We start from the raw sequence: 57,671 nt of genomic DNA, 5'->3' as shown, positions 1-57,671 counted from the left end.
TGTTAAAACTTATTAATCCCTGATCAAATGCCTTATCTAAATTAGGTGTCAGCAACAGGCCATTAAACAAATCGAGTCTTTCTTTGTTATCGGAAACAGTCCAAGGTTTAATATGTGAAGCAATTAATAACTCAGTCTTATCGGCACCGCTTACAGCGCACTTTTTCCAATATGATATTAATGATTTTCTGAATTGTCCTTGCCCGCACCGAGCATCAATCAATTGCTTGCGTAGTGTTTCTTTAACACTAGAACGGTTAACATCATAAATATCAGCCAACAAACTCAATGGACCTATCACACTATGAGTAAACTGAAGCAATTCTTCAAACTCATAACTTTTCTCTATTTGCTCATCTGTTACAGACACTATTGTGAGAGGGGCCCTATTTTTATTAGGATCTAGCTTGTCGTATGCTAGGAGGCAGTTTGGATTTCCTGGCCGATGCTCAAAATGAGCGGGATCTTTGCTTGCTCGCATCAGCACGATACGGTGTCGACATATGTGACAGCGATACACTACTTTTTCCTTACGTTCATAATGCCGCAGACTTTCCACTGGTATACAGCGCCAAGCACCACAAATAAATGCTTCACATATTTCTTTGCCAAGTCCTAAAACAGTTTCTTCCATATCCTTTTCCTTGTGTTTAGTTAGAACGCGTTTATCTTTACAGTATAAAAGCAAACTGCATTTGGGTTGGCTATAATACTTCAGCCAAAAAACAAACAACTCCCCCAAATGCCCAGTCTAATGCTAACAGATGAAGAAAGAAGCCAATGACACCTACCACTAATTCTTGGCTCCTGAGTTTTTATAATCGGGTAATAATGCGTTGGGGATCTGGCCACGTTGCCAGTATCTGCGAGCAAAACGATAAATAGACTGTTTGGTTTTGCCCGTCTCAGTCATTATTTGATTAACCACTTTGCCACGCGCTTTCGGTTCATAGCAGTTCTCAAGCTCTACCAATGGCCTGATTGCGGCATAGTTTTCATCACGTTTTAACTGAGCGGTAGAACCTGGCTCTGGAATTACAGTAGCAATGTCGCTATATGGGTCGGCTGCACGTTTGAGCACTTCATCTTGAAAACCCTGTTCTAACTCAGTTATTTCAACAAGTTCAGGAAAGGCTTTGTCATCGTGCACCTTTATCCAAAGCACGTAATAATCAAATACCATTAAAATGCGATACAAGGTTTGTTCGTATTGCAATACTTCATTGATTTGAAAAACGAAATACCTCCTGAATTTGCTCAACGTTACCTAGTTTAAGATGACCAACTTGTAGCTTTTGAACTGGCGTAAAAATATCAAAGGTAAAGTAACGGTCAGCCAGCAAAGCTCTTATCTCAAACAACGACTCTCCTAAGTCTAGCCCATAGGCGGTATCTATCTCTTTGCAGGCGTTTATAAGGGTTTTGGTTGGGTGTTTTGCAAAGTAATCGGCATAGAATCTGGCTTGCTCAATGGCGAAGTCTGAGGCTTCTTCATGTTCACCTTGCAATGGGTAAATCCACTCAACATTCACTTTAACAACTTTTGGGATCTCTTGCTCAGTGACTATTTGCCAAGGGATCTGCTTTTCATGCCAAAAGCGTTTCTCGAGTTCAAGTATCTCTATTTTTCGCTGCTCTTCCAAAGCGCTGACATATTTGGCTTGTAGCGCAAAATAGGGGAGATCTTGCGATGTTGTTTCAACAAGAAAGTCACTTGATAGGTATTGGTCAACGCCCCGAACATTTGGGTGTTTGATAGCAGCAGATTCAGCTAGCTCTAATGTTATCTCGCGCTCTAGCGGAAACTGCTCTTTGACTTGCAGCACATCTTGCCGCCACTCGAGCAAATAGAACATGGATAGTTCAAGATCGGATAATAAATGGTGGGTTCGTTTGGACTTATAACCAAAAACTCGATGTACACGGCCATCGGATGGTGCATCGTACACCGTTAACCAAGACTTGTAATCCTGATACTCGCCAGTACCGCGCCCCTCTTTAATCCACTTACGATATTGCGCCTCAGTATGGCCAATCTTCCTAGACATAATATACCGCTATAACTGATTGAAATTTCAGCATAGTCGATATTAAGCTCTAGTTTCAAGTTCCTTTATTTAACTAAGAACTTTCAATCTACTGTATAAGCATTAATCGCATTACTACAGAATGTTTCTAAAGTTGCTAATTCACGTGCTAAATCTACCTCACCTAAACTTATCAAACTATTCTTTATAACTTTTATTCTTGTGTGTATGGTTTGCATCAAATTCAAATACAGACAGACATGTAAGCTAAAAAATTCCAGAGGGAAATTTTTATAATAAGCATAGTAACCATGTAAGTTACTCAAATAGACCCTAAATAACTCAGTTTCTTTCTCTAGCTCACTACAAAGGAATTCAACAGGATCTTTAAATTTAAGCAAATATTGCTTCATAACTTCAGTTTTATACCTATGAGGATTAACTTTGGAGTCAAACAAATAATGCTCTAAATAGCCGGACGTTTTCACAAAATTTGAGATATCCCTATCTAAGTCAGGATACTTTTCCAACAACTCATTTACATCGTTGATGGTATTAATTTCAGAAGACTTCCTGTTTGGCAATGATTCAATTAGGTCCCGTGTCAGCCCTAACCATTTATATGTTTGTAATTGATGCGCAACATTCGGGTCAGAACTGTTTGCAAATTCTATTTCTCTTTCTGATGCAATTTTTAAAACATCATGGACTTGTTCAAAAACGCTACATAACCCCAATTGTTTTGGGGTGCAGTATGCTGGATAACGCAAATTACCTAAGTAAATACCTGCGTTATCATATGCTTTAGCTACCAACCTTGAACAAAATTGCTTTTTTGTCTCCTTAACTTTACACGCTCTGAGAGCCTTCATACTTACAGCTTCTGGTAGCGCATATAGACTGCCAACTTGAGAACGAGCGTAATCACAAACCTTGTACAATAAATCATCAGACAATGGTTCTTTATATCTAAAAACTGCAACTTGATTTTCTTTGAAAAATGGAAGTCGCTGTATACTCTTTGAAAAAACGCCACTTAATGTTGCTTCTATTGTCGTCCCACCAACATATAGTGCAGCATGTGAATATCGGCCTAAAGTCATTAACCTTATACCGGAACTTGTAAATGTCTTTTCAGAAGAAAGAATGATATCTCCAATTCTCAGTTTATCCTTATCTAAGAGATAAGTAATCTGGCCCATATCCATATTTCCGTTTTCAAACGAGAGTACTATGATAATGGCTTATTTAAATAAAAAAGTCAGCATAAGAGGGCTTGCAGTATGAAACTTTATTGTTTGGGATGATACTTTATTGTATGGGGTGAAACTTTATTGTTCACCCACAACAAAGGCGCTTGCGCGCCTTTTCTTATTCTACCGTTACACTCTTTGCGAGGTTTCTCGGTTGGTCAACATCGGTGCCTTTGATCACGGCTACATAGTATGAAAGTAGCTGTAGTGGGATGGTGTAAACCACTGGGGCGATGATGTTTTCTACGTGGTTGACGTTCATTACTCGCATGGTGTCGTCTGAGGCAAAGTTTGAGTCTTTGTCCGCGAATACGTAGATGATACCGCCGCGTGCGCGTACTTCTTCAACGTTTGATTTGAGCTTTTCAAGCAGCTCGTTGTTTGGTGCAACGACGATGATAGGCATGTCTGCGTCGATAAGCGCGAGCGGGCCGTGTTTTAGCTCGCCTGCCGCATAGGCTTCGGCGTGGATGTAAGAGATTTCTTTAAGCTTAAGTGCGCCTTCCATTGCGATTGGGTATTGTGAGCCACGACCTAAGAACAATGAGTGATGTTTGTCGGCAAATTCTTCTGCAAGTAGCTCAATGCCGTCAGCCATCGTTAGAGTTTCTTCAAGCTTGGTTGGCAGGGTTTTAATGGCGTTGACGATTGCACTTTGATCACGGCCTTTTTCCTGCGCGATCGATGCCGTTAGCATCAATAAGCCAACTAATTGAGTCGTAAAGGCTTTAGTTGATGCCACACCGATTTCTGCGCCTGCTTTGGTCATAAAGGCAAGATCTGACTCACGTACAAGTGATGAGCCTGGTACGTTACAGATGGTCATTGACGCCATATAGCCTTGCTCTTTGGCAAGACGCAGTGCCGCGAGCGTGTCTGCGGTTTCGCCTGATTGTGAAATGGTTACCAATAGGCTGTTTTCGTGAACAAATGAGTCGCGGTAGCGAAACTCTGAGGCGATTTCAACATTACAGCTTACGCCTGCAAATTGCTCTAGCCAGTAGCGCGCCACCATGCCTGAGTGGTAAGACGTACCACATGCGATGATCTGAACGTGTTTTACATCTTTAAAGATTTCATTAGCTTTGTCGCCAAATGCGTCGATACTGACGCGATCGTTGTCTAAACGGCCTTCAAGTGTATTACGTACTGCCATTGGCTGCTCGTAGATTTCTTTTAGCATGTAGTGGCGATATTCACCTTTGCCCGACGCATCTTGCGTGATGTTAGACTCAACCACTTCGCGTTCTACAGGATTGCCGTTTATGTCGAAGATTTCTACCGTTTCGCGAGTAATGCGTGCTACATCGCCTTCTTCTAAAAAGATAAAGCTGCGGGTTACTGGTAATAGCGCGAGCTGATCAGAGGCGATAAAGTTTTCACCAAGGCCAAGGCCGATCACCAGTGGGCTGCCTGAGCGTGCCACGATGATTTCATCTTGGTTTGCTTTATCAAATAATACCGTACCGTATGCACCTTCAAGCTGTTTTACCGCGGCTTGCACAGCAGCAAGTAATGTAGTGTGCTGTTGTCGGAGTTGATGGATCAGGTGCACCATTACTTCGGTGTCAGTGTCAGATAAAAACTCATAGCCGTCTTCTTTGAGTGCTCTGCGCAAACCTTCATGGTTTTCAATAATGCCGTTGTGTACTAACGCAATTTCGCTGTTAGAAATATGCGGGTGCGCGTTAGCCTCTGTTACGCCGCCGTGTGTTGCCCAGCGCGTATGCGCGATACCGGTAGTACCTTTTACTTCTGCATTTTCAAGCGCAGATTCTAGGTTTACCACTTTACCTACGGCTTTCACGCTGTTGAGTGCGCCGCCTTCGCAAAGTGCTACGCCCGCAGAATCATAACCACGATATTCAAGGCGTTTTAGGCCTTCGATAAGAATTTTGTTTACTGGACGCTCAGCAACAGCGCCTACGATTCCACACATAATCTCTCCATTTTATTTGCACGTTGTGTGTAATTCAGCACAGATAAGCTGTATGCCACGTGCTTTGATCGCTTGGCGAAGGTCATCTGCCAAGTTGTTGTCGGTGATCAAAGTGGTGATCTGTGCCCAAGGTATTTCTAAATTCGGAATTTTACGGCCAATCTTGTCGGATTCGACCATCACAATGACTTCACGGGCTGACTTTGCCATCACACGGCTCAGCCCAATTAATTCGTTGAATGTGGTTGTGCCACGTTCTACATCAATGCCATCGGCACCAATAAAAAGCTGATCAAAGTCATAGGATTGTAGTACTTGTTCTGCTACTTGCCCTTGAAATGATTCAGAATGTGGATCCCACGTCCCGCCGGTCATCAATAACGTTGGCTCATTTTCAAGCGATAACAAGCGGTTGGCAATATTCATCGCATTCGTCATCACGACTAAACCGCGCTTTTGCGCAAGCTCTGGGATTAAGGTTTCGGTGGTTCTGCCACTATCGATAATGATGCGATTGTGATCTTTAATCAGTTCAGCGGCGGCTTTGGCAATTGCTGTTTTACGTGCTGAATCTTGCTCGTCTTTACCTGATGCGGTGATCTCTTTAGGAAGGGCTATTGCACCGCCATAGCGGCGTAGTAACAGGCCACTTTTTTCTAGTGCCGTTAAATCCTTACGAATCGTAACTTCTGACGTTTCAAACTCAGCGGCAAGTGATTCTACGCTTACTTCACCGTATTCATTAACCCATGAAAGAATGGTATGTCTGCGCTGTTGAGTATTTCGTTTAGTCATTAAATAAGTTTCGTTTCGAAATTTAAGGCGATTATAGTCGAAACTTCAAAACCTAAACAAGTTAAATTTTGCACTGAACAAATTTTAACTGGAAATATTATGAGCAACGGGATACATTTCCGGATTGAGGTACTTAAAAGGATAATTAAATGAACAAAAACTTAATGACATCAATACTTTGTTGTTCACTATTCCTAGCAGGATGCGGCGGTTCAGGTGGTGACTCTACACCAGTCAACCAGGATGGCGGCAAAAATGGAAATAACGGCAACACGGATTCAAATAACGATAATACAGATTCAGGAACGGATACCACGACTAAGCCAGTCGCTAAAATTCAGGCAAGTGCCTTTGGGGAGACAGGCAACGTCATTCAGCTTAGCACTACGGGAAGTACGATCCCTGAAAATGCCGAAATAACATGGCAGTGGCAAGCCAAACCCCAAGCTAGTAACGCTCAGTTTTCTAACCCCAACGCTAAGCAAGCGCACTTTACCGCTGATGTTGCAGGTAGTTACATTGTAGGGCTAACAATCAAGTCAGGTAGTAACGAATCGACAACACAGTTTGAGATCCGTGTAAAAGAAAAAACCACACCAAGTGTGAACACGCCTCCGGTCGCTGATTTCACACTCACAAAACAGGAAATTGCCATCAACGAGCATCTACAGTTAGATGCGAGCAACAGCTCAGACTCAGACGGCGATAATCTTAGCTATAAATGGCAAGTCACTGCACCAGCTAATGTTGATGAATACACATTGGTAAGCCCTAACAATAACCTTGCCTCTTTTGCCTCTAAATTTGCGGGTGAATACACTATTACTTTAACCGTTTATGATGGTAAATCGTCACATAGCAAATCGGAAAAAGTCATCGTTGTAGATAACCAGCCAGCTCTTAAAGCGGCTATTGCAGCACCTTCAGAGGTTACATTAAGCTCAATGACTTTTGTTGAGCTGAAAAGCGATGGTAGTCAGTATCAAGGTGCAGTAACACCGCTTTGGAGTTTTGACAGCAAACCGATTGGCAGCCAAGCGGTAATGGCAACGCCAAACGGATTTAGCACCTCACTCAAAGTGGATAAGGCAGGGCAATATAAGATCCGCTTTAGCCTTAAAGACAAACAAGGCCGTTTAAGTGAAGCAACCCACACCTTAACGGCAAAATTCGGCGAAGCAAACAAACCACTTGTATTCGTCGATGCGCCAGAGTCAACCAAAATCAATGAAGCCATCGAGCTTAGTGCCAAGCGAAGTAGAGATACAAGTGGCAGACCACTCTCCTTTAGTTGGACGTTTGAGCCATTTGAAGCCAGTTTGACCTATTCCGTTACGAATGAAGATACCGACACGGTGATTTTTATGCCTCACGGAGAGGGGACTTACCGTTATTTTGTGGAGGTAAGTAACGGTGAGCTAAGCCAAACTGCCAGTGGCGTGATAAAGAGCCACCCTGAAAACTATGGACCCACAGCGTCTGTGAGCCCACAAATATCTACAGCTACGGAAGGGGAAACCAAAGTCTTTGTGGTATCCGCAGAAGATAAAGACGGCGATCCGCTCACTTATCGCTGGTCACTTGAAACGAAGCCTGAGAATAGCACTGCAGTGGTCAATAATGCTGATAATCGCGCGTCTCTTACTTTCGATGAAGCTGGTAACTATGTCCTAAAATGCATTGTGTCTGATGGCAAGGCTGACTTAGTCGTCGCGGCATTCGTCAAAGTAAGTGCTGTACAAAATAGCGCTCCAGTAATTACGGCACTGGACTATCAAGGAGTACTGAAAACAGATGCAGCGCTTTGGATAACTCCAACGGTTATGGATAGCGACAGCAACGCAGGCAATTTGACCTATTTTTGGAAGGTGGTTGCTCCATCAGGCAAAGTGATTGACAGTACCGCAGTTCATGACTCGACCCTACAATTCACTCCTGTTGCACCAGGCGACTACCAAGTAAGTTTAAGTGTTGTTGATGAAAAGTCCGCTTCCGTTGCCACTAAAACGATAACACTTTCAGTAGAATAAGGTCTCTCTACTCAATAACTTGTAAGGCTTAAGCACTCACCAATGGGCGCTTAAGCCTTTTTGTTTAAACGGATATGTCGGATGGAGTTAAGTGACGGATCTCCATATTGCTGATATGCGTTCCCGAAGAGTCCTCAGGGCCAATTTCATCATAGGCAGACTCTACTCTGAGGTAGGCTTGAGTTGCGCCGAGCTCCGCTAGCTTTGTCTCGGCCTCTCGCAGCGAGTTAAACGGTGTAAGTTTGCCCTCGGCATGCATTAAGATATGCAAGTTTCCATCACTATCTTGACCACCCGCAAGGTAATGATTTGAATCCGCGTAGCTAAGCACGATGGCATGGAGTTCTTTATTAGCGATTTTTTCTTTGAGTGTGGCAGCAAGCATAATGCTCTCCTTGTTTCACCGATTAATAATTAAACGACCCACATGTACGTTTGGTTCACCTTGGTTGTCGTGAATGTTTTGTCGCGAACCTGTTGTCGTGATAAATCACGACCTACCATCCATCCGTAGGTCGAGGTTGACCTCGACGGGATAATCATTTATCCACCACAAACCTGTTGTCGTGATAAATCACGACCTACCACCCAAACGTTGGTCGAGGTTTACGTCGGTAGGATAATCATTTACCCATTCGCAAACCTGTTGTCGTGATAAATCACGACCTACCATCCAACGTTTACCTCGACAGATTTAATCAAAGGGATTATCTTTAAAATTCACCTCTCAATTGCAAGGAGTGCACATGAGCTGGAATGACCTGAGAAAAGGCAGGATATCAATCCCGTACGCGGAATACTTCATTACGTTTAACTGCCATAAACGCACGCCCTATTTTACGGATTATCGGCTGGCACGATTGTATTGCCAATCTATCTCACATAATGAACAAAAGTTTGAGTGCCGCTGGCAAACATGGGTATTAATGCCAGATCAATTTCATGGCTTACTAACACTTGGAAATACACAACTTGGTAAGGTTGTTGGAGAATTAAAAGGCAGAACAGCTTACCTGCTAAATAGGCAATTGGATTCAAAATACAGAATTTGGCAAAGCGCGTATTACGATCATCAGCTCAGAACCACAGAAGATAGGCATACCACTGCCCGGTATATTGCCGCAAACCCACTAAGAACCAAGCTAGTAAGCCACATTGGTGAGTATCCTTATTGGAACTCACACTTTCTGTGATTCGCTAGTTAAAGGCGCTCTTCCCAACTTAGTTAACACGCTTCGATACACCGACAAGTTGCCTTCCGCCATCACCTCAATGGCAAATTCACTGCACATTTTAGCGCGGCCTTTACGGCCCATTTGCTCTCGTAAAATTGAGTCGTTAAGCAAGCGATTAAGATCTTGGGTAAACTGAGCTTGATCACTAACCGGAGCGAGTAATCCGGTTTCATTGTGCGCAACTGCTTCGGGAATACCACCGGCAGCAAAGCCCACTACAGGCACGCCAGATGCGCTACTTTGTAATAATGCGACACCTAACCCTTCCATCGATGCTGGATGTGCAACGATATCAACCGCCGGTAAAATACGTGCTACGTCTTGTCGAAATCCCACCAGCTGAACAATTTTTTGCAGCCCCAGCTCGTCTATACGCGCCTGATACTGTTGCTGCTTTGGCCCTCGACCAAACAGTAATACGCGCAAGTTAGGATGCTCAGCAATGAGGTGCTTGGCTGCACGCATGATCACATCCTGCCCTTTACGCTCTATCAGTTGCGCAAAATTAGCCACAACCAAGGCATTTTGTGGCAGCTCAAACTCATCAAGCAGCCATTGCCGCTCCACACTACTTGGTGCAAAGCGCAGGGTATCAACTGCACTGTGGACTAACTTTACTTGCTCAGGAGCAATACCTTGCGAGAGTAATACTTGGCGGATCCCTTTTGAAATAGCGATAACTTTATCGTAGGCTGGGTATTTTAATTTTGACCACCAGCGCGGCTCGGTGTTATCGACTCGTCTCGATAAAATAACAGGAACATTAAGCGACTTCGCGGCAAGTAAGCCCCAAGTATCAACTCCTCGACGGCTGTGAATATGGACACAATCAGGCTGATGATGGGCAATAGCCCTTCGTAAACGCAACCATTGCATGACATCGAGATCGCCTGCCATTTTCACAGGTTCCACAATAACTTGCTTATCAACGGCTGCTATTATTTCACTATTAGGCGGGCAAACCAGCACGTTCTCAATGCCCTTTTGCTGCAACGCTTGGGTTAAATACACCACTTGTTGTGCGCCGCCATATAAGTGACGACCCGCTTCAATATGCAGAACTTTCATAGCACTTCTCCTAGTGCGTTCGAGACTCTTTGCGGCGTGAGCCCCACCATACAGTCAAAACGGGCCTCACAGGTTGGCCGACGTTTGCATGGTGAGCAAGCAAGCTTATCGCTCAGCACGCGACCTTTTGGATTGAAGGTGTTTTCATACGGTAAGGTTGAACCAAACAATGCAATAACCGGAGTATGATGCGCCATCGCCATGTGGGTCAGTCCAGTATCAACGCCAATCACACCTTTTGCTCCCCGAATGATCTCGCTGCACTCAAGCAATGTCGTTTTCCCAGTTAGATTAACGATCCCCGGCATCTGTTTTTCTAAGCGCTCGCTATGAGCGATATCACTTGGTCCACCCAACATAATAATATGCGCACAAATAGACTGCTTTACTTGTTTATACAACTCACGCCAATGCCCATCTACCCAATGTTTCTGTGCTCTCGTTGTAAACGGACAAAACACCACATAAGGTTGACCTTGAGTATGCTCAAATAACAGTGCTTCTGTATGTTGTTGTGTCTCTTTTGAGGCAATGAGCGAGTATTGGAACGCCGTTTCAGGCGCACCAAAAAATTTCGCTGCTGCTCTGTATTCCGAGCTGATATCTGCAGACCAAGACGAGGTCACTACCTTATTCATAAGCCACTGACTGCCTTCGCGACTATTGATCCCAACCTTGTATTGAGCGCCGCTAAGCCAAGCTAGCACGCCACTTTTAAGGAGTCCTTGAGCGTCGAGCACTAGGTCGAATTGTCGACTAGCCAACTGCTTTTTAAAGCTATTAACGTGCTTCAGTAGCGCTATGATCCCCTGTGTTTTTCGCACTTTTTGCCACTCATTGCGAGGCCACAGGATCACCTCATCTAGCAATGGATTTTGTTGTAGCAAGGTCGCGCCAGCTGGCTCTGCTAACCAGCTCAGTTTTGCTTCTGGATAACGTGCCTTTAGTGCAGAAATAAGACCTGACGCCATCACGATGTCACCAATAGCACTGAGTCGGACAATAAGGATATTGCTGTATTGCATTGTTATCTGATCACCATTGGATGTAATCGGGTACTATGAACTGGCCGTTGCGCTTGCTTTAACTGATATAAAACTTGCAATGTGGTTTTGTGTAGTGCGCCATTATGCGCTGCGATAGCGGCTTGCCCAACCTGTATTTGTTGTGCTGTTGCTGCACTATTTTGCCAAAAGCCGATGACTTCTCTGGCTATTTGCTGTGGCTCGTTACCCTCAACAAGTGCGCCAGCTTGACTCAGCGGCGCACATATATCTTCACAATTTCGTCGACTACTTCCCATTACGACGGCAGCCCCTTGGACAATGGCTTCAGCAGGATTATGACCACCGAGCTTAACTAACGAGCCACCGATAAAGGCAACGTGGGCATCACGATAAAACGCAAATAGTTTGCCCATCGTATCGAGCAGATACACTTGCGTATTTTCCGTTAGTGTTGGCGTGTGCGAGTAACGCTGACAACTCAGCCCACTTGCTTGCAGCAGCTGCCATACCTCATCAAATCTTTCAGGATGACGCGGTGCGATAATTAGCTGAGCTGTAGGATTTTGCTGTAACAACTGTTTGTGCGCTGCAACCACCGCTATTTCTTCGGTGTCATGCGTGCTCCCTGCAATCCATGTCAGCTGAGAGGGTTTTTGCGTTGGGGCGGCATGTTTCTGTTCTGGCCAATCGTACTTGATATTACCGCACATCATCAGTTTTTCAGGTGGTACACCCAGCTCGCGAAAAGCTTGATAACTGAGCTCGCTTTGCGGCAGGATTTTATGCACCTTGGACACCATAAAGGTAAAAAGACCTAACATTTTGGCATATCGATTTTTTGATCTGTCGGTCATGCGGGCATTTACCAGCATCACTCTACTGCCTTGGTTGCGCGACTGACGGATAAGATTCGGCCACCACTCCATCTCAACCGACATGGTCAATACCGGATTAAAATGCGCCAAAAACGCACCGACTGTCAATTGAAAGTCCAGTGGCAGATAAGTGTGAATGACTTGCTCCCCCCAGTTGCGCTCAATATAGTTGGAGCCTGCAACCGTGGTACAAGTAAAAACAATGGGTAAATGAGGATGCTGTTTACGCAGCTCAGGAATAACTTTAGCAATAGCGGCGCATTCGCCGACAGAAACGCCATGTAAATGAATACAGGCGGGTAAACGCTTACAATTATAGACACCTAAGCGCTGTAAAAAGTGCTTTTTATAACCCGGTTTACGTAGCCATTTTTTTAATAAGATCAGCGCAATCAAAGGTAAGCACAACAACAGGATACTGTTATAAACACCAATCCAAAGTGAATTAGCTGATCTTCTACGAAGACGAGAGGTTGTCTTAACCTTAGCCATAGCTACACCTTGTTATTCAAGCCTGAATTAACCCCAGTGTAACTATGGTTTTTGACACTAAATTGACAGTGGTAAGCCAAGTAAAGATTCTGACAGAAATTGTGTGACAAGTTGAGGCTTACTAGCACCTAGCGCTTACGAATGCCGACTTCTTAGCACGCTTTGCTGCCCGCGGCGACATATTCACACGATTAAAAGCCAGAAATGGTCGTGCCGGCATTAGCGATGAACACATCAAGAAATAAACGATAAAAGCGGCCTAAGTTAGGCCGCAATTTCTTGAGTGATTACCAATTTAATTTACTCATATCGCAAGATTAGCGACGGACGTGTACTCGCCGCTTTAAACGCAAGTGTAGCAACGGTGAGCCAAGTGATCCCCGCAACGGCTAAAGCTGCAACTCCATAAACCCATAGCGCTTGCTCGATACGGTCATTAAAATTGGCAAGCCAATCACCAACCAACCAATAGGTAATTGGGTAAGCAATGGCAATACTGACTGCCACTAGTGTAAGGAACTCTTTAGCTAAGATATTCACAATACTTAATCGTGACGCGCCTAAGACTTTGCGCACAGCCACTTCCTTTTGGCGACGTACAGTCGCAAAGGATGCTAGACCAAAAGTCCCCAAGCACGTCAGGAATACCGCAAGGCCAGTAAAGATCAACACGACTAGAGAGACTCGTTCATCACCACGTAGAACCGCTTTATAATTATCTGACATTAGGCTGATATTCGGTTCATAGAGGTTGGCGTTTTTGGCAAGAATATCAGTCACCTGCTCTTGCACGTAGCCGATATTTTGAGTATTTACCGTCATGATTATTTCGCCTACTGTACTTTGACTAAATCCGCACAGGAAGATGATGTTAGAGTTTGCATCTTGGGCATTACCCACTTTTACATCAGCTACAACTCCCACAACTCTCATATTCAAGCCTAAGCCTTTATCCAAAATGGTTTGTCCAATTATATCTTGATAATTTGAGTAACCGGCTTGCTTTGCAACAGTTTCAGTTATGATCACCCCAACGTTGGTACTGTTACCATTTTGAGATGCCCAGTCTGCAGCGTATGTACGGCTAAAATCACGCCCCGCTAATAATGTCAGCCCTAATCCTTCAACCAAGTTATAGCCGACACCAATAGTCGGTGTTATCCCCTCTGATTGCTCTCCATTTGGCCACGTTGGTGAAACACTGCTATTGATTGATACTGTCAGTTTCGTATCGATTAAATTCAGGGCTTCTACACCATCTATTGCTGTAAGTCTATTCACTAGTGCCGTTGGCTCTTTCGAAAAAATAAACGATGCCGGTATATCTGAAACCACAACACGTTGCTCTGTCTCATACCCCAGAGGTAAGCTTTGCAAGTGTCTAAGCTGCTGCTGCAATGTTACCGATGCAATGATCAAAGCGATTGATAAAGCAGCTTGAAAAGTCAGTAAACTTTTACGTACAAAGATTGCAGTATTACCCCTTTGCAAATCGCCACTAAGCACTCGCTTCGCACTAAAAGATGAAATAAATAACGCGGGATATAACCCAGCGCCAATACCAACGGCAATTGCTACACCCAAGATGACAACACTAAACATCGACATATAGTCAATAAACAGCGCTCTATCTACAAGTTGATTAAAGCTTGGTAAAAATAGCTCTACCAGGACACAGGCAATAATCATCGATAATAGAGATACCAATACTGACTCAGCCAAAAACTGCGTGACCAATTGAGTCTTACTGGCCCCTAGCGCTTTACGCACCCCCACCTCTTTAGCACGCTTTGCCGACTGAGCAACCGTCATATTAATAAAGTTAAAGCCTGCGATCAGGATAAGCAGAATACTCAGCCCAGCACAGATCACGACAACCTGCTCCGTTCCTCCTGATTTCATCTCAAATGGTGACTTTGCTGTGAGGTGAAGATCACGCAATGGGTGTAACTCGATCGCGAGCTTACCTTTCATCGGGCCATCAAAGTATTTATCAGTAAATATTTGCTCAAGCGCAGCGACGTCTGTATTTTCAGCAAGTTTAAGATAAACGTAATTGGAGTTGATATCTAAATTAGAAAGGTCGTGTTCAACATAGACTAAGCTTTTGAATGAAAAGTGTGTATTTTCAGGTAAATCCTTAAATACGGCCTTCACGGTGTATTGGCCGCCTTTGAAATCAAGAGTTTCACCTTCAATATTAATCGTGCCAAAAATTCGCAACGCTTCAGACTCATTTAACGCGATACCATTTGGTACGCTCAACGCATTGCTCAAGTCGCCAGTTAGCGTATCAATATTGATGAAGTCTTGGATATTTGGAGTAGCTCCTAGTACTTCTGTTAATTTATAACCTTGACCATTATGCTGCACGTCTGTTTCAGCTTGATTTGTCCAATCTACTTTTGTGAGTGCAAATACAGACTCGATCTGACTATATTGTTCCATTTCTTTCGCGCGAGCAAAGTTAGAAATTGGCACCACCGCCAAGCCAAGCTTAGTGTAGTCCTGACCGATACGATAAATCTGCTCCGCATCTGGTTGTTGGCTGTCGTAAGACAGTTCATTTCTAGCAAAAGACGCAACCAAAATTGCGGCAGCAAGGCCAACGCTAAGACCTACAACATTCAATATAAAATGTTGCTTTTGCTGCTTAAAGGAGCGTAAAGCTGTAATTAAATAATTGGCTATCATGGTTAGGCCACCTCACTATCTGGAATTTGGATGGCGGTATTTGCCTTATCCAACATGACTTGACCATCTAATAGGCGCACTAATCTATCTGCATAGGTTCCTTCTTTTTCAGAGTGAGTAACCATAATCACAGTGGTACCGTCTTTATTCAACTCACGCAACATCGTCATTACTTCTTCACCATTCTTGGAATCCAAGTTCCCTGTTGGCTCATCCGCTAAAATTAGTTTAGGGTTAATAACCAAGGCTCGTGCTACCGCTACACGCTGCTGCTGACCACCGGACAGCTGCTGAGGCAGGTGATCCGCTCGGTGATCAATTGCTACACGCTTTAAAATCTGCTCAACACGCTGCTTACGTTCACTTTTAGAGATGTTTTGGTATTGCAGCGGTAGTTCGACATTTTCAAATACCGTCAGCTCGTCAATCAGGTTAAAGCTTTGGAAAACGAAACCGATTGACGCTTTACGTAACTGTGATAGCTGCTTCTCGGTGTAGCCCGCAATGTCAGTACCTGCAAACTCAAACTGACCAGAAGATGGAGAGTCCAGCATTCCAAGAATTGAAAGTAAGGTAGATTTACCACAGCCTGACGGTCCCATGATTGCGACAAACTCACCCTCATTAACAGTTAAGTTAATATCGTTTAGCGCAGTAGTCTCCACGTCTTGAGTACGGAATACACGGTTTAGGTTAGTTAGTTTTATCATTGTAATATCCTTAGAAATGTAGTTGTTGCGCTTTGTCGAAGTTGCTATAGCTTGAGGTAATTACTCTTTCACCTTGTGATAGGCCGTCTAGGACTTCATAATAGTCTTGATTCTTTTTACCTAAACGAATGTCACGACGCTCAGCAGACTTACCATCGTTTGCAAGTACGTATACCCAGTTACCGCCAGAGCTAGTAAAGAAAGCACCACGCTTTAACAATAACGCATTTTCTTTGTTACCACCGAGCATCAGCTCGACATCAATACTTTGGCCACGCTTAATATCGCTTTGACCACTTGGCAGAGCGACTTCTACCTGAAACTGTGATTGGGTAACGCGACTATCAATTTTGCTCACCTTTGCCGTAACAACACCACTGTCTAATAGCACATTTACTGCCATTTCAGGTTGTACTTGGTTTAAATAGAACTCATCGAGGCGTACAACCAACTTGTATTCATTTGGAATATCAATTTGACCTAAACGCGCCCCCTTACTCTTTGATTCGCCAATTTCTACATCCAGCTCACTCAAATAACCCGATACCGGCGCTTTGATCAATAGGTTTTCAAGGTTTTTACGCGCAAACTGCAAATTCTTCTGTAACATCGCGGCGCTATCTTCTAATTGCGCAACTTGTACTTTTCTAATCGAATTTTCCTGTGTTTGACGCTCTAATGTCAGTTCTTTTCGCGCTTTGTAGTACTTTAAATCGTCTTCAATTTCAGAAAGCCTATCTGTTGCCAGCACCCCTTTTTCAACCAACGGCTTAGACTGCTTGTAACGGCGTTCTAGGTGACTAATTTGCAAATCAATTTCAAGCAAATCACGGCGTAGATTAAGGCGGCTGGTTTCCATCGTCATTTGTGTGTTTCGCAGGAAGTTAAGCTGCTCCGTAACCTGAGCTTCACGACTCATTACGTCTAGCTGTAAACTAGTGTTGCTCAACCTGACTAATGGCTGGCCGGCTTCAACATATTCACCCTGCTCGACTAAGCGCTCTTCCACTTGACCACCTGCGATAGTATCCAAGTAAATGGTAGTTTTTGGTACGACCTGACCACGCAGACTTAGGGCATCAACAAAAGCACCTTTACTGACGGTACTTACTGTCAGGCTGCGTAGTTCCAAGTTTTGGCTACGACCTGAAGATGAGGTGTTATTAAACGCAAATGCAGCAGCTGCAATGCCAAGTAACACACCACCAACAACGCCTTTTTTAAGATGCTTTTGTAGTCCTGAACGTTCTATTTTCTTATCCATATTCACGCCCCTTGTTCTGTATTAGTTAAATCGCTTTATCGGATATATAAGACTTATAATCAAACTTCATGCCAATGGCATTTACTAGATACATAACAACGAGTTAAATAGAGATCGAGTTATTTTCCAATGTTAAACTGTCCGAAAATAGAACACATATAGATCAGAAAAGTGTCCAAAAGTGAACACTTTTTCATGGACGCCACAGCTTGAAGTGCGCTAGGCTAAAAGAAAAACAAAGCACTCTAAGTATGAAGCAAGAAGGCACTATATTAATTGTCGACGACAACAGCGATATATTAATTGCAGCAAAGCTGTTGCTAAAAAAGCATTACCAAACCATCATCACCACAGATAATCCTTTTGATATAGAAGCGCAGATTGCATCACAGCAAATAGATGTGATCTTACTCGATATGAACTTTAGCCAAGATGCCATTAGTGGCAAAGAGGGCTTTTATTGGTTAAAGAAAATTGTCGAACAAGACCCAAGTATCGTGGTGTTGTTAATGACCGCCTATGGTGATATTCAACTTGCTGTCGATGCGATAAAAGCAGGCGCTGCAGACTTTATCGCTAAGCCTTGGCAGAACGACCAACTACTGGGTGCGGTTGCTGCCGCATTTGCTCATGCCAAAGACAAACAGCAAGTTGGTAAGCTCACTCGTCAGGCCCAAGGGTTAAATCAGGCACTCAATCAGTCTAGTGGTAGTCATCAATTTGCTTTTTTAGGCCAAAGCCCAGCCATGCAAAAGGTGTTTAGTACTATCGAACGTGCGGCACTCACTGATGCCAACATTTTGATCACCGGTGAAAGTGGCACCGGCAAAGAACTTGCTGCACATGCCATCCACCAAGCCAGTACGCGTCGCGACAATACTTTTATCAGTCTAGACATGGGCGCTATCTCCGAAAGTTTGTTTGAAAGCGAGCTGTTTGGTCATAGAAAAGGCGCATTTACCGATGCTAAAGAAGACAAAGTTGGCCGATTTGAATTAGCACACGAAGGGAGTCTATTTTTAGATGAATTGGGAAACTTACCCATGAATCAACAAACAACGCTACTTGCCGCGTTACAAAATAGACAGATCACTCCAGTTGGGGGAAACAAACCCATCTCGGTGGATATTCGACTAATCTGTGCCACCAATGACAACCTACAACAAGCGGTTGATGAAGGCCGTTTCAGACAAGATTTATTATATCGGATCAATACGATAGAGATCCGCCTTCCGCCACTTCGTGAGCGTACTGATGATATTCCACTACTTGTAAACTATTACCTTGAACACTATTGCCACAAATATAAGCGGCAGCTTGAGATACACAGCCTAGACATGCAGAGTCTACAAGCATATCAATGGCCAGGAAATGTCAGGGAACTGGCACATGCAATTGAAAGAGCGGTGATCCTAAGTGAAAACGAATTTTTGGACATCAGCACAGTGGTTAAGACAGCCTCAGCGCCAGCGGAAGCAATAATTACTGAAGATAAAAGCGATACTAATACACTGATTTCCAATGATACTTTTAACCTTGAAGAGATAGAACAACGTACTGTGCGTGCAGCGCTCAAGCACTATCAAGGCAATGTCTCAAACGCCGCAAAGGCACTCGGATTAACCCGAGGGGCAATGTACCGTCGACTAGAAAAATACGATTTGTAGGCAAGAAAATATGGTTCGCTTTACGCAACATCCTACAATAGTCTTTTTCAGTACAATTCTTGGTCTTGTTGCCTTTATTGGGCTCTCGATAATTTTGTATATACAAGGAGGATTCTCGGCGACTTGGCTCCTAGTCACGCTAATAGCTATCGCTTTCAGCTCCACTTTATACCTTCAATTTAATAAACAGAACAAGCACATGACTTTTGTTTTGAAATCACTCGCGAATGGCGATAGTTCATTGGGGTTGAGCCAACATCATCCCATGCGGCAACATTTAGAAGAGATTAAAACGAGAATCCAAAGTGCACGTTTTATCGCAGAGCAACAGGCCCACTTCTTACAGACCCTCTTGGTGCATATAGATTTAGCCGTACTGGTTTTCGATAAAGATGGCAATGTCATTGAGTCCAACCCAGCTGTAACTCGGCTGCTAGGAAAAACCATCAACCATAGTCAGGATTTAGCGCATATCACACCATTAATTAATGAGTGCGATAATAGCGTAAAGACAATCGCAAATTGGCAGCACGGCGAGCAACAAGATAACTTGTCTATACAAATAACGTCGGCACAGATCCAAGGCCAGATCCGTAAAATTGTCACCTTACAATCCATTCGAGATGCTTTACAAAATAAAGAGCAGCAGGCTTATAAGCGCCTCACCAAAGTGCTTACGCACGAAGTCGCTAACTCTATCACCCCGCTGTCATCCATTGCCCAAACCTGTGAAGGGCTACTGCCAGACACGCTAAGTTTTGACGATGAAGAAGACAAACAAGACCTAGCCCTAGCGCTGCAAACATTAGCAAAACGCACTGAATATTTAGGCGCATTTATCGCCCGCTTTAGAAAAGTCAGCAACTTACCAAGCCCAGTGCTGCAACCTGCCCAGCTTGCGTCGATTGTAGAGGGGATTTATCAGTTACATCAACAAACCTGTCATCAAGCGAACATAGACTTACAACTTGATATTAGCCATTCCCAACTGGTGATGTTAGATACGGCTCAGATTGAGCAAGTGCTTATTAACTTAACCAAAAATGCCATTGAAGCGGTGCAGCTACGCAATGATCCAGATCAGCGAAACACGCGCCAAGTGGTGCTAAAGACCGGAGCAAATAACGCAGGCCAGCACTATGTAGAAATAAGCGACAACGGGCCCGGCATCGCAGAACATGTCATTGATATGATTTTTGTACCGTTTTTTACCACGAAGCAGCAAGGCTCTGGGATCGGCTTAAGCCTCTCGAGACAAATTATGATTAATCATGGTGGTGACTTAATTTATCTTAGGCGCGAACAAGGCGCCTGCTTTAGATGTGTATTTGGTTAACTAACCTGAACCAAGGGTAAGGCACAGTTTATCTTTGGTTCAAGCCAAATAGGACTACAGGCTAGGTCTAGCCTTGAAGATTTGTGAACTTATAAAAAGTCGGTAAACTAGAAGTATCTAATTTAGGGAAAAGTTCGTGCACACCTTATACAAACCTATTCTTACCATTTCTGGGATTGGCTGGACTGCTGTCATTGTGTTTTTGACCGCAATAGACTTGCTGCACGATTGGGTTGAAGTAGAAAGTGAAAGGCTGAATAACCCTATCTGGTGGGCCCTGCAGGAATGGGGGCTTTGGTATATTTACACGCCAATTCTCTTCTTGTGGCTAAATAAACTCAGCCAACAGGATAAGGTATGTTGGCGCAATTACTTAGTTTGCTGCTCGGTTTTATTCGTGCTGAGCATGTCTATACAAGCTGGATTCGACTATCTCGTTTATCGCGATGATATTCCCTATACCTTGTATTATTTTGCGCCATTACATCCGCTGGTGATATACGTCTGTTTTATGATTTGGCATAAATTTATTCGTATTGAAATAAACGAAGAAGACAATAGCTCTGCGATAAATCAACGTTTGCTTGTGGATTTAGGCGGCGATAAGTCATTTGTACAGATCAAAGACATAGTGCACATAGTGGCGGCTAAAAACTATGTTGAAATTCACACCGAGTCACACCAATACCTCAAACGAGCAACCCTATCTCAGTTTGAGGCCATGCTGCCCACCGATCTATTTGTGCGCACCCACCGCTCTTATTTGGTTAATCTGGCCTATGTTGAGCGTATCATCACCAAAGCTTCTGGTAATGCCATTATTAAATTATCAACGGGCGCGCAAATTAACCTGAGTAAAGGCTATAAGAAGGCTTTGAAGTCACGCTTCGATACACTCTCTCAGGCCGCGTAATACCAGCGCTATCTGAGCTTGCTCACGTTTCCCCGTCGATCCGTCCCATAGAACCACCTTACGTACCTAATGATTTGTTTTATCTGCTTTTTTATTTTTAATAGTGCTGTGACACATTTTAACTAGAAGAGAAACAATGGCATCACTTCATCACCCCATGGCAACCTATTGCGCTTTAATGAGCGTCATAAGTAGCAGCGTTTACGCCAATATGGATAACTTAAAACCGAGTGTTTATGCTGGAAGTTCACTGCAACAGTTTGCAGCACAAGATACACTTGCAGCTATCGAGCGCTTACCGTCATTCACACTCATTGAACAAAGTGGCGAGCGCGGCCTGGGTGGCAGTTCCGCCAACATTTTATTAAATGGCATGGAGATCCGCGTAAAGTCCGGGTCAGTCTCAGAGTATCTAAAACAACTTCCCGTTGATCAAATCGTTGCACTAGAAGTGTACCTAAGCCACCACCCATTCCCTTCACTTAAGCAATATAATCAAGTTGTTAACATCATTCGTGATGAAAAAAACAATGCCTATAATTGGCAACTAGGTAGCACACTCAACGCCAGCTCCTCGACTGGCATCACGGCAATGGCAGGGTTTATCTTACCTAAAGGGCAATGGACACACAGCGGCCATATTCAAGCTCAGGATGAGCCATTTAAAAGTACCAATAAAGGTCAACTGTTTGCGTCTAGTAATATTCTCGAGGAAAAGAGCGAAGAAACATTTAAAGAGCAAAGTGAGCGAATAACGCTCTCACTTACCAGCCACAAAACCATGCAGGATGGCGCCCTAACGCTCAATGTTCAGGCTGTAAAAGACCACTTGCAATCGCAATACAAATGGCTGTACCGCACACCAACTTCATCCAACGATGTTGAATCTGCGTTTTCGCAAGAGCGCGATAAAACAGACACGAGCGAAATGTCTATCGATAGGCAGTGGCAAGGTCAACACTGGAGCACACAACTTACAGGCTACTACTCAAAGCAAAAGAATGAGTTGCATATGCGTGATGGTCTCTCTGCGCAACTTTCAGCACCGAGCTTTACACAGTATAAGCGTACTGACGAGCGAGTAATTCGCTTGATGGTAAACGACGCGGCCTCGGAGTACGGTCTTGAGGCCAGTATCAATCGAGTAAATGCCAACACAGTATTGCCCGAGGAGCAGCTACACAGCACGATAAAAGAGCTAAGTATTGAGCCCTATGCAGCTTTTACTTGGTCGCTTTCACCAAAATGGCAGTTATACAGCAAACTAGCAGCCGGGCAGGCTACACTTTCGACCAACAGTAGTAAGAGCGAAGATATTCAACATCTTATCGTCAAGCCGCTGGTGCGATTAAACTATGACGCGACAAAAAGCACTCAGTTTACAACCACCTTAAAGCATGAAGTGGAACAGCTCGATTTTTCACTTTTTTTGCCAGAGCTCAACGCAGGATTTGGCCGCTTACAGTTTGGCAACCTTGAAATAAAGCCAATGCAGTACACTGAACTTGCGCTGCAAATTGATATTGAAGAAGGTGAAAGATGGCGTTTTAACGTTAAGCCTTTTTATCAGTGGCAAAAAGATGTGCATGAATATCAGCAAGATAATCGAGGAGAAAGCATAGTTGCAAATGCCGGGGATGCCGCGCTTTGGGGGCTAGATGGTGCAGTTAATCTAGACTTATCAAGCTGGATCAACAACAGTCAGCTCAATCTTGATTATAGTTATCGAGACGCATCATACCGTGATACGCTCACAGGAAAACGTACGATTAACGGGACTGTTCCACATTGGGCTAGCGTGCAGTTTCGACAAAGCTTTAATCGCTTTTCTTGGAGCGCAGAGATTTCCAGCGGGGATAGTTATCGCGAATATTACCCCGATGAGCAGTTTATTGAATCAGGCTCATTGCAATTGACTATACAAGCGCAGCTTCAAGTAAGCCAGCGAGTTAAGCTCAATCTAGAAGCTTCGCCACTCACGTCTAGATATAAATATCAACGCTTGTACTACAACACCTCACGGGCAAATAGCGTAAGCGCCGTGGAAACGATTCGTGAACGTGTACCACCGGAGTTTGCGTTCACGCTCAGTGGTAGTTGGTAGGCCGATACTAATCGTGCCTATTAGCCCCGCTTTTATTGCCTCACTGTTATTTTGTTTTGGCCGTGTTAGCATCATGGTGTTATTACGTGAAACGATTTATTTTAGTTTGCAACTAGATTACAACTTTCATCTTTCTTGGTTTGAACTTATCTATGAATATCAAAAAGATGCTTGGATTTTGGTGTTCTTTATTGCACTTATAAAAGGTTCTCAATTTAGTATTTCTAATATACTAGGCGAAGCATACCCAATAACACAACGAAGCGATGAGGATGAAATACCATTAATGTCTCTAAGGTTGTGAGTATTACCCCGCTCGCCAGTGATGACAGTGAAATCGCATTGCAAAGTGGGCAAGTAATAACACTCTCGAGAACCCATAAAACACGATTTAAACAACAACTACGCCTTGAGTAAGTGAGCAATTCGCAATCATTAGCAACCGAGTGTTATTGCGTTAATTCTATTAATCAATGCTAAATGCTGTAACGCTAAAGTTCATTTTGTATCCATTTCATCGCTCTACACTACACAGCCGCAACAGGTAAGGTGCCTATTTTTGCATTTGCACCGAATTTATATACAATCTTATGCGGTTCAGATGCCTCATTGGACTGCATAATAAAAGGATAATAAAAAAAGGCTCTATGAAAAACCTCATCACTCCATTACTTGCAGCAATCTTGCTGCTAAATGGCTGTAGCCAAATACAGCAACCTCAACAGGATCAACCAACACCAGATAACTCCGTGCAAGCTAGTGTTAACAAGCCAAGAGAGACGGTTAAAAACGAAGCTAAAACGGTGGTTAAAACACCATATGACCCGCTCGCAACAGACGATTTATGGCTCCGTATTAAAGATCAGCTCAGCTTTGCTGATTCCAACGATAAGCGTGTAACACAACGGATTGATTGGTATCTCAGGCATCCAAACTATATGGACACCATCAGTGAGCGTGCAGCGCCGCTACTTTATTACTTAGTAGAAGAAGTCGAAAAGCGCGATATGCCAATAGAACTGGCATTGATGCCGTTAATTGAGAGCGACTTTAATACCCAAGCCTATTCTCACAAGCATGCTTCGGGTTTGTGGCAATTAACACCACTGATTGCGAAGCATTATGGTGCCAAGATCAACGCTTGGTATGACGGACGCCAAGATATCGTAGACTCGACTCGCGTCGCATTGGACTTTTTGCAATATCTCCACAAACGTTTTGATGGCGATTGGTATCATGCCATTGCCGCCTATAACACGGGTGAAGGTAGAGTGCTTGCGGCTATTGAACGTAATAAAAAAGCAGGTAAACCAACTGACTTTTTCCATTTGAAGCTACCACGTCAAACCAGACACTACGTACCAAAGCTACTTGCGGCATCACAGCTGTTAAAGCATGATTTGATGAAGTTTCCTAAGATCCCTAATCGCTCGCTAATCAGCGTTATTAAACTCGAACAGCAAGCCATTTTATCTGATCTCAAAGGCTGGAAAGAAGTCGAGGTATTAAATCCAGGATATGCACGTTTTCCTGCTTTACTCGGTGGTCCTGATCATATTGTCGTCCCCACCGCGCGCGTATCAGAGTGGCAAAATATGCTCACAGACTTACCAAAAATGCCCGCAGATACATGGCAACATTATACTATCCGACGTGGAGACTCTCTCAGCACTATTGCAAAACGCTATTCGCTAACCGTCGCCGAGTTAAAAGCCTTTAATCAATTAAAGAGTGACCGTATTCGTGCAGGGAAAAAGCTAATTTTGCCCATTTTGGCTGACAAACAACTGGACTATAAGATAAAACACGGCGATAGTTTATGGCGCATAGCTAAGCGATTTAATGTCAGTGTCGCTAAGCTAAAGCAATGGAACCAGCTATCAACAGATAGATTGAAAATTGGCGATACGTTACTGGTATTTCTGTCGCCTTAGGCCGTAGTGTCAGTTGGATAAATATGTCAGAACATAACAATAATAACTTACCCTCTGAAAATGTAGCCGAGTCGCAGGCAGCGAGGCCTGCTCGGCCACAGCCGCACAGCTCAAGACACTCAAGGGGCTCCTTTAAACTCTCTCGCTCTAAAATGAACACCATTTTAGCCCTATGTGCGATGTTTATTTCCGCAGCGTCGTTTTACGCCACCTATCTGCAAGCAAAGGCTGCTCAGGAGCAAGTTTCCGCAGCCGAAAAGCAGCTAAAAACGGAAACTTGGCCATGGCTTCAATTTAGCTATAGCAACTTTGATTTAGACTCCACTCAAGCAACCATTCGAGTCGATATTCGCAATTCGGGGACCGGACCTGCCATAATCCACTACATTAAGTACGAGCTTGATGGCGAAAATTACTTTGATGTTACCGAACTCATGGATGCATGTTGCAACCTCAATGCCTATCAAGCAGCGCTTAGCGATGCTCAAAACGAAGAGTCAAATATCAATTATCTAAAAAAGTTTGGTTGGTATGTTTCCAGTGCACCACAAAAGATATTACTAGCAGATGGTGATGATTTTAATATCTTTACCATGCCAAAAAGCAATTTTAATCGTGGATTATGGGACAAAATCGATGCCCATAAGTCGGTTTTTAAGGCAGAGGCCTGCTACTGTTCTATACTAAAACAGTGCTATACCACAAACGAAAAAGCAGTGATCACTGAGGTACCTAGTTGTTCAATGACACCGATAAATTCTATCAGCGAGTAATCACGCACCTCATGCAGTTTGAAGGTGAGGTGCTACATTTGTACCTAGATGTGAATGCCAATCCAACGATTGGTGTTGGCTTCCATATGCAAAGTGTTGAGCAGTTCTGCCAATTACCAATGCGAGATAGGCGCTCCAAACGCTCTGCAACATTGCAGCAAAAGCGCGATGAATATCGCAATATAAAGTACAAGCCAAGCGGCTATAAAGCTTCTTGGTATGCGCAATATACCGAGCTTACCTTGCCACCCAAGGCCTCTAAAAAGTACCTCATAGAGCAGATTAAAGAATTTGAGCAGCACTTAATCCATTTTCTTGCCAAGCAAGATGCTGGCAGCATTCCTTATCAGCTATTACCGACGCCCGCTAAGATTGCCCTGCTGGATATGGCTTATAACCTCGGTACCAGTAAGTTATTTTTGGCCTTTCCTAATTTGATTAAAGCCGTCAGTGCACAAGATTGGTACAGCGCAAGTAAAGAGTGTAGCCGTCTACATATTAGCCCAGCACGAAACGAAGCCACCAAAAAGCTATTCCTCAAGTGCGATAAATACAAACGCTATCAACTGACTTGGTTCGAAACTTTGGTTAAAAAGCTAAAGCGTTGGCTGTCTTAAGGTTCAGCAATTAAAGGTCAGTTCAGAAAAAAGGACTCAATAGGGTCATAAATCAAGCCACGCTCATTGCGGTGAGAATGATAGAGATGAAATTTCTTTACCGTCAGCGAAAAGGGCTCTATTGGCTTTGTCACAGTCGGCTCTGGCTTACAATTTCGAAATAGCGTGATATGTGGTGAGAACGGATGCGGGTTATGATAGAGGTCGCATTTTTCTCCAAAAGCCCGTAATGGATTGGCGAGATCAAGCAAAGCTTGTGGTTTTTGTTCGGGCTTTAAGTAAAAGATGCCATTGTGTTGCCAGTAGCCATAGTCACTAAAGGTGAGTGTAAATTTAGGCACAGATAAACTACTGGCAAAATCACAAAGCTCGGCAACTTTTGATTCTTCCACCATGGCAAGAAACGCCAGTGTAAGATGCCAATTACTTGGTTGTGTATTGGCTTTACTGGCACTCACGCTATCCACCAGCCACTGACCGATATGTGCTCGAGCGTCGTCATCCATGCCAATACCAAAAAATAATCGCTTTTGCATCTTACACCTTTACCTTAAGGCTTAATAAACTAAGGTTTAACTAACCGTTTCCCTACTAACGTTAGCATAACCCCAGCAGAGAAGCATAATAAGCCAACAAATTGCAACCAGGCGTTTTCTACACGCTCACTAAATTTAGGGCCTTGAAAACGATAGTGCCTTCTACCATCGGTTACCGATTCGGTATAAGCGCTCCCTTTATAGTCTGAGAAAAATACCGTTTTTTTGTCTAAACGTTTCGCCATGGCAAGCTTAACTTGCTCCACAAATTCAATATCGCTATTCTTACTATGAGGGACAAGAAGAAAGCGCCACTTTCTATATAGCTCGACGGGTTCACCAGCTTGCAATACACCCTGAGATTCATATTCAAACAGTTTTTCACTAAAAAATATCTGTTTGTAGCCACTCCAAAATAACCCGACACCAAGAGACACTAGCAAAATAGCCAATATCGCAAGTTGCTTATATTGCTTTTGTTTTGATTGTTGGTGTTGCTTATACCAATATTCGATGTCTGGTATTTGACTTAGTTCTTCACGCTTCCCTTGTGTTGAAAGGGTTTGCATACACTCATCTAAGGATAAATTCAGCGCCGCTAGTAACTTTCTAAATACCTCGTTAGAAGGCACAGACTTGTCGTTTTCTAGTTTAGATAAATAGCTTTGCTCAACACACATTTGCTCCGCTAACTGGGGTTGGCTCAAGCCTTTTTGTGTGCGGATCTGTTTTATAAAGTGTCCTAGTGTCATCACGGTCATCCTCGTTTATTGTTGTTGTGACCCGGCACATTCTTGGCAATTCCTTGATAAATACCAAGTTGAATATTCAGGAATAAGCATGAATATCATAGCATTACGAAATGTTCACGGTTTGAATTGGAGTTTTGAATAAAACGTATAATAAACAAGCCCACGTTCAGATCAATACAATGCCTTTTGGTGCAGCCGTGCGCGAAACTCACTAGGCGTGCACGCCTTCAACGCTTGAAAACGACGATTAAAGTTAGAAATATTATTGAAACCACATTGATCCGATATAACACTAATGGGAGAGGCTGAGCTAATTAATAGTTTACAGGCCTTGGCAATACGCAGCTGATTGATAAATTCCGTCACAGTACGCTCCGTGCGCTTTTTAAAGAAACGATGAAAGTGATTGGTGCTCATGTGCACTTGCTGTGCAAGCTCATCGGCGCTTAATTTGTCGGTGTAATTGTCATAGATATAGGCAATGACCCGGTCAAACTTGTCTTTCGCAGGATCATGGCGGGCGTCAAAGCGAAAACCGCTACTGGCTAAATGTTGATAATTCGATGTCGTCATCCGTGTTAACATTTCGAGCAAAAGCACAAAGCGCATTAACGGCTCAGCATCCGCAATTTGCTCGAACCACTTTTTCGCTTGTCTTGCGACTTCCACAGGAAATTTGACGCCACGGCGCGCTGCATTTAACAATTCAGATAAGCCATGTAATTCAGGATGCTGAGCCACTAAAGACTCCAACCAGTGCGCAGGTATTTGTGCAACATGGACAACGTGAGCGGAGTGATCCGGATTCGGTTTTGACTGCCAAGTATGTGGTAAGTCAGGCCCTAGGATAACCAAATCTAAGTCTTCATAAGGGGCGATATGATCACCCACATGACATACACCGACGCTGTTGAGCGTCAAACAGATCTCATATTCCGGATGATAGTGCCAATTAAAGGGAATTTCGGGCAATTGATACAGACAATAACGCCATGAGCATCCAGGGGATGGCAATACTTTCTCGTACATCGCGCGCATAGCAATTTCCTTTTACATTAATAAACTTATTTAAAATCGGTATGTTATAAGCTTTTATAACCACCGTTCATTACACCTAATTGCACATCATGCAAATTCAATCACTCAACAATACTAATCTATCGAAATATAGCGATTGCCTAGAGTACAGTGAAGTATTTTTGTCAAATTACTCTCATTTAAGCGTGAAAAGTATCACTAGTAGATAGAAATATACCGCTTAAAAAACACTCAAGGCGATACCCTAGCTTCTGCCAACAACAAATAGGAACAATGGGCAGAACAATGAAAACAACTAAGTTGAAGCAATTTAAATTGAATAAACTTGCCGCCATCGTGACAGCAAGTACCTTCTCACCCCTGTTACTCACCGCTGCACCATCAGCATTAGCCGAAGAACAAAGCGCAACAGAAAAAGTCGAAGTGATTGAAGTAAGAGGCATTCGCCGCTCGCTTGAAGCTTCAATGAACACCAAGCGCTTTGCAGACGGTATTGTTGATGCTATCACCTCGGAAGATATTGGTAAGTTTCCCGACAAAAACATTGGTGATGCGCTACAACGTATTTCAGGGGTCACGGTAGACCGCCAATATGGCGAAGTCAGCGGCGTTACTATTCGTGGTACCGCACCAGAGCAGTCGCGCATTTTGTTAAATGGCCAATCCGTTGCCAGTACCGACTGGTATGATTTGGGGCCATCCACACGTACTTTTAACATGGAGTTGTTGTCTGCAGAACAAGTTTCGGCAGTGAACGTCTACAAAACGCCTGAAGCAAACCTTGAAGAAGGTGCGTTGGGTGGTACAGTGAATCTTGTCACGCGTAAACCACTGGACCTAGATGCACACACTTACATGGTGTCAGCAGAAATGGGCCGCTCTACCTTGTATGATGAAAATGATTTAAGCGGATCGTTTTTAGGTAGTTGGAAGAGTGATGATGAAAAGTTTGGTGTTTTGGCCGCTTACTCTATTGAAAACCTGACTTCAGGCCGTCACGTTATTGAGTCCATAGGTGGCTACTATGAATATTTTGCGGCGGATCAAGATACCGGGCAAGCATCTACAGTGGGTGCTTGGGCAATCGGCTCACAAGCATTTAGAGCTGAGCGCGAGCGCACCAGCGCGCAACTTACCGCGCAATTTGCACCAAGCGATAACACCGAATTTGCGGTAGACTACTTTCGCTTTGAGTTTGACAACCCACATGTAAACCATAACTTCCTTACCGTAAGTGCCCGTGGTGCAGGTGCTATTGATGTACAAAACAACGCAGCGGGAGGCACTCAGCGTGCACGTATTTTGCCAGCTTACGCGAACATTATATACAACCCCACTGTTCGTAACGCCGTAAATATGGAAGTCGATGTCTTAAACTTCAGTGGTAAATACGTCGGTGATACTTTCGAGATTAGCGGTGTTATTGGTCGATCAACATCTGATGGTGGTACACAGTTTGGTTCCTCAAGTTGGTGGATCCCGGCAACAGATGAGGGTGGAAAAATTGGCGATCCAGCCTTCCCTAACGGTCAAAATAGTACCGATGGTGGCTTTACTTATGATGCATCCGGCCCTTATCAAATTTGGTTTGACTCGTTAGATCCGACCGATGCCTCCCAGCTCAAATTTGCTCATGAATCAAACTTCCAAACGACAGTTCAAGAGCATGAAGTAAGTTATGCACAAGCCGATATCAAATGGATGCTAGAGCATGATTACTTCAAGAACATCAAAGCGGGTGTGAAAGTAAACAAAAACGAATTTTCACGTATCGCACTCCAAAGAAATCCAGCAGATGTAATTGGTTTTGTTCCTGATGGTAATAGCTTAGCTAATTGGAGTGATGGTATTTTTACCAATCTTCATTCGCAAACAGGCGGACATATTCTTAACTCATACGCCAAGCTCGATGAAGAGAAATGGTGGGATTTTATCACTGGCAAGTATGAGGCGGGTGAATTAATCGAGCAGCAAGATTTTGGTAAAACCTACAATGTCGAAGAAGATATGCTCGCTATCTATGTGCAAAGTGAATTCAGCGGTGAAAACTTCCGCGGTAATATCGGCTTACGCTATGTGGATACAGAACAACAGTCCAGCGGTTATGTTGATAACATGGTTTTCGATGAAACGGTTGGCTACGACAACTGGCTACCGAGCATCAACTTCGCTTATGACTACAGCGACGATATTATCATCCGTGCGGCCGCCTCTAGCGTGATGTCTCGAGTTAACTACAACGACTTAAAGCCAGGTCTAGCGATTGATGCCAACTTTGGCTCTGCCACCGGTGGTAACCCGAATCTTAAACCATATGAAGCAGACCAAGCGGATATTGGCGTCGAATATTACTTTACCGAGGCTTCCTTGTTCTCAGCAGCCGTTTTTGTGAAGAAAATTGACAACGTTGTCTTTTCTACCGAAGCGATCGAATATGTAGACGGATGCGGTACTGACCCTTCTAAATATGATCAATGCCGAGTCACACGCCCACGTAGTAACGGAGACGGTGACGTAACAGGGATAGAACTGCAGCTTCAACATAGCTTTGATAATGGCTTCGGCTTTATTACTAACTACACCTACGTGGATAGTGAAACCACCACACCAGATAATGCAAAAGAAATGGTGCCGGGAGTATCTGAAAACTCATTCAACGGCTCGCTATTTTTCGAAAACGAGCAATTTAGTGCACGTATCGCTTATAACTGGCGTAGTGAATGGATTGGCGTCGGTGCAGCACAAGCGGTGCGCAACGATAGCTACCAACAATGGGATGCATCTTTGGTGTGGCATGCAATGGAAAATCTGGATGTCAGCTTAGAGGGGGTAAACCTGACCAATGAGGTTATTCAATCTTACGACACCAACTACAACTTGACGCAGAACACCATTGAATTTGGTACGCGTTATTACCTTGGCGTCAGCTATAAGTTCTAACCTCGGAGCCCCAGTTGCTTGCGGCTGGGGTCATTTGCCTATGAAAACTCATTTGCCTATGAAAACAATACAGTCACTCACCATCCTTGGTGGCGGTACCGCCGGTTGGATGTGCGCAGCCTACCTTGCTAAGCATCAACCCAATTTATCGGTCACGGTGATTGAGTCATCGAGTATTGGCAGAATTGGCGTTGGCGAAGGCTCAACGCCACATTTGCAGCTTTTTATGCAAAGTCTTGGTGTGAAAGAACGCGATTGGATGCCCGCATGCCAAGCAAGCTATAAAACCGGGATCTACTTTGATAACTGGAATGGCGACAATGGTAGCTACTTCCATCCTTTCTTCTCTGAAATGGATGCCAAAACAGCGGAAGTCTACTTTGTCAACGCCAACGCCAGACGTCGTGGTAACGAATATATAGATAAGCCCGAACATTACTTTTTAGCGGCAGTACTGGCCGGCAAGCAACAAGCACCATTGCCACAGCGTCCATTACCAAGGGCGCTTGAGTACGGCTATCACTTTGATGCGCAAAAACTTGCGGATTGGTTAAGAGCATTTAGCCTAGCGCGAGGCGTAAAACATATTCAAAGTACGGTGAGTAGCGTACAGCATCATGCACGGGAAATTATGGCACTGACACTTGAGTCGGGTGAGCAGGTGAAAAGCGATTTTTACGTCGATGCCTCAGGGTTTAACGCCCTACTGATAGAGAAAACGCTCGAAGTACCCTTTATTTCCTTCGCCGATCAGTTACTCAATGATTCAGCGGTCGCGATTGCTGGCGCTAAAACAAACCCGCTACCTTCAAGCACTTCTGCTATCGCGATGCCGTGCGGCTGGCGCTGGCAGATCCCGCTACAAGGCAGAACCGGACATGGTTACGTATACAGCAGCGCTCATAACACCCCCGAAGAGGCTGAGGCTCAACTGCGTCAAGCCGCGCAACTCGATAAAGGACAAGCCAAACATCTCACCATGAAAGTAGGCATGATGGCACGCAGTGTTGAAGGCAATGTGTTTGCTATTGGCCTCGCGCAGAGCTTTATTGAACCACTCGAAGCCACCGCGCTGATGGTCACAGGTTATAGCATTGAGTTATTGAGTAGGCTGCTTTCGCAACAGCTTGAGGCACAAGCCATCAATCAACAACTGTCAGAACTGGTGCTCGGTATTAAAGAGTATGTACTGGCACATTACGCCACCAGCAAGCGCGCAGATTCACCGTATTGGCAAGATGCGAAAGTCGCAGCACTGAGCTTAAGCGAGCTCGATGAGCTGCTCACACACTGGCGTAGCGGTGCTGATTTTGATGCTTGGCTCAACCAACACAAGAAGCACTCTCCCTATATTCGTCCCAGTTGGTATTGCTTACTCGGCGGTATGGATCATCGCGATAGCGCCTGCCAAATACCCTTTGATCAAGCACCACAGCATATCGAACAGGCGGCCAAGGCCTATCTAACGAAGCTTAGTGATGAGCATTTTACTGCCCATACAACTGCACTGGAACAATTACAGCGAGCACAAGCACTCCGTGCATAACCCAATTGCGGGTGGTGGTGAGATTCCCCTTGATCTTTTTGTTTGTCTGCCCACAAGCGAGATCGCGACGCCATCACCCGCTCTCTAATGAAGGTGGAAATACAACATGAAAAAAAGCTACCTAGTGATTGCCTTAGTATTGGCAACCTTTTTTACGGTGTCCTTTATCACCAATATTTTAGGCGCGATTTTTCCAGCATTAATAGAAAGTTACAGCATAGGTCTAACGCTCGCGGGGTTTTTCCCGTTCGCCTTTTTTATCGCTTACGGTGTGATGTCTATTCCAGCGGGACTGCTAGTTCAGCGTTTTGGAGAAAAAACCGTTATGCAGCTCGCATTTACCCTTGCTGCAATTGGCGCAACGACCTTTGTGCTAATGCCAACGTTTGCCATTGCCATGGTTGCGTTGTTTATGCTCGGCTGTGCCATGGCATTACTGCAAGTGGCTATCAATCCACTATTACGCGCTAGCGGTGGTTCAGAACACTTTGCCGTGCTTTCGGTGTTTGCGCAGTTGATGTTTGGTGCTGCCGCAACACTCGCGCCACTGGTGTATAGCAAACTACAGTCTCAAGTCGCCACCGCAGAGGGATTTGGCGGAGCGCTGTCTGGTGTTATCCCAGCAGATAAAACCTGGCTAAGTATCTATGCGGTATTCGCTGCCCTAAGCGTCATGATGCTATTACTCTCGCAATTTACGCCATTTAGCGCGGTACCGGAGCAGAAAAAGCAGCAGCTGAGCTGGTCACAAAGTATCGGTTTTTTTAAAGATAGAACCGTATTGAAATTTTTTGCCGCCATCGCCGCTTATGTCGCACTAGAACAAGGTGTAGCTAACCTGATTTCCGTCTTTTTGCAGCAGAATCATGGCCTAGATCCAACCAACGAAGGCGCAAAAGTGGTGAGCGAATTCTGGTTATGCTTAACCTTAGGCTGTTTACTTGGACTGGCACTACTTAAACTCATTGATGCGCAAAAGCTTTTGATCTTATTCAGCTCTGGCGCCGCTATCGCACTGCTAAGTGCGTTATTCGGTAGCACTACCGTGGCGCTTGTTGCCTTTCCAATTGTGGGATTTTTCCTCTCCATTATGTGGTCGGTCATCTTTGCTCTGGCATTAAATTCATTCAAAACCGGCCATGGCGCAATCACAGGGATTTTATGCACCGGGATCATTGGCGGTGCTTTTATGTCTCCCATCATAGGTTTTGCGGCTGAATTGAGTAACAACTTACAACTTGCTGCCCTGCTGTTACTACTGCCACTTAGCTATATTCTGAGTGTTGGTGTATGGGCTAATCCTTTGATTAAAAATAAAACTTTTGGCAATAGTCAAAAGATGCTGTCTCAACCTTTAAATGAAAATAGTTAAATTACGATGAATCACTCTTTGTTATGTATTGACTTGGGAGGCACCAAAGCGCTTGTGGCTTCGGTTGCCCACACTCAGGTCGAGCAGGTACGCCAATATGCGGTGCCTAGTCAGGCCAACTTGAACCAAGTTAATGCCTTTGTTATTCGTTTAATCGAAGAAAACCTAACGGCCGAAACAACCGGTATTGCGATTGGCGTACCAAGCACACTGGATGTATACAGCGGCACGGTGCTGACAACACAAAATATTCCAAATTGGCAAAATGTGCCTCTGAAGGGATTGTTAGAACAGCGCTTTTCATTGCCAGTTGTCGTCCATAATGACGCAAACTGCTTTGCATTTGGTGAATACTTATATGGTGAGCACCATGCCAACAACCTAATTGGCGTATGCCTTGGCACAGGCATTGGTGCCGGTTTTGTGTTTAACGGTAATTTATATACGGGTAACCATAGTGCTGCAGGAGAGCTAGGCAACTTAAGCTATCTTGATGGAATTATTGAAGATTATGCGTCAGGACAGTTCTTTGGGCGACAAGGAATTGAAGGGAGGTGGTTGGCCGAGCAAGCGCGCAGTGGCGACCCATTTGCACTACAACAATTTGAGACTTTTGGCAGTCACGTTGGTCATGCACTCGCGCAAGTAGTCATGGTGCTGAATCCAGATGTCATTGTACTTGGCGGCTCCGTGACGCATTCATATGACTATTTTAACGCTGCGCTTGAAGCCAAGATGCAGCAGTTGCTTGGCAATGCTTTATATCAATCCGTTCGTGTCATTCCAAGCACCTTAAATCACGCGCCACTTTTAGGGGCATACGGATTGTTTCAACACAATAAAATTAACCATGATTACAAGGAACTAGCCAATGAAGTTTAATCGGCTTATGGCCCTACTTTTTGGGGTGTCGTCACCCCTTTATGCGCTCGACCAAACCGCTGTAAACTGGTTGGGCCAAAATCTTGATGTAAAGTACACCTTGCTTGATAGCAAGCCAAGCACCTGCCCCAAGGCACAGCAAAAGTGTTATTACTCAGAGCTGAGTTTTAGCGTAGCTACAGAAAATACCAAGGCAAATAATGACTTTGCTATCTTTTTTAGCCAACTGATGCCGATTTACCATGTTGAGGGCGATAACTTTGCCATCACCCATATCAATGGTGATATTCACAAAATCACGCCTGCAGCAGGGTTTAGTGGGTTTTCAAGTACTCCCACTACCGTGCGCTTTTATACCAAGGACTCTCAGGTTACACGCTCGGAGTTTATGCCAAATTATGTTGTAACGGACGCGCAGCTTAAGCTCACCCCACAAGTGATCAAAAGCACGCAAACTCAGCGCGATAACGACACAGGACTTGAGCTACAACCTTATCTGACGCCATTTGATACGCTCAACCAGCTGCAAACCAGCAGTAAAGATGACACCCCGTGGATGGGCAGCGAATACTTATATCAACATCAAGTGAGGCCAACACTTGATGCTGCAATTGGGCTGATACCAAAACCTAAACAACTGACTGTGCTGTCCGATAAACGACTCAATCTAGCAGCCGGAATTAATCTGCAACTTTCAGGTACTTCAGCTGATGCTATCGCCATGGCACAACAGCGACTCAATACCCTTGGGGTAAAAAGCACCAAGGAGGGGCTTGTAGTTAATGTCGCTGTAAAGCCAAATAAACAATCAAGTCCACATTATCAACTGACAGTCGCTGAAAATAATATCTCAATCCAAGCCAATAACAGCGCCGCTGCATTTTATGCGCTACAAAGCCTTGCAGGACTGTTGGATATTAATGATTTGAGTATTCCCATGGTGGATATTATTGATACACCAAGGTATGACTTTCGTGGTTTACACGTCGATGTTGCCCGCAACTTCCGCTCCAAAGCCTTTATTTTACAAACCATTGAACAGATGGCGGCATATAAGCTAAATAAACTGCACCTTCATTTAGCGGATGATGAAGGCTGGCGCTTAGCCATCGACGGTCTTGACGAACTCACCTCTGTCGGCGCTTATCGCTGCTTTGATTTGACCGAAACTCGCTGCCTATTGCCGCAATTAGGTGCTGGGAATGATAAAAACGCGCAAGTAAATGGCTTTTACTCTGCAGAGGATTATATTGAGATCCTGCGCTATGCCAAGGCGCATCATATCGAGGTGTTACCCTCATTAGATATGCCTGGTCACTCACGTGCTGCAATCATCGCCATGGAGGCGCGATATAAAAAGCTGATGGCACAAGGCAAACCAGAGGATGCACAGCAGTACCGGTTAGTAGAAGCTGCTGACAAGACGCGTTATAGCTCCATTCAACATTACAACGACAACACGCTAAATGTCTGTATTGCAAACACTTACACCTTTATCGACAAAGTATTAAGCGAAGTAAAAGTGCTGCATGACCGTGCAGGTGTACCACTCAACACTTACCATATAGGTGCAGATGAAACCGCAGGTGCTTGGCTAGAGTCGCCGGCTTGTAAAAAATTGCAGGCAAGCGTGAAAGATTTTACCAACTTTAACGGTTACTTCATTGAACGGATCGCAAAGTTACTTGATAAAAAAGGAATACAGGTTGCAGGGTGGAGCGACGGTTTAGGTGATGTACGTGCTGCAAATATGCCAGCAAACGTACAGAGCAATGCTTGGGCGACGTTAAGCGAAAACGGGCACGCGGTCGCGCATCGCTTCGCCAATCAGGGCTGGCAGGTTGTCTTGTCTAGCCCTGATGTAACCTACTTTGACTTTCCATATCAATCTCACCCAGAAGAGCGTGGTAATCACTGGGCAAGTCGCGCGATCGAAAGCAAAAAGATGTTTGAATTTATGCCAGACAACCTCCCTGCGCATGCAGAGATCTGGAAAAATACCAATCACCACGCCTACATAGCTAACGACAGCGACTCATCACTAAACAAAGGGGTTAAGTTTGCAGGGCTCCAAGGGCACTTATGGAGTGAAATGCTGCGCAGTGATGCACAAGCCGAATACATGCTGTATCCACGGTTATTGGCCCTTGCAGAGCGAGCGTGGCACCACGCTGAGTGGGAGCTACCGTACCAAGCTGGTCGTATATACAGCCAATCTAGTGGATATTTTACGGCTAAGTTACAGGCACAACGTGAGGCTGATTGGCAACGATTCGTGGCTATTTTGGGCCTTCAAGAGCTGCCTAAATTAGCACAAGCCGGAATTGAGTTTCGCATTCCCGTTGTCGCCGCAAAACAGCTCTCTGGAGCAAAGCTCGACGCTTTTACCGCCATTCCGGGTTTTGTTATCGAAGCACAGCTTGAAAACGGCAACTGGGTGCCCTTCAATACCTCACTTAATCAAGTACAGGCGCTCAGAGCGGTGCACCCAAGCTCGGGTCGCAAAGGACGAGCTTTGAGCTTAGAGAAAAATAACGAATAAGAATGACATGATGCCAAGTCCTACTTAGCTCTTAGCATCTCTATCACCGTTATCAAGCGCAAAAGAAATATTGATAAAATATGATTAATAGCAAAATGTTGAAAAAGTGAGCAATATGTTTTAGCTTGGTTGCTGTGTTACTTTTTTGTTCATTAAAGAACAAATCAGATGACATAACTACAATATAATGAGCTCAATCAGAGCCTATAATTTAGAAGGAATACTGAAATGAAATTATCGTTAAACAAGAAGAAAATCAAAGCTCTATCAGCTGATAAGCAAACTGTACCAGCAGTAATGACTCCACAAGTTGCAGGCGGCGCGCTTCGTTTCAGCCAAGACCGGCTGACGCATTGTATGGCCAATACGTGTGGTCGCCACACTTGCCCTGATATTTACTAATCGAGAGTAAATAACACAGTTCAGTGCCTCATTAGAGGCACTTTAAGGATTACTTAAATTTAACCTCTTTCTCACTTTTCGTGTAAACACGCGACTCTGGTTGAGTCCACTCGCCATTTTTCAAATATTGTGTCGACACCGTAAATTGACCACTCTCAAATTTACTGGTTGATTTCACCTTTGTGATGCCATCTTTGTTATTAATGACATCTTCGTATGCCACGAACTCGGTCTGGCTCAGGACTTCCATCGTTCCTTGGGTATAAAACCCTGCCGTCGTAAAATAGTAAAACACTAAACTATTTTTACTTTTATCCCAGAAAATTAATGACTCTCCGCCGTACATACCATCGTTGATTGAATGTAAGGTACGAACAGCCGTGCCATTTAAAGCCCGTTCCCAGTGACTGATATCCTGCATCTTTGGTTTACCTGAAGGCACGTCAAAGTCCGATTGCCAAGTGCCGAGATAAGGTGTAAACACCGAGAGTTCTTCATTTAATTTTTCATTAGCCCAAGATAGCGTACTGAATACCATCAATATGGCAAGCCCGAATTTTTTCATCATTTTTATTTCCGTTGATTGTGTCTCACACAGTATAAATCCTCATGCGTAGGTTGCGTACTTAAGGTGAGTCAGTCCCCCCCGTTGGTAAAAAAACATTGCGAATACACAATTAATACACATTTTAAAACAACAATTATACAACAAATTAATATTATAACTGCAATAGGGAAAGCGGGGAACGTTACCCTGTCTAGAGTAGTTGTTGCAGCACCAACACCAACAAGGAACAACGAACATGCTTGATTATCTTATCATTGGCGCAGGCCCTGCAGGAGTCCAAACCGCTTACCACCTAAAACAAAGTGGCTTGTCCTACCTCATGTTGGAGTCAGGTCAGCGCGCTGGGTGTTTTTTTGAAACATTCCCAATTCACCGGAAACTGATTTCAATTAATAAAGTATTTACCGGCTCAACAAACCCTGAATTCAACTTAAGACACGATTGGAACTCCATTTTAACTGATGACTACAGCCTTAACTTTTCCAGTTTTGATCGAGACTTTTTCCCAAGTGCTGATAACTTAGTCAAATACCTCAACCATTATGTTGACAAAAATCAGCTAAGTGTTGCTTATAACCAGCGTGTTAAGTCCGTCGAAAAGATTGCCGATCACTTCGTGGTGACCACAACTCATAATGAACAATATACAGCAGCCCGTGTCATTGTCAGCACAGGCGTCCCTAAGCCGTATATCCCGAAGATCGAAGGAATAGAGCTGGTTACACAGTACTCGGACTTAAATATTGATTTGACACCATTTGAAAACAAACGCGTACTTGTTATCGGTAAAGGAAACTCTGCTTTCGAGACGGCTGATCACCTTATTCCTGTCACCAGTCTGATTCACGTTTGTAGTCCAAATCCTTTAGATATGGCATGGAAGACCCACTATGTTGGCGACCTACGTGCAGTAAACAACAATATTTTAGACACTTATCAACTGAAGTCGCAAAACGCTATCTTAGACGCCGACATTAAGCGTATTGAGAAACAAGACAACCGCTTTATCGTGCACTTTAGTTATGCTCATGCTAATGGTGAGCAAGAAACCATAGAATATGACGAGATTATTTGCTGTACTGGATTTGCCATGGACAGCAGTATTTTTGCCGATAGTGCAAAACCAGATCTCATGATTGAAGGCCGCTTCCCATCTCTAGATTGCAGCTTTGAATCCATCAATGTAAAAGGCCTTTATTTCGCTGGCACGCTGACACAATCCACCAAATATCGTAAGTCGACCTCAGGCTTTATTCACGGCTTTAGATACAATAGCCGCGCCTTAGTCGAGATGCTAAAGCAAAAGCATCATGATACTACGCTTGCATGCGACCAACACTTAGGTACGCCAGAAGCAATCGGCAGTGCAATCCTCAGCCGTATCAACGAGACAAGCGCGCTATGGCAGCAACATGGCTTCATGGTGGATGCAATTACGGTATCAAAGAGCGGTATGGCACAATATTATAAGCACCTGCCGAGTCCGTACCTCCATGCTCATCTAGGTGATCACTATCATTTGCAGATAGCATTAGACTTTGGTGCGCCCATTGAAGGCGACCCGTTCAATCAGGTTCGAGTGCATAAAGACAATGCGACTGACGCGGAGTTAAGTAAATTCTTACACCCTATCATTGAACTTTGCTATCAGGGTGAAGTAATAGAAACTCATCATATTATTGAGGACTTAGAAGCCGACTGGACCGACGTAGAAGCGCACGTTAAGCCACTTCAACATTTTATTGAGCGAGTATTACCAAAGCTTGCTGGTGATAAAGTGCAAAATAAAGTGTCAGCATAACTCATAAATGGAAAAGGTTGGCAACCAAGCCAACCTTTCCATCCTCTAAGAGGCTTTAGACTCAGAGAAATACTTCCGTCTCAACATATCATGAATAACAAACTCCTGTTCTCGACCATAGGCTTTAAACATACGGTTGTTATGCATATGCAAAAGAGAGCCAAGTAATGATTGTATACTCAGATTAAGTGCACCTGACTTTTCTAATCTCAAAATTTCCTTCACCACTGGCTCAGCCTGCTTATGCCACGCCTCTAACAGCGCTAACATCGCTTGTTGCGCCTCATCACATTGCGCTAAGCTCGCAACATTAAGCTTCGCGAAGTCATCATCGAGTTGCGTTTGATGATCACGATAACGATTACCGAGCTGCTTTCTCAGCGCGCTACTCTCATTAAACTCTTTACCAAACCCAGCACGCAATGAAGAGATCAGTGATAGTTTTTGTTCCGCATCATAATTAAATAGCGTCAGCAACCGGTTAGTAAAGGCCAATGCGATACGCCAACGGACATCTTCTCCGAACGCTTCGACTAGCTGACAACTCTTCGCAATAAGCTCACTGTCAAACATAAACAAGCTTTCGATCAAAGCCATAGACTGCGGGCCGCCATAGCGTTCGACCTCTCGCTCATAAGTCATTAATTCAACTTTATGTAACTGAGAGCTCTCTATCATAGGTGACAATAGCTGATTGAGTTTTGGCAGTAACTCCCCACAAAGTACCGCTGGCTTGCCTTGGAAGCGCAAGCGTAGATGCCAATCCGGATCGCCATAGCGAATAAAGAACCACTTATCGAATAACGCACTATTTTCCTCAATAAGCGGCAATAACTGCTCATAAAGTAGCTGCTCAACAATGGTATTACCTGAATATATTTTTAAGCTAAGCCACTCGGAACCCGCACTGAAGCGCCGAGGGATTGGTGTGGCGGTAATATTTTCTAGTGGCTTTTCTGCAAAGTGAGTATGAGGAGCCGCATTTTCATTAAGTAAAGGGACAATGATTTCATTAGCGTAATGTTGCCCTTGTGCATCCGTTACCCGAGATGAGAATTGAGAGTTCAATACTTCATTAAGCTCAACTGTTTTTCTACCTTTGGTTTCCATCAATAAGATTTCAAGCATCGCACTTTGGCTTAAATTCAGAGTGAGTATATTATCTCCTGCCGCAAAGCAAACCCATTCGTCTAATAAGTACTTTTCTTTCAGTTGTTCAAGTTTATTAGCTTGGACATGCTGATTAACTAGCAACTCCTCTAATTCCTTACGTTCAATACGCCATGTCTTCTCATTCAAAATCAGGTTATCTAGCATAATGCGTGGCACATAAGTTGCGCTTCTTAGGCTCGAAGGCAATGAGAACTTGGGCGTTTCACTTTCTTGATGCTGCAACATACATAGGAATTTATATGCGCTTAAACTTCTTGCAGAGAAGTTATGAGCACTAGATAAGCGAGGAATAATACGTTTATCGAGCCGTTTACTCCAGAGCTTTACCTGCCTGTTTTCTACCCATACGTATAAATCGCTCAACGGAATTTGGTATTCAGGATCTAAAGCGCTATCCGCCATAAAGACAATCTCGTATTGCCTTAAATGAGGCCTCGCTATCACGTTACCAGGCCTTCCCTCGGGCATATGTACAATTTCAGCAAACACAACGTCCTTACTGTGATGTTGTTCTTCCTCCAAGTGAGCCACAACCGAGTCTTTTAATGCTTCATCGAGATGACAAAAGCGCCCCAGTAAATTGGCCGCGGATGGTCCGTAGCAACCATTAAACTTCATTACGGGATTTGATTTTTCATCTTCGAACAAACTTAACATTACAGCCATCGAACGCGGTAAATTAAGTTCAGTTTTATCCTTAACTTTTTGCTTTAACTCACTACTTTTAAGAACAACACAACTTTTACCTAGATTACTTGGTAATGTCACAGCGTGCTCGATGAGATAATCAAGTTCCGTATATCCAGAATTATTAGGTTGCCCTCCTCTAGCTCTACCTAGTTGTAATCCACCAATCAAAGGCGTGTCGTAACCTGTTTCTGTCGAAACACTAATACCGGACTCATCGTCCAGTATCATATCTAACGGTACGAATTGCCCTTCAAATCGAGTATTAAACTGGTTTACAAAATTATCCAAAGGATTATCTTTATTGCGACGGCTCAAACTTGCTAAAAGCTGCACTTGCTTAGTCACTCGTGCTACTTCCTGTTGCGATATTTCACAATGTAAAAATGCACGATAAGTGTCTGATTGAAAAAGTTTGTTTTCCTGTACTTTAATTGGTAATTCAGACAGATTTTTAAAAATATTTTGATACTGCTCTGGAGTTGATTTCCCCACTTTATCCATATTCGCGAGATCACTAATCGCCTGCTCTAACTTTGCGGTAATTTCCACCGGAGCAAACTTCTTTAAGGCTTTAAGCAGCGCTACATCGGGGCTCTCTCCAGTCAAGGGTAACGGAATGTCAGGTATTAGCACTCCCTCACTAATTAACTCTTCAAGATATGCACTTACCTCTTCATGCTCAGCGTCGTTATAGCGTTGACAAAACTGTTCTATTAGCTGAGAAAAGCTCAAGCCTTGTTTAGCTAGCTTCAACATTGTTATGAAATATTCATCACTGTCTACAGCACTAAGACGGTACTGCATAGTGTCTTCGGAGAGGTAGGTTTCAATATATCGACATTGATCGGCAATAAAGTAATGAGATGGATTAGGTAAATAAGTTAATTTATCTGACTTTGCTTCAGTTTCTGCAAGATAAGAGCGAATAGCTGATAATAGAAACATATCCAAGCGCGTTTTACGCGAATCATTTTCTGCGCTATCACTAACCAGACGAGTTTCTGAACCGACTTTACCGGTATGAATACCAGAAAATAGACCGAACGGCGTAGGCCGAGAAGACATTCGAATTAGGTATCTTAAAAGCGCCAATGCCACTTTTTTGCCTTGCTTAGAGTCTGGCTTTTCACGCCATTGCTCCAGCCGCTCAAGTAGTGATGGGCTTGCAACGTAGAGCGCTTCTATTACTCCTGGCGTAGCAAGCCAAGCACTCACCATCGCATTACTATCTTGTTGATTGAACAAGGTCTCAATTGGCAGCTTTGGAGTCCTCATTACAAAAAAGGAGCTTATTGTTATTTTGGCTGACATAATATTCCTTAACTCATTAGTAGGCAGTCTGTCCAATCAAGATTGTCATCTAGCACACCTAGAAGTGCTAAACCGATACCTGCAAAGCCCATCAGAAAGCTGCAATCCTCTTGGTGAACCTTATCAAGGCCATTGTATGAATAGAGTGCTTTAAGCCCATGATCTTGATACTGACTTAGGCCATAATCAAGCCAGGTTAAAGCCGCTTGTTGTAGCTTAGGGTGAGGCATAACCTTATTAAGCAACTGATACACAGTTACTAACCCAAAAAAACCATGGCAAAGTCCAGCGTCGTTGATATGACCCTGTTTTGCATCTCTGTCGACATTGAACAAAGCGATGTTTAATGCTTGTTCAACATAACTCGATTTATCCAACGCATGGCCCGCTCTTGCTAGTGTTAACGCAATCGTTAAGTCACCATAGCACCAACCTAACCGAGAGTGGTGTTCGTCTCCTGCACATGAGCCAAAACAAGCTTTCTTATCATCAGCATGGCTTTGTTGTTCAAGCAACCAATCACAGCCTGCGACGATTAACTTTTTTGCTCGCGACTTTACTTTTTCGTCCTGAAGCGCAGGAATAAGAGCGGCGATAATGCCAGGGACTCCATGTGCCAGACCTAAATTAAATTCGTGACTTTCTGTATCTTCTTTATCGAATCGATATACCGATTGCTTCGGCTGTGACCAAGCGATCTGCTGTTCATCCAACTCTACGGCAACCGATTCATAACCTGTCACTAATCGATCAAACAAGGTACTTTGTGGCGTTTTTCTGGCACGGCGAGAAATGTAAGGTGAATAACCAGCAAGGCCCAAGACCATTTCGATTTCTCCTGTCCAAGGCGAACAATCAAGAGCCGTTGCAAAAAAACTGTCTATCTCTTCAAGTAACTCGGGGTCATACTCTTCATGGTTATTCTGATTCAAATACTCAAGCACCCAAGCTTGTCCCGCTAGCCCAGAACTCAACTCAGGGGTTTGCTCTGCCAATTCATTTTGGATCTTATCTAGCGCCAGATGAAATTTTTCCTCATCGACCCAAGCATCATTAAAGTTTGCAGCTCGAAATAAAAACAATAAGTGCCCAGCTAAACCACTAAGCAAACCATTACTGTTCACGGCTTCAAGATTTGATTCAACCTGCTTGGCTAGTTTTTCCACTATAGACAGGATTTGTTCTTTTTTTTCTAAATCTAACGCCTTTAGCATACTTATCCTTGTTTCAACTCTATTTATAAATTTTGTTTTTACTACAGGTAAGTTAACCTTTTGCTCAGCCAAACTCAAACTTTGATACATGCAAAACATAAAAACAAAACAAGTCATGTGATTTATTGACATTTAATTTTTTGAGTACTAGCTTTTTTTGTACACGCTAAAAAAGCGTGTAAAAAAAGGATTGAAAGAAAGGACTTTTATTAACCGCAAGTTAGTAAGGAAAAACGAATGAAACTAGCACTAAACAAAAAATGCATCAAAGCACTTTCCAACGATAGTAAATCTATTCCTGCTAATATGACACCGCAAATCGCTGGTGGTCGTATGCAAGCTGACTATTTACTCACTGATCGCTTCGGAGATTGCTGGACGGGTCGCAATCATTCTTGCCGTGAGCACACTTGCCAGATCCCATAATTTGCTACAGCAGTAAGCCTTAAAATAAAGCGAGCTGCATGCTCGCTTTATTTATTCAGATCCCGATGTCGAGGTTTGCTCTTCCCCTTCATAGTGCACTGGCTTTTTGAGCTTAATTTCCCGATCCGCCGAGGCAATGGTTTCTTTACGGTGTGCAATGATCACGCGAGTAATTTTCAACCGCGATACTGCTTCATTGATATCTTCTTCCAACCCAGTATCAAGGTGACTTGTCGCTTCATCCATAAACAGTATTTTCGGATCTTTATACAGAGCACGCGCCAAGATGATCCGCTGCTTCTGCCCTCCAGATAAGCTAGACCCCATGTCACCAATCAGGCTGTCATAGCCCATTGGCATATCACTGATATCATCATGAATGGCAGCAAGCTGGGCACAGTGCACTACCTTTTCCATATTAATCGGGGAGTCAAAAAATGCGATATTATCGGCCACTGTGCCTGACAGGAGTTCATCATCTTGCATCACCGCAGCAATCTGCTGACGGTATTGCCTTGCGCCAATTTGGCTAAGCGGTATGCCATCCACCAAAATCTCACCACCAGTTGGTTTGTTTAACCCCAACATTAACTTAAGTAAAGTCGACTTACCGCAACCTGAGGGCCCTGTGATTGCAACTGATTCACCCGCATTGATTGTTAAGCTCAGCTTGTCTATAACATTGGCGGTTGCGTCTGAATAAGCAAACGACAGGTTTTTCACCTCAATTTTGCCTTCGATATTCAGTTTTCGATATTGATCTGGTTGTAACTCTTCTTTGTCCGTTAAAGCAATATCGGCGATACGGTCAAAGTGGAGGCCTAGCATTTTAAACTCTATCAGCTTTTCTATCAGATTTGCGGTCTTGTCCATAAACTGACGCTTGTAAGACATAAAAGCAAACAGCATACCGGTACTAAACCCACCTGCAATCACTAAATGTGCAGCCAAATAAACCACAATAATATTTTCAATACCAAATAGCGCACGGTTAATAGCGTCATAGCCAATTTTAAAATTACCCAAACGTATATTATGATTTATTGCACTGGCGTAACGGTTCTGCCATTGGCCTTCACGCTTAACCTCTGAGCCAAATAATTTAATCGTCTGTATTCCTCGCACGGTTTCCATAAAGTTGGAATTTTCTTCCGCGCGCGCCATGATTTCTTGCTCACTAATATTGCGAAATGGTTTATACATTGCGATGCGAATAACGGCATATGCAGCAACAGCAATAAGTACAACAGCAGATAACATTGGACTATAGAAAAAGATCATCGCCAAGGTAATAATCGCCATTAAGCCATCAATAATCGCTTCAATGACGCCAGTTGTCAGGAGCTGCTTTACTTGCTGAAGTGAGCCGAAGCGAGAAACGACATCCCCCATATGGCGCTTCTCAAAATAGGCAATGGGTAAGCGCACTAAGTGGTGAAATAGGTTAGCCCCCAATTGAATATTCATTTGGTTACCAAAGTGCAGCAAGGTAAAGCCTCGCAGCGCATTGGTGGCAATTTCAAACAATAGAACTAAAAAAAAGCCAACCGCAAGCACGGTTAATAGCGAAGTATCACCAGTGAGTATGACATCATCTATAACCAATTGGATATAGTAAGGTGCAGCAAGCGTAAATACCTGCAACAAAATAGATAGCATAAAAATGAGCAGCAGTGAGCGCTTTAAGCCCGTGATACGGCTCCAAAAGTCTGAGAATCTAAGACTCGCTTTTTGCTCTTTCTTTTCAAAGTCTTTGGTTGGAGTTAACTCCAATGCCACTCCAGTGAAATGCTTGGAGGCTTCTTCCATTGTAAAGGTTTTTTCGCCACCTGCAGGGTCATGGATCACGATGCGCTTTTCGTTAGCCTTTTTAAGCACCACAAAGTGGTTCATGTCCCAATGCAAAATTGCCGGTGTTTGCAGCGCATCTAAATCTTCAAGTTCAATCCGCAACGGCCTTGAAGTTAAGTGTAGCTTCTCAGCGAAGTGCATAATATCAAGTAGCGTACAACCTTCTATTGAAATGCTAAAACGCTGTCTTAGACGTGTTAAGTCAGTATGGTAACCATGGTATCCAGCAACCATTGCTAGGCTCGCAAGACCACACTCAGCTGCCTCTGATTGAATGATCACTGGTAAAGATTTCCGCGACCAAAACTCTAATTTATTGGCTGCGCCTTCATGTTCCATTTCCATATCAACCCTTTTACTTCTTATAATTGGCCTTTGATGCTAAATACTGGGTCGAACAACCAACGCAGTAACGAGCGCTCTTCTACCACAATATCCGCATCCAGCGTCATACCTGCCCGTAAGGCCGTATCTTTACCATATGCTTTTACCGCTTGTTCATCCAACGCAACAACAACACGGTATGCAGGTTCTTGGATAATACCTGGCATGTTGGTTTCCTCAGGTAAGATCACACTATTGCTGAGCTCTACAATTTTTCCTTTGTAAATGCCAAATTTTTCGTAGGGAAACGCGTGATAGCGTAGCTTAGTCTCTTGCCCTTCTTTAATAAAGCCAAACGCTGATGTGGGTATATAAATAATTGCTTGCATATCACTGTGTTCGGGGATCAAGGTCAGTAAATGCTGACCCATTGAAACATTTTTGCCAAGTTTAGCGAGCAATCCCGTAACCACCCCTGACTGAGCTGCACGAACTTCACCAAGCCGCTCCTGCTCAATAGAAGAGATTTGTATCAGTAAATCTGCTTGCTGCGATTGCAGCTGAGAAATTCTGTTTTGATGTTCAATCGGCAGTTTCGCCAACTGATTTTTAATATTTTTCAGCTGTGACTCAAGCGCAATACGCTCTGAACGGATTGAAGACGATTGTTGCTTGAGTGAAAGCAAAGTGTCTTTTTGACGTTGTAGCTCAAGTTCAGAAATATAACCAGTACCTTTTAAGGTCGCAATTTGCGACACTAAATCTTGATTAAGTAGAAGCCGCTCTTGGAACGTACTTGCTTGGCTCTCAAGTTCTTTTAACTTTTCTTTTGCGGTTGCTTCTTGTTGCTGTAGCTCTTCAATATCAAGCTGGTACTGCCCACGCAGTTGCTCTATCTGCTGAAGTAAGTTTTTTTGTTGAAAGCGATATTGATTCAGTAACGCTTGATTCAACTCTGTGGCTTCAGTGCTATGTTTTGCAGATGCAATTCGCAGCAAAGGTTGCCCAGCAGCGACTTGCTCACCCTCTTTGACCAATACGTCAGACACCACACCTTGTTGCATTGCAGCAACACGCAGCAGTCCACCACTGGGCTCAATAACGCCAGATACTCTTTCCTTTCTGGTATAGCTACCACTTGATAGAAACACGATGCTTAAAATCACAACAGTTAAAATGAGTAATCCCAGCGTCTTAAATACGGGCGGTTGGACTAAGCTAATTGTGCCCTCTAAGCGGTGCTGTTTATGCTCTAACACCTCACGGCGAAATAAATTTTCCATAGCACTTATCGGGTAATATTATTGTTAATATTTTTTTATTGAAAACACAATGTACCACGGGTGGTAACAGAAAGGAATGAAATAAGGCAAGTCATGCTTGCCTTATTCGTGTCTAGAGGAACTTAATACTGTCCCTATAATAATAATTTTTAAGACTTTTTAATTGGTCGCTGCCAGCCATCCAAGTTACGCTGTTTTCCTCGCGCGACAGCCAATTGCTCATCTTTCACGCTTGAGGTAATCACTGAGCCTGCGCCAATCGTCGCCGTACTACCAATTTCAACTGGTGCAACTAGCGATGAATTAGAGCCAATAAAGGCATTATCACCGATAATAGTTTTAGACTTATTCACGCCGTCATAGTTACAAGTGATGGTTCCGGCACCAATATTCACTTTTTCCCCAATTTCAGCATCTCCAAGGTAGGTCAAGTGATTGGCTTTTGAACCTTTACCCAAGCGAGACTTTTTTATCTCTACGAAATTACCGATATGAGAGTCTTCTTCCATTATCGCGCCAGGACGCAAGCGAGCAAATGGACCTAAAGTGCACTTATCAGCGACCAACGCATCTTCGATAAGCGTATTAGCTTTAATAACTACGCCATTACCGATTTTACAGTTTTTAAGTACACAGTTAGGACCAATGACAACATCGTCACCGATCTCTACGTTTCCTTCAAACACCACATTTACGTCGATTAACACGTCTTGACCTGTGGTTACCTGTCCACGCACATCGATGCGAGCAGGATCCGCTAAACTAGCACCATTAATCATCAAGGTTTCAGCTTGCCAAGCCTGATAGGCACGCTCTAATGCAGCTAACTGCACACGGTTATTCGCACCTTCTACTTCCATCTTATCATCAGGCTGTGCAGAAGTAATTTCTACCCCTTCGCTGTGCGCCATCGCAACGATGTCAGTGAGATAATATTCACCTTGTGCATTATTATTCGATAGCTGTCCAAGCCACTTTTTCAATAATCCACCGTTAGCCGCCATGATCCCTGTATTGATCTCGGTAATAGCGAGTTGCTCCGCAGACGCATCTTTTTGTTCAACAATACCAACCAATTTGCCATTTTCTCGCAGCATACGACCATAACCAGTCGGATTTGCTAAATCAACCGTGAGTACAGCAAGACCATTATCTGGAGTCACATCCAGCAAACGCTGTAGCGTGCTCTTTTTTGTCAGTGGCACATCACCATAGAGGATTAAAACTTTATCATCGTCACCAATATGCTCTTTCGCAACCGCAACTGCGTGACCTGTTCCTAACTGCTCTGCTTGATGCACCCAGTTCACTTCATTATGTGATAACGCGGCTTGTAGCTGCTGCGCACCATGACCAAAAACTAAATTGGTAGACTGCGCGCCTAACGACACCGCATTGTCTATGACATGCTGTACCATGGGTTTTCCTGCGATAGGATGGAGGACCTTTGGTAACTTAGAACGCATGCGAGTGCCTTTACCCGCTGCTAGAATAATTGTATTTAACGGCATGAACACAGGATCCTTTTTCTTGTGTCAAAAAACATACGTACAGTTCAATACTCTTGTCTTTAATCTGATCACATCATTGTGCATCTGAATACAGGAACCATGCTAGCAGACAACAAATACTTACTATGTACAAATTGCGCAATATTGTAGCGGGCTTTGTTTGGAAAAGTAAGGGTCAAAAAAGTAGAAATAAAAATGATATAAGGCTCATTAGAACCTTATATCGAGTTGTGTCCATGACCAAACCTACCCCTAACTTAGGGCCTGTTGCTCTTTCAAATTATCTTTTGTTGCACCAAACGTAAGTACTTTTTGTTTCAAGCGATAACCGACTACATACAGGATTGGAATTAAGAAGAGTGTCACTACTGTTGAAACCAGCACAGCAAAGCCAAGAGATATTGCCATAGGAGATACAAATTTCGCCTGAACACTAGTTTCAAACATTATTGGTAACAGCCCAAAAAACGTCGTCAATGAAGTTAATATGATAGCTCTAAACCTTTCATGCACAGCCTGTGTTGCACTTTCGATGATCTCAATGTTACTTCGCACTTTTTCGTTAATCCTGTCAACAAGTATAAGACTATCATTGACAACAACACCCGCCGCGGCGATTAGACCAAAATTTGAAACTAAACTAAAATCCTCCGAGAAAATCCAATGTCCCCATATCGCACCAACAACACAAAATGGGATAACCGACATTATCAGCAGCGGCTGAATATAACTTTTTAACGGTATTGCCAATAAAATATAGACTGCGAGCAAAGAGGCTACAGTGAAAATCAACATTTGGTCTTTCTCGTTGCTGACTTCCTTTATTTTTCCGCCTAAATCTGTGGTTATCGAAGGGTATTGCGCCTTCACTTTGGGAATTATTTCCTTATTCACATGCTTGATAACTTTCGTGGCATTCACGTCTTGATGATCTATAGAAGCAAAAACATATAGACTGCGCTTGCCAGCCTCGCGACGAATTGTTGTTACTGCTTGGGTCTCCTTAAAGCTAACCACATCTCCTAAGAATACTTCTTCTCCAGAACTCAGTCTAATACGAACATACTGTAACTCGCTGATACTAGTGCGACTAGCTTGAGGATACCTAAGCATCACCCTAATCTCTTCTCCTAAACGGCTAAACCTATCAGCCTCTGCACCATAATGGGTTTGCTGTAACTGCAGAGCTACATCAGCAAGCGTTAGATTTAACTGATGAGCTAATGGTTTTAATTCCATTAATAGCTCCTTTCGCCCGACGGATATCGTAGAGCCGACTTCATATAATCCTTTTTGTTGCTTTAACTCCGCTGCAAATAGTTTTGCGGCTGCATTTAGTTCATCAATATCATCACTAAAAAAGAAATAACCAAAGTCCCCATATAAATTATGCTGGCCTAATACATCATCTTTAATTCTAACTGCTTTCAGTGCCACAATATCAGGAATATTCTCTCTCCAGCGCTGAGATAGCGCAAACGTATCATAAGGTCTATGGTTTTCATCGACAAGAATAACAGTAAACTTCAGACTAGTTTCTCCAACGCTTTCAATCAAAATATCTTTGATCATTCCCTTACCAAACAAGGAGACTGTTTTTTGCTCTTCTTCTTTCAGCATTTTTTCAAAGGCTTGTGCTGCTTGTTTAACTACCAACGCAGAGGCATTATCGTTAAGTTCAAGTGTGATCTCTGGCTGATCAATTGGGACCATAGGATCTGGTATAGACTTAACGTGGCCAAATACTATCAAGGCAAGAGAAAGTACGAGGATAACAACAAATAATAGTAGCACGCTCCATTTATGTCGTATGCTCCAGACAACTCGATCAGTCAACCACCCCTGACTAAACCCACTGATTGCTTGATTCAACTTATATTTAAATCCACTTTGAGAAGTCTGTTTTGAGGACATACTGGCTAAATGGGCAGGTAGAATCAATTTAGACTCAACAATGCTGAATAGCAGACAAAAGATTACGATAATCGAAACCCCTTTGAATAACTCACTTTGTGAGCCATCGCTAAAGATGAAAGGAAAAAATACCGCTATGGTCGTTAAAACGCCAAAAACCGCAGGCTTAGCGACTTTCTTTACCCCTTGAGCAACTGCTCGCTTATTATTTCCCGTTGTCTCTATTTGTTCATGTACACTCTCGCCAACGACGATAGCGTCATCGACAATCAACCCCAGCACCATAATAAAGGCAAATAACGACACCAAGTTTATAGTGACACCAAACAAGGGCATTATTAGTATTGCGCCAAGAAAACATACCGGCAAGCCCACAACGACCCAAAATGCCAGTCTCATACTTAGGAACAAAGATAAAACTAACAGAACTAAAATAGCACCTTGGATCAGGTTTTCTTCCATCATCGCCAAGCGCTGATCTAAATACGCAGTACCGTCAATAATCACCTCAAGTTTTAAGTCCTTTGGTAAATGCTGATTTTTATACGCCACATATTGTTGCACCGAGTCAGCGACGGCAACAGCATCTTGATATTCCGCAGCCATCACTTCAAAAGCAACGGCAGGCTTTGCAGAAAAAGAAAATAAATGTACACCTTCAATAACCCCATCTCGGACACTGGCTATATCTTCAAGCTTTATTTGTAAACCGGACTCAAAGGTTTTAATCGGGATCTTCGCAAATGCTCCTTCATCATATGCCTGATTTTCGACACGAAGAGGGATAGTACCAGCTTCACTTCTCACGGCTCCCACACTCATATTATTTGAGTATTTTTGCAATGCTAAGCGGACATCTTCAATCGTCAATTTGTACATCTGCAGTGCAACTGGATTAACCTCTATCGCGACTTCCCCTTTTGGTAAGTTATTACTCACTATTGAGACATTATTTAAATTTAAAAGCTCATTTTGTACTTGAAGTGCATAATGCCTTAAAGAGGACACTTCATTGTCTTGTATGAGAGCCAAGCGGATAACCGGCTGTAAGTTTTCACGCAGTTTAATGATAATTGGCTCTAAGTCAGCGGGAAAGCCCGGTGTTGCGTCCACTGCAAGTTTCACTTTGTCCAACACACTGGCAGGGTCCGCATTTTTCAGTATTTCAAGCACAATTCTACCTGAATTGTCATTGGACCAGGAGCGCATACGCTTTATATCTGGCAGACTAACTAAACTGTACTCTATTTTACTTATCACATTCTCTTCGAGCTCTTTTGCAGAGGAGCCAAACTGAGTGACATTAATCTCTATCGTATCAATGTGGATGTTGGGGAATATTTGTTTGTTTATAGATTGATAAGAAACTGCACCTATAATGATGATGAATACCATCAACAAGTTTGCAGCTACAGGGTTATTAATAAAAAAATTGATGATGCCGTGGTTAAGGCTTTCTTTGTTCATGACAATAACCTCACAGCTTTGCTAGATTTGCAGCAACAATTTCAACAGGCATTCCTGTGTAGGGGTAATCCGGCAATGCACTAACTATCTTATCGTCTACCTGAATACCGCTACTGACTATTGCAAAACCATTTTCATTTCGTAAAGTGGTCACTTCTCGTAATACGAGCGAACCTTTGTTCGCGACCCAAATACGGTTATTTTCAATTAATTCTTCTGGCACTTTATATACTTGCTCAAGCGTACGTCCAGAAAACTCCACTTCGACAAAGTCACCAAATTGTAAAAATGAATTACTACTGCGCTTATCTAACAGCCCAGTCACTTTTGCGACTACTTTGTAAGCTCTGGTTTGTGTATCAACCAACTGAATTCTTCTAATTAATTTACCTCTAGCTACCTGATCTGAGCCTGGTAACCTCACCACCACCTCCGTTGCTAAAAGATTCTCTGGCAAATATGGGCTATCAAATCGCGCGATGGGTAACTCCACTTCAGCACTTTCAATATTATATAATATCGCTACACTCGTACCTTGATTTACAAACTGTCCCGTGCCAATTGACTTCTCAACGACTAACGCGTCGAATGGTGCAACACCTGATGTATACTCCAAATTCTTCTGAGCAGACGATAATCTTGCTTCTGCGGATCTCACTGCTGCATAAGCACTTTTAATTTGTGGTTTTCTCAAGAACAGACTATTTTCTTGGTCTGATTGGATCCGCTCTAATTCTATTTGAGCTACTTTTCCCATCCCCAATTCTTGCTCAAGTTTGGCTTTAGCGTTGAGCAACTCAGCTTCTGCATTTTTGAGCTCAGCTTGATATTGACTATCTTCAATTTTATAAAGCTCAGTCCCCTTTTTAACTATTCCCCCTTTTACGAGCTCTTTTGACCAAGATTCGATATTTCCTGCCACTCTAGTCGATAAACTTGTAACTTCACTCGGCCGAAGCTCTCCATACACCTTAAAACGAACCGTATGATTTTTTTGTTCAATGGGTATTGTCGAGATATGATTTACTTTAACTTTTAACGTAGATTCGTCATCTGCCGCACTTAATGCACTCATGACAAATAGCCCAACTGCAAATAGCGATAAAATCATTGCGGGTAAAGCAATCGATTGAATATGTTTTATCTTCATAATAGACCAACTTGTATTTGTTCTCACCATCACTTCAGACGGCTTATATAGAGGGTTTATAGATTGAAGTGGGTAGTTCTCCACCCACTTGAGTTGCTCACCAACTGCTAGTCTAGATATTGTTCAAGCATTAACTTAAGCAAATCTTCAGACTTCAATATATCCATATGTCCAGCATTTATGCTTGTATATTCAACAGCCTTGTCATGGTGTTGCTCAAAGTAACGGTGGTACGACTCTATACAGAAATTAGATTGAGTCGCATAAGCGTATTTGACTGTAACAGCTGGGTGGACTGATGGTATGTAGTCTCTTAACCATTGACTTTGCCTTCGCTCCAAGACTTCTAACTGACATATCAATAGACTATCGATATCTGTGGGCAAGGGTTTCTCACCACCCATTTCCCCACCATCTATAGCGGCATGCTTTTTGTGTTGCCGATGTTGTTCGAAGTAACTATCGATTAAGATTAGCTCTACTTTAATTCCTTGTTCGCTCAGTTTATTAGCTGCTTCCAACGCTAAAAGTCCACCAAATGAATGTCCAATTAGTCTTATCCCTTGAGTATCCTTAGATTGTTGTACAATGCCATTCACAATTGCTGTTACATTCTCTTCCACAGAATTATAAGGCAGTGTCCCATCTAATAACCCTTTATGAGGACAAGCGTAAATACGATAACCATGCGCCGATAATTGCGCTGCAAGCCAAGCAAAATCATTCTCTGTGCTGGCAACACCGGGGATCATAAATAGCTCATGTTTATCGCCATGAGGTGGTGAAATTGGTTTGATAACTTGATATGACTTTGCCGTATCATATCCCTCACACAGTTTCGCCATTGCCTCCACGGTTACCGCACTGAAAAATCTATCTAGCGATATCTTGGTGCTACATCGCCTATTGATTTCTGTAGCTAGCTTAACCGTTAGCAACGAATGCCCTCCAAGTTCGAAGAAGTTTGCGTTACGACTGATTTTACTTGCTTCTATCCCTAACAGCTCTGACCAAATCTGAACGATCACTTGCTCTACTCTAGTTTGGGGAGCAATATAATCTCCAGTTAACTCACCCACTTTGACATTAGGTAACGCTCGTTTATCTACCTTACCATTAGGTGTCAACGGCCATTCATCTACGACCATGATCACACTTGGCAACATATATTCTGGTAGCTTCTCCTTTAATTCAGCTTTTAAGTAGCGGGCAAAGTCATGGTGTTCATCACTTCCTTTAGCTACTAGCGGCTTAATATATGCCACCAACTGTAAACTACCCGCAATATGAATGGCTCGTACCAAAGCCGAGTCAACTTCAGATTGCTGCGCTAGTTGCGCCTCCACTTCTCCAAGCTCTATTCTAAAGCCGCGGATCTTAACTTGATCATCAGCGCGACCTATAAAGGCGAGATCACCATTCTCCAAGTAACGCACTAAATCACCAGTACGATATAAGCGGCTTGGGCTATGTGGATCACTCGATAAATAATACGGATTATCAACAAAGCGCTCAGCAGTGAGCTCCGGACGATTCAGATATCCCCGCGCCAAACCATCACCTCCGACATACAATTCACCAACACACCCTTGTGGTACTAATTGCTGCTTTTCATCTAGAAGATAGAGAGCGGTGTTAACCATCGGTCGACCGATCACCTCTAGTTTGCTTTGCGACTGTAGTGAAAAGGCACAGTTCACTGTTGTCTCAGTCGGTCCATATCCATTAAGTAATACCCGCCCGTTTTGCTTTACAAATGAAATAAAACTTTGCAGCACTGTCCCCATTGCCTCACCACTGGAGATCAGATCTATCGCGGGTAAGTTAGGTTCTTTAACTATCATATCAAGTAATTGTGGAGTCGCATTTAGCACACTGAGTTGATGCAGTCGCGTTATGTTTACCAGCTCGCTAGGAGACTTAGCCTGTTCTCTAGTGGGTACAATAAGCTTGATACCTGAACATAACAGTGCAATTCCTTTTAGAGAGGCATCAAATACAAAAGATGATAGCCACAACCAACCATTTTTATAAGCTTCATCGCAAAGTGCTAATTGCTTAAAAAAGCCTTCTCTAAAGTTCATTAATGCGCAATGCTCTGTCATGACGCCTTTTGGCTGCCCTGTCGAGCCAGAGGTATAAATGACATAGGCTAAACACGCTGCAGTCAATCCACTCTCTTGTTTCTCTATGTTCTCTTGGCTTTGCGCCGCAAATAATGCCGCATCATCCAATGCCACCACAT

At 43.5% G+C, this 57,671-nt stretch carries 42 protein-coding genes (1 of these 42 running past the window's edge); 17 read left to right on the top strand and 25 right to left on the bottom strand.

Translation table 11 applies throughout. The features are described from left to right. From CWC03_RS05255 to CWC03_RS05230, 6 genes are all read right to left on the bottom strand, one after another. Positions 1-634, bottom strand: the 5' portion of a protein-coding gene (locus CWC03_RS05255) for an HNH endonuclease (protein WP_138580859.1). Its footprint begins 137 nt before the window's first position; 634 of the gene's 771 nt are visible here — the first part of the coding sequence; it begins with the start codon at positions 632-634; its stop codon lies beyond the left edge, outside the window. A gap of 159 nt (positions 635-793) precedes the next feature. Then, a complete protein-coding gene (locus CWC03_RS05250; protein ID WP_249313952.1) occupies positions 794-1,216 on the bottom strand; it encodes a transposase in 423 nt (140 codons plus the stop codon). A gap of 4 nt (positions 1,217-1,220) precedes the next feature. Beyond that, the gene (locus CWC03_RS05245; RefSeq protein ID WP_138580858.1) at positions 1,221-2,048 is read right to left on the bottom strand and encodes a TnsA endonuclease C-terminal domain-containing protein; all 828 of its coding nucleotides are present in this window, start codon (positions 2,046-2,048) and stop codon (positions 1,221-1,223) included. Between the two features lie 83 nt (positions 2,049-2,131). Then, on the bottom strand, positions 2,132-3,229 hold the full coding sequence (locus CWC03_RS05240) for a YiiX/YebB-like N1pC/P60 family cysteine hydrolase (protein WP_171040207.1): 1,098 nt from the start codon (positions 3,227-3,229) through the stop codon (positions 2,132-2,134). Between the two features lie 169 nt (positions 3,230-3,398). Continuing rightward, the gene (gene glmS / locus CWC03_RS05235) at positions 3,399-5,219 is read right to left on the bottom strand and encodes a glutamine--fructose-6-phosphate transaminase (isomerizing) (RefSeq protein ID WP_138580856.1); all 1,821 of its coding nucleotides are present in this window, start codon (positions 5,217-5,219) and stop codon (positions 3,399-3,401) included. 12 nt (positions 5,220-5,231) lie between these two features. Then, positions 5,232-6,014, bottom strand: a complete 783-nt coding sequence (locus CWC03_RS05230; protein ID WP_138580855.1) for a DeoR/GlpR family DNA-binding transcription regulator — start codon at positions 6,012-6,014, stop codon at positions 5,232-5,234. Between the two features lie 149 nt (positions 6,015-6,163). Between CWC03_RS05230 and CWC03_RS05225 the strand changes: the two genes are divergently transcribed. Further along, positions 6,164-8,044 carry a PKD domain-containing protein gene (locus CWC03_RS05225; protein ID WP_138580854.1) on the top strand — a complete coding sequence of 627 codons (1,881 nt, stop codon included), beginning with the start codon at positions 6,164-6,166 and terminating at the stop codon, positions 8,042-8,044. Positions 8,045-8,108: 64 nt separating this feature from the next. Here the strand turns inward: CWC03_RS05225 and CWC03_RS05220 are convergent, their stop codons facing one another. Continuing rightward, positions 8,109-8,429, bottom strand: a complete 321-nt coding sequence (locus CWC03_RS05220; RefSeq protein WP_119232173.1) for a DUF6482 family protein — start codon at positions 8,427-8,429, stop codon at positions 8,109-8,111. A 361-nt stretch (positions 8,430-8,790) separates the two neighbouring features. Here CWC03_RS05220 and CWC03_RS05215 point away from each other — a divergent pair, with 361 nt between their 5' ends. Beyond that, on the top strand, positions 8,791-9,237 hold the full coding sequence (locus tag CWC03_RS05215) for an REP-associated tyrosine transposase (RefSeq protein ID WP_138580853.1): 447 nt from the start codon (positions 8,791-8,793) through the stop codon (positions 9,235-9,237). Here CWC03_RS05215 and CWC03_RS05210 read toward each other — a convergent pair. The 6 genes from CWC03_RS05210 to CWC03_RS05185 all read right to left on the bottom strand — a co-directional run bounded on the left by CWC03_RS05210 (position 9,223) and on the right by CWC03_RS05185 (position 17,389). Then, entirely contained in the window at positions 9,223-10,347 is a 1,125-nt protein-coding gene (locus CWC03_RS05210) for a glycosyltransferase (protein WP_138580852.1), read from the bottom strand. The two genes, CWC03_RS05215 and CWC03_RS05210, sit on opposite strands and share 15 nt — an antisense overlap. Further along, positions 10,344-11,372, bottom strand: a complete 1,029-nt coding sequence (locus CWC03_RS05205; RefSeq protein WP_138580851.1) for a glycosyltransferase family 9 protein — start codon at positions 11,370-11,372, stop codon at positions 10,344-10,346. The genes CWC03_RS05210 and CWC03_RS05205 overlap by 4 nt, the downstream gene beginning before the upstream one ends. Before the next feature lie 2 nt (positions 11,373-11,374). Further along, on the bottom strand, positions 11,375-12,721 hold the full coding sequence (locus CWC03_RS05200; protein ID WP_138580850.1) for a 3-deoxy-D-manno-octulosonic acid transferase: 1,347 nt from the start codon (positions 12,719-12,721) through the stop codon (positions 11,375-11,377). A 300-nt stretch (positions 12,722-13,021) separates the two neighbouring features. Then, the gene (locus CWC03_RS05195; RefSeq protein ID WP_138580849.1) at positions 13,022-15,415 is read right to left on the bottom strand and encodes an ABC transporter permease; all 2,394 of its coding nucleotides are present in this window, start codon (positions 15,413-15,415) and stop codon (positions 13,022-13,024) included. Between the two features lie 2 nt (positions 15,416-15,417). Beyond that, positions 15,418-16,125, bottom strand: coding sequence for an ABC transporter ATP-binding protein (locus CWC03_RS05190; RefSeq protein WP_138580848.1), 708 nt, complete (start codon positions 16,123-16,125; stop codon positions 15,418-15,420). A 10-nt stretch (positions 16,126-16,135) separates the two neighbouring features. Further along, positions 16,136-17,389 carry an efflux RND transporter periplasmic adaptor subunit gene (locus CWC03_RS05185; RefSeq protein WP_138580847.1) on the bottom strand — a complete coding sequence of 418 codons (1,254 nt, stop codon included), beginning with the start codon at positions 17,387-17,389 and terminating at the stop codon, positions 16,136-16,138. Between the two features lie 251 nt (positions 17,390-17,640). On the opposite strand from CWC03_RS05185, the gene CWC03_RS05180 reads away from it, so the two are divergent. From CWC03_RS05180 to CWC03_RS05145, 7 genes are all read left to right on the top strand, one after another. After that, a complete protein-coding gene (locus CWC03_RS05180; RefSeq protein WP_138580846.1) occupies positions 17,641-19,056 on the top strand; it encodes a sigma-54-dependent transcriptional regulator in 1,416 nt (471 codons plus the stop codon). A gap of 10 nt (positions 19,057-19,066) precedes the next feature. After that, positions 19,067-20,392, top strand: a complete 1,326-nt coding sequence (locus CWC03_RS05175) for a sensor histidine kinase (protein WP_138580845.1) — start codon at positions 19,067-19,069, stop codon at positions 20,390-20,392. Between the two features lie 136 nt (positions 20,393-20,528). Then, positions 20,529-21,305, top strand: a complete 777-nt coding sequence (locus CWC03_RS05170) for a LytR/AlgR family response regulator transcription factor (RefSeq protein WP_138580844.1) — start codon at positions 20,529-20,531, stop codon at positions 21,303-21,305. 136 nt (positions 21,306-21,441) lie between these two features. Beyond that, positions 21,442-23,409 carry a TonB-dependent receptor gene (locus tag CWC03_RS05165; RefSeq protein ID WP_138580843.1) on the top strand — a complete coding sequence of 656 codons (1,968 nt, stop codon included), beginning with the start codon at positions 21,442-21,444 and terminating at the stop codon, positions 23,407-23,409. Positions 23,410-24,056: 647 nt separating this feature from the next. Next, entirely contained in the window at positions 24,057-25,343 is a 1,287-nt protein-coding gene (locus CWC03_RS05155) for a LysM peptidoglycan-binding domain-containing protein (protein ID WP_138580842.1), read from the top strand. Positions 25,344-25,366: 23 nt separating this feature from the next. Further along, positions 25,367-26,116, top strand: coding sequence for a hypothetical protein (locus tag CWC03_RS05150; RefSeq protein ID WP_138580841.1), 750 nt, complete (start codon positions 25,367-25,369; stop codon positions 26,114-26,116). Beyond that, the gene (locus CWC03_RS05145) at positions 26,080-26,733 is read left to right on the top strand and encodes a lysozyme family protein (RefSeq protein WP_249313951.1); all 654 of its coding nucleotides are present in this window, start codon (positions 26,080-26,082) and stop codon (positions 26,731-26,733) included. Before CWC03_RS05150 ends, CWC03_RS05145 begins: the two co-directional genes overlap by 37 nt. Before the next feature lie 17 nt (positions 26,734-26,750). On the opposite strand, the gene thpR is transcribed toward CWC03_RS05145, so the two are convergent. From thpR to CWC03_RS05130, 3 genes are all read right to left on the bottom strand, one after another. Continuing rightward, positions 26,751-27,269 carry an RNA 2',3'-cyclic phosphodiesterase gene (thpR, locus tag CWC03_RS05140; protein ID WP_138580840.1) on the bottom strand — a complete coding sequence of 173 codons (519 nt, stop codon included), beginning with the start codon at positions 27,267-27,269 and terminating at the stop codon, positions 26,751-26,753. Positions 27,270-27,298: 29 nt separating this feature from the next. Next, positions 27,299-28,021: a helix-turn-helix domain-containing protein gene (locus tag CWC03_RS05135; RefSeq protein ID WP_138580839.1), complete on the bottom strand. Its 723-nt coding sequence runs from the start codon at positions 28,019-28,021 to the stop codon at positions 27,299-27,301. 171 nt (positions 28,022-28,192) lie between these two features. Beyond that, positions 28,193-29,059: a helix-turn-helix domain-containing protein gene (locus CWC03_RS05130; protein ID WP_010377630.1), complete on the bottom strand. Its 867-nt coding sequence runs from the start codon at positions 29,057-29,059 to the stop codon at positions 28,193-28,195. 285 nt (positions 29,060-29,344) lie between these two features. Here CWC03_RS05130 and CWC03_RS05125 point away from each other — a divergent pair, with 285 nt between their 5' ends. The 6 genes from CWC03_RS05125 (at position 29,345) to CWC03_RS23400 (ending at position 38,743) form a co-directional block, all read left to right on the top strand. Further along, positions 29,345-31,999, top strand: a complete 2,655-nt coding sequence (locus CWC03_RS05125; protein WP_138580838.1) for a TonB-dependent receptor — start codon at positions 29,345-29,347, stop codon at positions 31,997-31,999. A gap of 58 nt (positions 32,000-32,057) precedes the next feature. Next, the gene (locus tag CWC03_RS05120) at positions 32,058-33,545 is read left to right on the top strand and encodes a tryptophan halogenase family protein (RefSeq protein ID WP_249313950.1); all 1,488 of its coding nucleotides are present in this window, start codon (positions 32,058-32,060) and stop codon (positions 33,543-33,545) included. 106 nt (positions 33,546-33,651) lie between these two features. Further along, entirely contained in the window at positions 33,652-34,917 is a 1,266-nt protein-coding gene (locus tag CWC03_RS05115) for an MFS transporter (RefSeq protein ID WP_138580836.1), read from the top strand. 6 nt (positions 34,918-34,923) lie between these two features. Further along, on the top strand, positions 34,924-35,799 hold the full coding sequence (locus tag CWC03_RS05110; RefSeq protein ID WP_138580835.1) for an ROK family protein: 876 nt from the start codon (positions 34,924-34,926) through the stop codon (positions 35,797-35,799). After that, positions 35,789-38,341: a family 20 glycosylhydrolase gene (locus CWC03_RS05105; RefSeq protein ID WP_138580834.1), complete on the top strand. Its 2,553-nt coding sequence runs from the start codon at positions 35,789-35,791 to the stop codon at positions 38,339-38,341. The genes CWC03_RS05110 and CWC03_RS05105 overlap by 11 nt, the downstream gene beginning before the upstream one ends. Before the next feature lie 228 nt (positions 38,342-38,569). After that, positions 38,570-38,743, top strand: coding sequence for a hypothetical protein (locus CWC03_RS23400; protein ID WP_171040206.1), 174 nt, complete (start codon positions 38,570-38,572; stop codon positions 38,741-38,743). 49 nt (positions 38,744-38,792) lie between these two features. Here CWC03_RS23400 and CWC03_RS05100 read toward each other — a convergent pair whose 3' ends face one another. Beyond that, on the bottom strand, positions 38,793-39,311 hold the full coding sequence (locus tag CWC03_RS05100; RefSeq protein WP_138580833.1) for a hypothetical protein: 519 nt from the start codon (positions 39,309-39,311) through the stop codon (positions 38,793-38,795). A 235-nt stretch (positions 39,312-39,546) separates the two neighbouring features. Here CWC03_RS05100 and CWC03_RS05095 point away from each other — a divergent pair, with 235 nt between their 5' ends. After that, on the top strand, positions 39,547-41,112 hold the full coding sequence (locus tag CWC03_RS05095) for an NAD(P)-binding domain-containing protein (protein ID WP_138580832.1): 1,566 nt from the start codon (positions 39,547-39,549) through the stop codon (positions 41,110-41,112). A 45-nt stretch (positions 41,113-41,157) separates the two neighbouring features. Here the strand turns inward: CWC03_RS05095 and CWC03_RS05090 are convergent, their stop codons facing one another. Together CWC03_RS05090 and CWC03_RS05085 are read right to left on the bottom strand one after the other, a co-directional pair. Beyond that, on the bottom strand, positions 41,158-44,286 hold the full coding sequence (locus tag CWC03_RS05090) for a lantibiotic dehydratase (protein ID WP_138580831.1): 3,129 nt from the start codon (positions 44,284-44,286) through the stop codon (positions 41,158-41,160). Positions 44,287-44,294: 8 nt separating this feature from the next. Continuing rightward, entirely contained in the window at positions 44,295-45,500 is a 1,206-nt protein-coding gene (locus CWC03_RS05085; protein WP_138580830.1) for a lanthionine synthetase C family protein, read from the bottom strand. 237 nt (positions 45,501-45,737) lie between these two features. Between CWC03_RS05085 and CWC03_RS05080 the strand changes: the two genes are divergently transcribed. Further along, positions 45,738-45,926, top strand: a complete 189-nt coding sequence (locus CWC03_RS05080; protein WP_010377619.1) for a hypothetical protein — start codon at positions 45,738-45,740, stop codon at positions 45,924-45,926. A gap of 51 nt (positions 45,927-45,977) precedes the next feature. Here the strand turns inward: CWC03_RS05080 and CWC03_RS05075 are convergent, their stop codons facing one another. The 6 genes from CWC03_RS05075 to CWC03_RS05050 form a co-directional block, all read right to left on the bottom strand. After that, on the bottom strand, positions 45,978-48,122 hold the full coding sequence (locus CWC03_RS05075; RefSeq protein WP_138580829.1) for a peptidase domain-containing ABC transporter: 2,145 nt from the start codon (positions 48,120-48,122) through the stop codon (positions 45,978-45,980). Between the two features lie 17 nt (positions 48,123-48,139). Continuing rightward, complete coding sequence (locus CWC03_RS05070; RefSeq protein ID WP_138580828.1) at positions 48,140-49,384, bottom strand: HlyD family secretion protein; 1,245 nt, start codon at positions 49,382-49,384, stop codon at positions 48,140-48,142. 149 nt (positions 49,385-49,533) lie between these two features. After that, positions 49,534-50,895 (bottom strand): bifunctional UDP-N-acetylglucosamine diphosphorylase/glucosamine-1-phosphate N-acetyltransferase GlmU, encoded by a 1,362-nt coding sequence (gene glmU / locus CWC03_RS05065; RefSeq protein WP_138580827.1) that lies wholly within the window; start codon positions 50,893-50,895, stop codon positions 49,534-49,536. Positions 50,896-51,147: 252 nt separating this feature from the next. Then, positions 51,148-54,276 (bottom strand): efflux RND transporter permease subunit, encoded by a 3,129-nt coding sequence (locus tag CWC03_RS05060; protein WP_138580826.1) that lies wholly within the window; start codon positions 54,274-54,276, stop codon positions 51,148-51,150. Between the two features lie 10 nt (positions 54,277-54,286). Further along, positions 54,287-55,426: an efflux RND transporter periplasmic adaptor subunit gene (locus CWC03_RS05055; protein ID WP_138580825.1), complete on the bottom strand. Its 1,140-nt coding sequence runs from the start codon at positions 55,424-55,426 to the stop codon at positions 54,287-54,289. Positions 55,427-55,533: 107 nt separating this feature from the next. Next, on the bottom strand, positions 55,534-57,671 hold a 2,138-nt coding region (locus CWC03_RS05050), incomplete at its 5' end, for an AMP-binding protein (protein WP_138580824.1).

It is taken from the genome of Pseudoalteromonas sp. S2755 (assembly GCF_005886535.1).
GTDB lineage: Bacteria > Pseudomonadota > Gammaproteobacteria > Enterobacterales > Alteromonadaceae > Pseudoalteromonas.
Note: the sequence above shows the minus strand (reverse complement) of the source record. Positions and strands in the feature narration are given on the sequence as shown.

Bases quoted from the DNA above. Each gene is read 5' to 3' on its own strand.
- CWC03_RS05075 (WP_138580829.1), bottom strand. From the start codon at position 48,122: ATGGAAATGGAACATGAAGGCGCAGCCAATAAATTAGAGTTTTGGTCG.
- CWC03_RS05180 (WP_138580846.1), top strand. From the start codon at position 17,641: ATGAAGCAAGAAGGCACTATATTAATTGTCGACGACAACAGCGATATA.
- CWC03_RS05245 (WP_138580858.1), bottom strand. From the start codon at position 2,048: ATGTCTAGGAAGATTGGCCATACTGAGGCGCAATATCGTAAGTGGATT.
- CWC03_RS05080 (WP_010377619.1), top strand. From the start codon at position 45,738: ATGAAACTAGCACTAAACAAAAAATGCATCAAAGCACTTTCCAACGAT.
- CWC03_RS05230 (WP_138580855.1), bottom strand. From the start codon at position 6,014: ATGACTAAACGAAATACTCAACAGCGCAGACATACCATTCTTTCATGG.
- CWC03_RS05195 (WP_138580849.1), bottom strand. From the start codon at position 15,415: ATGATAGCCAATTATTTAATTACAGCTTTACGCTCCTTTAAGCAGCAA.
- CWC03_RS05070 (WP_138580828.1), bottom strand. From the start codon at position 49,384: ATGGAAAATTTATTTCGCCGTGAGGTGTTAGAGCATAAACAGCACCGC.
- glmS (WP_138580856.1), bottom strand. From the start codon at position 5,219: ATGTGTGGAATCGTAGGCGCTGTTGCTGAGCGTCCAGTAAACAAAATT.
- CWC03_RS05105 (WP_138580834.1), top strand. From the start codon at position 35,789: ATGAAGTTTAATCGGCTTATGGCCCTACTTTTTGGGGTGTCGTCACCC.
- CWC03_RS05175 (WP_138580845.1), top strand. From the start codon at position 19,067: ATGGTTCGCTTTACGCAACATCCTACAATAGTCTTTTTCAGTACAATT.
- CWC03_RS05055 (WP_138580825.1), bottom strand. From the start codon at position 55,426: ATGAAGATAAAACATATTCAATCGATTGCTTTACCCGCAATGATTTTA.
- CWC03_RS05240 (WP_171040207.1), bottom strand. From the start codon at position 3,229: ATGGGCCAGATTACTTATCTCTTAGATAAGGATAAACTGAGAATTGGA.
- CWC03_RS05100 (WP_138580833.1), bottom strand. From the start codon at position 39,311: ATGATGAAAAAATTCGGGCTTGCCATATTGATGGTATTCAGTACGCTA.
- CWC03_RS05120 (WP_249313950.1), top strand. From the start codon at position 32,058: ATGAAAACAATACAGTCACTCACCATCCTTGGTGGCGGTACCGCCGGT.
- CWC03_RS05200 (WP_138580850.1), bottom strand. From the start codon at position 12,721: ATGGCTAAGGTTAAGACAACCTCTCGTCTTCGTAGAAGATCAGCTAAT.
- glmU (WP_138580827.1), bottom strand. From the start codon at position 50,895: ATGCCGTTAAATACAATTATTCTAGCAGCGGGTAAAGGCACTCGCATG.
- CWC03_RS05215 (WP_138580853.1), top strand. From the start codon at position 8,791: ATGAGCTGGAATGACCTGAGAAAAGGCAGGATATCAATCCCGTACGCG.
- CWC03_RS05225 (WP_138580854.1), top strand. From the start codon at position 6,164: ATGAACAAAAACTTAATGACATCAATACTTTGTTGTTCACTATTCCTA.
- CWC03_RS05150 (WP_138580841.1), top strand. From the start codon at position 25,367: ATGTCAGAACATAACAATAATAACTTACCCTCTGAAAATGTAGCCGAG.
- CWC03_RS05205 (WP_138580851.1), bottom strand. From the start codon at position 11,372: ATGCAATACAGCAATATCCTTATTGTCCGACTCAGTGCTATTGGTGAC.
- CWC03_RS23400 (WP_171040206.1), top strand. From the start codon at position 38,570: ATGAAATTATCGTTAAACAAGAAGAAAATCAAAGCTCTATCAGCTGAT.
- CWC03_RS05110 (WP_138580835.1), top strand. From the start codon at position 34,924: ATGAATCACTCTTTGTTATGTATTGACTTGGGAGGCACCAAAGCGCTT.
- CWC03_RS05135 (WP_138580839.1), bottom strand. From the start codon at position 28,021: ATGACACTAGGACACTTTATAAAACAGATCCGCACACAAAAAGGCTTG.
- CWC03_RS05165 (WP_138580843.1), top strand. From the start codon at position 21,442: ATGGCATCACTTCATCACCCCATGGCAACCTATTGCGCTTTAATGAGC.
- CWC03_RS05185 (WP_138580847.1), bottom strand. From the start codon at position 17,389: ATGGATAAGAAAATAGAACGTTCAGGACTACAAAAGCATCTTAAAAAA.
- thpR (WP_138580840.1), bottom strand. From the start codon at position 27,269: ATGCAAAAGCGATTATTTTTTGGTATTGGCATGGATGACGACGCTCGA.
- CWC03_RS05095 (WP_138580832.1), top strand. From the start codon at position 39,547: ATGCTTGATTATCTTATCATTGGCGCAGGCCCTGCAGGAGTCCAAACC.
- CWC03_RS05210 (WP_138580852.1), bottom strand. From the start codon at position 10,347: ATGAAAGTTCTGCATATTGAAGCGGGTCGTCACTTATATGGCGGCGCA.
- CWC03_RS05220 (WP_119232173.1), bottom strand. From the start codon at position 8,429: ATGCTTGCTGCCACACTCAAAGAAAAAATCGCTAATAAAGAACTCCAT.
- CWC03_RS05130 (WP_010377630.1), bottom strand. From the start codon at position 29,059: ATGCGCGCGATGTACGAGAAAGTATTGCCATCCCCTGGATGCTCATGG.
- CWC03_RS05060 (WP_138580826.1), bottom strand. From the start codon at position 54,276: ATGAACAAAGAAAGCCTTAACCACGGCATCATCAATTTTTTTATTAAT.
- CWC03_RS05125 (WP_138580838.1), top strand. From the start codon at position 29,345: ATGAAAACAACTAAGTTGAAGCAATTTAAATTGAATAAACTTGCCGCC.
- CWC03_RS05155 (WP_138580842.1), top strand. From the start codon at position 24,057: ATGAAAAACCTCATCACTCCATTACTTGCAGCAATCTTGCTGCTAAAT.
- CWC03_RS05085 (WP_138580830.1), bottom strand. From the start codon at position 45,500: ATGCTAAAGGCGTTAGATTTAGAAAAAAAAGAACAAATCCTGTCTATA.
- CWC03_RS05115 (WP_138580836.1), top strand. From the start codon at position 33,652: ATGAAAAAAAGCTACCTAGTGATTGCCTTAGTATTGGCAACCTTTTTT.
- CWC03_RS05190 (WP_138580848.1), bottom strand. From the start codon at position 16,125: ATGATAAAACTAACTAACCTAAACCGTGTATTCCGTACTCAAGACGTG.
- CWC03_RS05090 (WP_138580831.1), bottom strand. From the start codon at position 44,286: ATGTCAGCCAAAATAACAATAAGCTCCTTTTTTGTAATGAGGACTCCA.